The 57671-nt window shown below is 37.0% G+C and carries 60 protein-coding genes, 1 tRNA gene, 1 riboswitch and 2 other annotated features (2 of these 64 cut by a window edge); of the genes, 46 read left to right on the forward strand and 15 right to left on the reverse strand.

The window, feature by feature from the left end:
- The 3 genes in view from JNUCC76_RS00345 to JNUCC76_RS00355 are tightly spaced (at most 1 nt apart) and all read left to right on the forward strand, a layout consistent with a single transcriptional unit that may run on beyond the window.
- On the forward strand, positions 1-344 hold the 3' end of the coding sequence (locus JNUCC76_RS00345) for an ABC transporter ATP-binding protein (protein WP_454154916.1). Its footprint begins 1213 nt before the window's first position; 344 of the gene's 1557 nt are visible here — the last part of the coding sequence; its start codon lies beyond the left edge, outside the window; it ends in the stop codon at positions 342-344.
- On the forward strand, positions 344-1465 hold the full coding sequence (locus JNUCC76_RS00350; RefSeq protein WP_454154917.1) for an ABC transporter permease: 1122 nt from the start codon (positions 344-346) through the stop codon (positions 1463-1465). Before JNUCC76_RS00345 ends, JNUCC76_RS00350 begins: the two co-directional genes overlap by 1 nt.
- A 1-nt stretch (position 1466) precedes the next feature.
- A complete protein-coding gene (locus JNUCC76_RS00355; RefSeq protein WP_031296082.1) occupies positions 1467-2423 on the forward strand; it encodes an ABC transporter permease in 957 nt (318 codons plus the stop codon).
- A 41-nt stretch (positions 2424-2464) separates the two neighbouring features.
- Here the strand turns inward: JNUCC76_RS00355 and JNUCC76_RS00360 are convergent, their stop codons facing one another.
- The 4 genes from JNUCC76_RS00360 to trpX all read right to left on the reverse strand — a co-directional run bounded on the left by JNUCC76_RS00360 (position 2465) and on the right by trpX (position 6143).
- Positions 2465-3379 (reverse strand): lactate/malate family dehydrogenase, encoded by a 915-nt coding sequence (locus tag JNUCC76_RS00360; RefSeq protein ID WP_454154920.1) that lies wholly within the window; start codon positions 3377-3379, stop codon positions 2465-2467.
- 115 nt (positions 3380-3494) lie between these two features.
- Positions 3495-4250 (reverse strand): ABC transporter ATP-binding protein, encoded by a 756-nt coding sequence (locus JNUCC76_RS00365; RefSeq protein ID WP_454154922.1) that lies wholly within the window; start codon positions 4248-4250, stop codon positions 3495-3497.
- Positions 4243-5142 carry an ABC transporter permease gene (locus JNUCC76_RS00370; RefSeq protein WP_454154924.1) on the reverse strand — a complete coding sequence of 300 codons (900 nt, stop codon included), beginning with the start codon at positions 5140-5142 and terminating at the stop codon, positions 4243-4245. Before JNUCC76_RS00370 ends, JNUCC76_RS00365 begins: the two co-directional genes overlap by 8 nt.
- Complete coding sequence (gene trpX / locus JNUCC76_RS00375) at positions 5139-6143, reverse strand: tryptophan ABC transporter substrate-binding protein (RefSeq protein ID WP_454154926.1); 1005 nt, start codon at positions 6141-6143, stop codon at positions 5139-5141. Before trpX ends, JNUCC76_RS00370 begins: the two co-directional genes overlap by 4 nt.
- An 881-nt stretch (positions 6144-7024) precedes the next feature.
- Between trpX and JNUCC76_RS00380 the strand changes: the two genes are divergently transcribed.
- Complete coding sequence (locus tag JNUCC76_RS00380; protein WP_454154928.1) at positions 7025-7402, forward strand: SDR family NAD(P)-dependent oxidoreductase; 378 nt, start codon at positions 7025-7027, stop codon at positions 7400-7402.
- A 113-nt stretch (positions 7403-7515) separates the two neighbouring features.
- Positions 7516-7641 carry a putative metal homeostasis protein gene (locus tag JNUCC76_RS00385; protein WP_454154930.1) on the forward strand — a complete coding sequence of 42 codons (126 nt, stop codon included), beginning with the start codon at positions 7516-7518 and terminating at the stop codon, positions 7639-7641.
- An 819-nt stretch (positions 7642-8460) separates the two neighbouring features.
- Here the strand turns inward: JNUCC76_RS00385 and JNUCC76_RS00390 are convergent.
- Positions 8461-9810, reverse strand: a complete 1350-nt coding sequence (locus JNUCC76_RS00390) for a bacteriocin secretion accessory protein (protein WP_454154932.1) — start codon at positions 9808-9810, stop codon at positions 8461-8463.
- Positions 9811-9827: 17 nt separating this feature from the next.
- Positions 9828-11975: a peptide cleavage/export ABC transporter gene (locus JNUCC76_RS00395; protein ID WP_454154934.1), complete on the reverse strand. Its 2148-nt coding sequence runs from the start codon at positions 11973-11975 to the stop codon at positions 9828-9830.
- A 688-nt stretch (positions 11976-12663) separates the two neighbouring features.
- Between JNUCC76_RS00395 and JNUCC76_RS00400 the strand changes: the two genes are divergently transcribed.
- The 9 genes from JNUCC76_RS00400 to JNUCC76_RS00440 all read left to right on the forward strand — a co-directional run bounded on the left by JNUCC76_RS00400 (position 12664) and on the right by JNUCC76_RS00440 (position 15725).
- The gene (locus JNUCC76_RS00400; protein WP_260342250.1) at positions 12664-12864 is read left to right on the forward strand and encodes a ComC/BlpC family leader-containing pheromone/bacteriocin; all 201 of its coding nucleotides are present in this window, start codon (positions 12664-12666) and stop codon (positions 12862-12864) included.
- On the forward strand, positions 12857-13021 hold the full coding sequence (locus JNUCC76_RS00405) for a class IIb bacteriocin, lactobin A/cerein 7B family (protein ID WP_072612879.1): 165 nt from the start codon (positions 12857-12859) through the stop codon (positions 13019-13021). The genes JNUCC76_RS00400 and JNUCC76_RS00405 overlap by 8 nt, the downstream gene beginning before the upstream one ends.
- A gap of 574 nt (positions 13022-13595) precedes the next feature.
- Positions 13596-13661, forward strand: a complete 66-nt coding sequence (locus JNUCC76_RS00410) for a class IIb bacteriocin, lactobin A/cerein 7B family (RefSeq protein WP_454156497.1) — start codon at positions 13596-13598, stop codon at positions 13659-13661.
- A gap of 101 nt (positions 13662-13762) precedes the next feature.
- Positions 13763-13924 carry a class IIb bacteriocin, lactobin A/cerein 7B family gene (locus tag JNUCC76_RS00415; protein ID WP_454154936.1) on the forward strand — a complete coding sequence of 54 codons (162 nt, stop codon included), beginning with the start codon at positions 13763-13765 and terminating at the stop codon, positions 13922-13924.
- A 458-nt stretch (positions 13925-14382) separates the two neighbouring features.
- Positions 14383-14520, forward strand: a complete 138-nt coding sequence (locus JNUCC76_RS00420; protein ID WP_454154938.1) for a class IIb bacteriocin, lactobin A/cerein 7B family — start codon at positions 14383-14385, stop codon at positions 14518-14520.
- Positions 14521-14534: 14 nt separating this feature from the next.
- Positions 14535-14714 carry a class IIb bacteriocin, lactobin A/cerein 7B family gene (locus tag JNUCC76_RS00425; RefSeq protein ID WP_394455397.1) on the forward strand — a complete coding sequence of 60 codons (180 nt, stop codon included), beginning with the start codon at positions 14535-14537 and terminating at the stop codon, positions 14712-14714.
- 161 nt (positions 14715-14875) lie between these two features.
- Complete coding sequence (locus JNUCC76_RS00430) at positions 14876-15052, forward strand: class IIb bacteriocin, lactobin A/cerein 7B family (protein ID WP_454154940.1); 177 nt, start codon at positions 14876-14878, stop codon at positions 15050-15052.
- 296 nt (positions 15053-15348) lie between these two features.
- Positions 15349-15507: a class IIb bacteriocin, lactobin A/cerein 7B family gene (locus JNUCC76_RS00435; RefSeq protein WP_454154942.1), complete on the forward strand. Its 159-nt coding sequence runs from the start codon at positions 15349-15351 to the stop codon at positions 15505-15507.
- Positions 15508-15512: 5 nt separating this feature from the next.
- The gene (locus JNUCC76_RS00440) at positions 15513-15725 is read left to right on the forward strand and encodes a hypothetical protein (RefSeq protein WP_444717638.1); all 213 of its coding nucleotides are present in this window, start codon (positions 15513-15515) and stop codon (positions 15723-15725) included.
- A 271-nt stretch (positions 15726-15996) separates the two neighbouring features.
- Here the strand turns inward: JNUCC76_RS00440 and JNUCC76_RS00445 are convergent, their stop codons facing one another.
- Together JNUCC76_RS00445 and JNUCC76_RS00450 are read right to left on the reverse strand one after the other, a co-directional pair.
- Positions 15997-16722, reverse strand: coding sequence for a response regulator transcription factor (locus tag JNUCC76_RS00445; RefSeq protein ID WP_454154944.1), 726 nt, complete (start codon positions 16720-16722; stop codon positions 15997-15999).
- Between the two features lie 5 nt (positions 16723-16727).
- Entirely contained in the window at positions 16728-17708 is a 981-nt protein-coding gene (locus JNUCC76_RS00450; protein WP_454154946.1) for a GHKL domain-containing protein, read from the reverse strand.
- A gap of 782 nt (positions 17709-18490) precedes the next feature.
- Here JNUCC76_RS00450 and JNUCC76_RS00455 point away from each other — a divergent pair.
- From JNUCC76_RS00455 to JNUCC76_RS00490, 8 genes are all read left to right on the forward strand, one after another.
- Complete coding sequence (locus tag JNUCC76_RS00455; protein WP_454154948.1) at positions 18491-19294, forward strand: hydroxymethylpyrimidine/phosphomethylpyrimidine kinase; 804 nt, start codon at positions 18491-18493, stop codon at positions 19292-19294.
- Positions 19278-19844: an ECF transporter S component gene (locus JNUCC76_RS00460; RefSeq protein WP_454154949.1), complete on the forward strand. Its 567-nt coding sequence runs from the start codon at positions 19278-19280 to the stop codon at positions 19842-19844. Before JNUCC76_RS00455 ends, JNUCC76_RS00460 begins: the two co-directional genes overlap by 17 nt.
- Positions 19845-20011: 167 nt before the next feature.
- Complete coding sequence (locus tag JNUCC76_RS00465) at positions 20012-20302, forward strand: hypothetical protein (protein ID WP_454154951.1); 291 nt, start codon at positions 20012-20014, stop codon at positions 20300-20302.
- 122 nt (positions 20303-20424) lie between these two features.
- Entirely contained in the window at positions 20425-21822 is a 1398-nt protein-coding gene (locus JNUCC76_RS00470; protein ID WP_454154953.1) for a flavocytochrome c, read from the forward strand.
- A 181-nt stretch (positions 21823-22003) separates the two neighbouring features.
- On the forward strand, positions 22004-22888 hold the full coding sequence (locus JNUCC76_RS00475; protein WP_454154955.1) for an XRE family transcriptional regulator: 885 nt from the start codon (positions 22004-22006) through the stop codon (positions 22886-22888).
- 102 nt (positions 22889-22990) lie between these two features.
- A complete protein-coding gene (locus tag JNUCC76_RS00480; RefSeq protein ID WP_454154957.1) occupies positions 22991-23629 on the forward strand; it encodes a hypothetical protein in 639 nt (212 codons plus the stop codon).
- Between the two features lie 497 nt (positions 23630-24126).
- Positions 24127-24357, forward strand: a complete 231-nt coding sequence (locus JNUCC76_RS00485; RefSeq protein WP_454154959.1) for a hypothetical protein — start codon at positions 24127-24129, stop codon at positions 24355-24357.
- Positions 24358-24475: 118 nt separating this feature from the next.
- Positions 24476-25846, forward strand: a complete 1371-nt coding sequence (locus JNUCC76_RS00490; RefSeq protein ID WP_454154961.1) for an FAD-dependent oxidoreductase — start codon at positions 24476-24478, stop codon at positions 25844-25846.
- Positions 25847-25933: 87 nt separating this feature from the next.
- Here JNUCC76_RS00490 and JNUCC76_RS00495 read toward each other — a convergent pair whose 3' ends face one another.
- Positions 25934-26473 carry a YagU family protein gene (locus tag JNUCC76_RS00495; RefSeq protein ID WP_454154963.1) on the reverse strand — a complete coding sequence of 180 codons (540 nt, stop codon included), beginning with the start codon at positions 26471-26473 and terminating at the stop codon, positions 25934-25936.
- A gap of 208 nt (positions 26474-26681) precedes the next feature.
- Positions 26682-26927, forward strand: a binding site (T-box leader).
- 284 nt (positions 26928-27211) lie between these two features.
- On the opposite strand from JNUCC76_RS00495, the gene JNUCC76_RS00500 reads away from it, so the two are divergent.
- The 7 genes from JNUCC76_RS00500 to trhA all read left to right on the forward strand — a co-directional run bounded on the left by JNUCC76_RS00500 (position 27212) and on the right by trhA (position 32591).
- A complete protein-coding gene (locus JNUCC76_RS00500) occupies positions 27212-27988 on the forward strand; it encodes an acetoin reductase (protein WP_454154965.1) in 777 nt (258 codons plus the stop codon).
- A 47-nt stretch (positions 27989-28035) separates the two neighbouring features.
- Positions 28036-28899, forward strand: a complete 864-nt coding sequence (locus tag JNUCC76_RS00505; RefSeq protein ID WP_454154967.1) for a MetQ/NlpA family ABC transporter substrate-binding protein — start codon at positions 28036-28038, stop codon at positions 28897-28899.
- Between the two features lie 35 nt (positions 28900-28934).
- Positions 28935-30062, forward strand: coding sequence for an N-methyl-L-tryptophan oxidase (gene solA, locus JNUCC76_RS00510; RefSeq protein WP_454154969.1), 1128 nt, complete (start codon positions 28935-28937; stop codon positions 30060-30062).
- Between the two features lie 148 nt (positions 30063-30210).
- Positions 30211-30609: a fluoride efflux transporter FluC gene (locus JNUCC76_RS00515; RefSeq protein ID WP_272205582.1), complete on the forward strand. Its 399-nt coding sequence runs from the start codon at positions 30211-30213 to the stop codon at positions 30607-30609.
- Positions 30606-30944, forward strand: coding sequence for a fluoride efflux transporter FluC (locus JNUCC76_RS00520; protein ID WP_454154970.1), 339 nt, complete (start codon positions 30606-30608; stop codon positions 30942-30944). Before JNUCC76_RS00515 ends, JNUCC76_RS00520 begins: the two co-directional genes overlap by 4 nt.
- Before the next feature lie 43 nt (positions 30945-30987).
- Positions 30988-31869 carry a DegV family protein gene (locus JNUCC76_RS00525; protein ID WP_454154972.1) on the forward strand — a complete coding sequence of 294 codons (882 nt, stop codon included), beginning with the start codon at positions 30988-30990 and terminating at the stop codon, positions 31867-31869.
- 83 nt (positions 31870-31952) lie between these two features.
- Positions 31953-32591: a PAQR family membrane homeostasis protein TrhA gene (trhA, locus tag JNUCC76_RS00530; protein ID WP_454154974.1), complete on the forward strand. Its 639-nt coding sequence runs from the start codon at positions 31953-31955 to the stop codon at positions 32589-32591.
- Between the two features lie 60 nt (positions 32592-32651).
- On the opposite strand, the gene JNUCC76_RS00535 is transcribed toward trhA, so the two are convergent.
- A tRNA-Lys gene (locus tag JNUCC76_RS00535) sits at positions 32652-32724 on the reverse strand.
- Between the two features lie 138 nt (positions 32725-32862).
- On the opposite strand from JNUCC76_RS00535, the gene JNUCC76_RS00540 reads away from it, so the two are divergent.
- The 11 genes from JNUCC76_RS00540 (at position 32863) to thiD (ending at position 43374) form a co-directional block, all read left to right on the forward strand.
- On the forward strand, positions 32863-33708 hold the full coding sequence (locus JNUCC76_RS00540; RefSeq protein ID WP_454154976.1) for an undecaprenyl-diphosphate phosphatase: 846 nt from the start codon (positions 32863-32865) through the stop codon (positions 33706-33708).
- 119 nt (positions 33709-33827) lie between these two features.
- Positions 33828-34082: a binding site (T-box leader), on the forward strand.
- A gap of 172 nt (positions 34083-34254) precedes the next feature.
- Positions 34255-35286 (forward strand): uroporphyrinogen decarboxylase family protein, encoded by a 1032-nt coding sequence (locus tag JNUCC76_RS00545; RefSeq protein WP_454154978.1) that lies wholly within the window; start codon positions 34255-34257, stop codon positions 35284-35286.
- On the forward strand, positions 35279-36280 hold the full coding sequence (locus tag JNUCC76_RS00550; RefSeq protein WP_454154980.1) for a uroporphyrinogen decarboxylase family protein: 1002 nt from the start codon (positions 35279-35281) through the stop codon (positions 36278-36280). The genes JNUCC76_RS00545 and JNUCC76_RS00550 overlap by 8 nt, the downstream gene beginning before the upstream one ends.
- Before the next feature lie 15 nt (positions 36281-36295).
- On the forward strand, positions 36296-37156 hold the full coding sequence (locus JNUCC76_RS00555) for a transporter substrate-binding domain-containing protein (RefSeq protein ID WP_454154982.1): 861 nt from the start codon (positions 36296-36298) through the stop codon (positions 37154-37156).
- A gap of 23 nt (positions 37157-37179) precedes the next feature.
- On the forward strand, positions 37180-37902 hold the full coding sequence (locus JNUCC76_RS00560; protein ID WP_454154984.1) for an amino acid ABC transporter permease: 723 nt from the start codon (positions 37180-37182) through the stop codon (positions 37900-37902).
- Positions 37899-38609, forward strand: a complete 711-nt coding sequence (locus JNUCC76_RS00565; protein WP_260355246.1) for an amino acid ABC transporter permease — start codon at positions 37899-37901, stop codon at positions 38607-38609. The genes JNUCC76_RS00560 and JNUCC76_RS00565 overlap by 4 nt, the downstream gene beginning before the upstream one ends.
- Before the next feature lie 10 nt (positions 38610-38619).
- Positions 38620-39402, forward strand: coding sequence for an amino acid ABC transporter ATP-binding protein (locus JNUCC76_RS00570; RefSeq protein ID WP_454154986.1), 783 nt, complete (start codon positions 38620-38622; stop codon positions 39400-39402).
- Between the two features lie 118 nt (positions 39403-39520).
- Positions 39521-41032: a peptide chain release factor 3 gene (locus JNUCC76_RS00575; RefSeq protein ID WP_260355244.1), complete on the forward strand. Its 1512-nt coding sequence runs from the start codon at positions 39521-39523 to the stop codon at positions 41030-41032.
- An 89-nt stretch (positions 41033-41121) separates the two neighbouring features.
- A complete protein-coding gene (locus tag JNUCC76_RS00580) occupies positions 41122-41664 on the forward strand; it encodes a hypothetical protein (RefSeq protein WP_454154988.1) in 543 nt (180 codons plus the stop codon).
- A 117-nt stretch (positions 41665-41781) separates the two neighbouring features.
- Positions 41782-41913: riboswitch (THF riboswitch) on the forward strand.
- 36 nt (positions 41914-41949) lie between these two features.
- Positions 41950-42507 (forward strand): folate family ECF transporter S component, encoded by a 558-nt coding sequence (locus tag JNUCC76_RS00585; protein WP_454154990.1) that lies wholly within the window; start codon positions 41950-41952, stop codon positions 42505-42507.
- Between the two features lie 39 nt (positions 42508-42546).
- Positions 42547-43374 (forward strand): bifunctional hydroxymethylpyrimidine kinase/phosphomethylpyrimidine kinase, encoded by an 828-nt coding sequence (gene thiD / locus JNUCC76_RS00590; protein ID WP_454154992.1) that lies wholly within the window; start codon positions 42547-42549, stop codon positions 43372-43374.
- Between the two features lie 16 nt (positions 43375-43390).
- Here the strand turns inward: thiD and JNUCC76_RS00595 are convergent, their stop codons facing one another.
- A complete protein-coding gene (locus tag JNUCC76_RS00595; protein WP_454154994.1) occupies positions 43391-44074 on the reverse strand; it encodes a DUF6198 family protein in 684 nt (227 codons plus the stop codon).
- 126 nt (positions 44075-44200) lie between these two features.
- Here JNUCC76_RS00595 and JNUCC76_RS00600 point away from each other — a divergent pair, with 126 nt between their 5' ends.
- Positions 44201-44977 carry a (S)-acetoin forming diacetyl reductase gene (locus tag JNUCC76_RS00600; protein WP_454154996.1) on the forward strand — a complete coding sequence of 259 codons (777 nt, stop codon included), beginning with the start codon at positions 44201-44203 and terminating at the stop codon, positions 44975-44977.
- A gap of 232 nt (positions 44978-45209) precedes the next feature.
- Complete coding sequence (gene adhE, locus JNUCC76_RS00605; protein WP_454154998.1) at positions 45210-47912, forward strand: bifunctional acetaldehyde-CoA/alcohol dehydrogenase; 2703 nt, start codon at positions 45210-45212, stop codon at positions 47910-47912.
- 38 nt (positions 47913-47950) lie between these two features.
- Here adhE and rlmD read toward each other — a convergent pair whose 3' ends face one another.
- A complete protein-coding gene (gene rlmD, locus JNUCC76_RS00610) occupies positions 47951-49435 on the reverse strand; it encodes a 23S rRNA (uracil(1939)-C(5))-methyltransferase RlmD (RefSeq protein ID WP_454155000.1) in 1485 nt (494 codons plus the stop codon).
- A gap of 71 nt (positions 49436-49506) precedes the next feature.
- Positions 49507-50670 carry an AbrB/MazE/SpoVT family DNA-binding domain-containing protein gene (locus JNUCC76_RS00615; RefSeq protein WP_011679109.1) on the reverse strand — a complete coding sequence of 388 codons (1164 nt, stop codon included), beginning with the start codon at positions 50668-50670 and terminating at the stop codon, positions 49507-49509.
- 275 nt (positions 50671-50945) lie between these two features.
- Between JNUCC76_RS00615 and JNUCC76_RS00620 the strand changes: the two genes are divergently transcribed.
- The 4 genes from JNUCC76_RS00620 (at position 50946) to JNUCC76_RS00635 (ending at position 55431) form a co-directional block, all read left to right on the forward strand.
- Positions 50946-51170 (forward strand): hypothetical protein, encoded by a 225-nt coding sequence (locus tag JNUCC76_RS00620; protein ID WP_011679110.1) that lies wholly within the window; start codon positions 50946-50948, stop codon positions 51168-51170.
- A gap of 56 nt (positions 51171-51226) precedes the next feature.
- Positions 51227-53380: an AAA family ATPase gene (locus tag JNUCC76_RS00625; RefSeq protein WP_454155003.1), complete on the forward strand. Its 2154-nt coding sequence runs from the start codon at positions 51227-51229 to the stop codon at positions 53378-53380.
- Between the two features lie 107 nt (positions 53381-53487).
- A complete protein-coding gene (locus JNUCC76_RS00630) occupies positions 53488-54480 on the forward strand; it encodes a nucleoid-associated protein (protein WP_454155005.1) in 993 nt (330 codons plus the stop codon).
- Positions 54481-54492: 12 nt separating this feature from the next.
- On the forward strand, positions 54493-55431 hold the full coding sequence (locus JNUCC76_RS00635; RefSeq protein WP_454155007.1) for a DUF1810 family protein: 939 nt from the start codon (positions 54493-54495) through the stop codon (positions 55429-55431).
- Positions 55432-55458: 27 nt separating this feature from the next.
- Here the strand turns inward: JNUCC76_RS00635 and JNUCC76_RS00640 are convergent, their stop codons facing one another.
- Both JNUCC76_RS00640 and rpiA read right to left on the reverse strand, forming a co-directional pair.
- Entirely contained in the window at positions 55459-56889 is a 1431-nt protein-coding gene (locus JNUCC76_RS00640; protein WP_454155009.1) for an aspartate ammonia-lyase, read from the reverse strand.
- Between the two features lie 115 nt (positions 56890-57004).
- Positions 57005-57671 carry the 3' portion of a ribose-5-phosphate isomerase RpiA gene (rpiA, locus tag JNUCC76_RS00645; RefSeq protein WP_129531596.1) on the reverse strand. It continues 20 nt past the right edge of the window, so only the last 667 of its 687 coding nucleotides appear in the window; the start codon falls outside the window, past its right edge — the gene reads right to left on this strand; the stop codon is at positions 57005-57007.

Genomic DNA, 57671 nt, shown 5'->3' on the forward strand with positions numbered 1-57671 from the left:
TGTCGGGTGGAAACCAACAAAAAGCTGTAGTTGCACGCGAATTAAATCGTGATAATGATCTCGTGATTGCTGCTCAGCCAACCCGTGGGTTGGATGTTGGAGCGGTTGAATATATCCATCAACGTTTAATCGCACAACGTACAGCTGGTAAGGCCGTATTGGTTGTTAGTTTTGAGTTAGATGAAATTCTTAACTTATCAGACCGTATCGCTGTTATTAATGACGGTAAAATTGTCGGAATAGTTGATGCTCAAGATACAAATAAGCAAGAGCTTGGGTTATTGATGACAGGTATGAGTTTAACAGAAGCTCGTGCGGCATTGAAAGAAGAGGTGAAATCCTAATGATTGCACAAAAGAATAACCTTTCTGTGGCAATGTTTTCTGTTTTATTCGGTTTAATTGTCGGCGCAGTGATTATGTTAGTATTCGGCTATAACCCAATTTCTGGTTATGTTGCGCTGCTTGGTTCGGCATTTGGTTCAATGCAGGACATTGGTGGTGTATTGACGCAAATGACGCCTTTGATTTTGACAGCATTAGGCTTTGCAGTCGCTTCGGCTGCCGGATTCTTCAATATTGGTTTGTCAGGTCAAGCTTTAGCCGGATGGGTTGGGGCAGTTTGGTATGCTTTGAGTTTCCCTGATATGTCAGCTATCATCATGATACCAAGCGCGTTAATCATTGGAGCTGGGCTGGGCGCAATTGCTGGGTTCATTCCTGGTTGGCTACGCGCACAGTTTGGTGCTAGTGAAGTGATTGTGACGATTATGATGAATTATATTTTCCTCTTTTTGGGAAATGATATCTTGCAAAATACGATGTCTAAAAATATTAAGGAGTCTGCAGAAACAACCAAACAAGTTGGTGCCAATGCATCTCTCCAGATGAAATGGTTGACTGACTTAACGCAAGGTTCAAGCATTTCAGCGGGAATATTTATTGCTTTAGCAATGATTATTGTTGTTTGGTTTGTTATGAAGAAAACAACGCTTGGTTTTGAAATTCGTGCTGTTGGTTTAAACCCTGATGCGGCTAGATATGCTGGTATGTCAGCAAAGCGCAATGCTACAATAGCTATGGCAATATCTGGAGGTTTGGCAGGTTTAGCGGGAACCATTGAGGGACTTGGTAATTATCTGAACTTCTTTACGCAAAATGGTTCACCATCAATTGGATTTGATGGTATGGCTGTTGCTTTGCTTGGTGGTGGTTCTTACCTCGGTATTCTTGGCGCTGCCGCAATATTTTCTGTATTGAAAATTGGTGGATTAGGAATGCCAATGTCTTCTGGTGTGCCATTTGAGTTGGTAGATATCGTTACAGCCTCAATTATTTTCTTTGTGGGTGTTCGCTATTTAATTCTATTAATTCAAAAACGAATTAAGGCTATGGACGAAAAAGCGGCATTAGAGGCAGCCGATAAAAAAGCGGCAAAAGCAAATCATCAGAAAGGCGGTGAATAAAATGTCACTCATGGCGATGTTATCACTTGTTATATCTAGTACATTAGTTTATTCAGCACCGCTGATATTTACTTCAATTGGAGGAACTTTTTCCGAACGTTCAGGTGTCGTTAACGTCGGGTTGGAAGGAATTATGGGAATGGGCGCTTTTGCAGCGGTCGTCTTTAACTTAACATTTGCTGGACAACTTGGTGCTGCCACACCCTGGTTAGGCCTGCTAGCTGGTGCCATCGTTGGGGTTGTTTTTTCACTAATTCATGCTGTTGCTACAGTAACGTTGCGTGCGGATCATATCATTTCTGGAACTGTTATTAATTTGATGGCGCCAGCTTTAGGTGTTTTCCTTATCAAAGTCTTGTATGGTAAAGGTCAAACGGAATCCATTGGGCAGGACTTTGGTTATGCCACGGTTCCCGGATTATCAAAAATTCCAGTATTAGGGCAATTATTCTTTGAAAAAACATCTGGACCAGCTTGGTTAGCAATTCTTGTTGCTGGAATATCATGGTATATTATATTTAAAACAAAGTTTGGTTTACGTCTGCGCTCGGTTGGTGAGAATCCACAAGCTGCCGATACACTTGGCTTAAATGTTGCACGTTTGCGTTATTCTGGTGTGATGATTTCTGGATTGCTTGGTGGCATTGGTGGTGCAGTTGTAGCACAGTCAATTTCATTAAACTATTCAGCTAGTACAATTGTTGGACAAGGCTTTATGGCGATGGCCGCAATGATTTTTGGTCGTTGGAATCCGTTAGGTGCTTTGGGGGCTTCATTGTTCTTTGGTTTGTCACAATCACTTGCTGTGATTGGTGCACAATTACCAGGATTGAAAAATGTGCCTTCAATTTGGTTGCAAATAGCACCATACGTACTTACAATTATTGTGCTTGTGTTCTTCTTTGGTAAAACACGTCCGCCTAAGGCTGATGGTGTTAACTATATTAAAGCAGCCTAAATAACATAAAAAAAGCGAATCTTTTGATTCGCTTTTTTTATTTATAAGTAAGCTGCTGTTTTCTCAGCAATTGCATTAGCTGATGTTTGTAGTAGCACCTTTTCGTCATCGGTAAGTTGTAGATCAAATTCAGCAGTTACACCATCACGGCCAATAATGGCTGGCGTAGAAATATATCCTTCAAAACGCTCATCATAGTGAGAAACGATGGCTTCTCTGCGTGCATTGGATAGAACTAAGTTTGCAAGAGAAACAGCAGCATGAGCAATGGCAAAATTCGTATATTTTTTACCGGCAAAAACGGTAAAGCCGCCAACACGTGCAGCCTCTGCAACTTTATCTAGATTAATATCGTATAGCTTAACCAATTCATCCGCATTTTTTCCTAATGCCTTAACGGTAGACCAAGCGGCAAACTGTGAATCGCCGTGTTCTCCAAGCATATAACCACTAATTCCGCGAGGATCAATTGCTAATGTATCACCTAATGCACGTTTTAAGCGTGCAGTATCTAGGTAAGTTCCAGTGCCAAAAACTTGATTCGCTGGGAGGCCAGTTGCTTTTTGATAGATACCAGTAATAACGTCAACAGGATTTGAGATAACAATGAGCACACCATTGAAGCCAGCTTGCTTTAAGTCAGATCCAACCTGTTGTACCTCTGGGGTATTAGCTTTTAGTTCTGTAAAACGATCGCCACCAGGCTTAATCAGTTCGATGTGTCCTAAAGCAGAAATAACAACTTCAGCGTCTGCTAAGTCTTTTGCTGTTCCAGCGTGTACTTCAACATGATGATCTAATAGACTGGCAGCATCACGAAAATCGAGCCCTTCAGATGCAAGTTTTTCTGGATTTTTATCCACTAAAACAATTTCATCTGCTAATCCTTGCGCAATAATGATGTGGGCTACCGTTACACCAACATGTCCAATGCCAACAACACCTATTTTTCTCATGTGAGTACCTCGTTAATATATTATGTGTTATAAATTAGATTATACACATAATTAGTGTAAATGAAAACAGCAGTGGGACTGTCTCAGTGTCACTGCTGTTTTGGTAAGTTAAAAATTAACTGACAAAGTATTTTAAAATTTGCGTCTCATCAAGGGCTTTTTTTTCGTCATCGCGCACATCAAGTACAATATTACCGGCATTTAAAATAATCAACCTATTGCCATATTTCAGCGCATCGGCTAAATTGTGTGTAATCATTAAGGCAGTCAGATTATTTGCAGTAACTTGCTCATTTGTTGCAAACATCAGCTGCTCAGATGTTTTGGGATCAAGTGCGGCGGTATGTTCATCTAACAAAAGTAGTTCTGGTTTAACACGTGTAGCCATTAGAAAACTTAGTGCTTGACGCTGACCACCGGACAGATCACCGGTTGCTGTATTAAGACGACGGTCTAAATTATTGCCCATGACCTTGGTTAATTCAGCATATTCAGTCAATTTTTTTTGTGTTAATCCACGACTTCGTAACGTACGCTTGCTGCCTCGCTTTTCGGCAAGAAGTAGATTTTCAGCGACCGTCATTCTAGGCGCAGTACCCATCTTAGGATCTTGAAAGACACGAGCAATGTAATTTGTGCGCTTAACGGCAGTTTCATGAGCAATATTATTACCGTTATGCAAAATTTCACCAGATGCTACTGATAGGTTACCTGCAATAGTGTTAAATAGTGTTGACTTACCAGCACCGTTAGTGCCCAAAACGGTGATGAAATCTCCATCGTAAATATCGAAATTAATTGACTTTAGTATTTGAATACTATCCCCAACTGTGACAATGACGTCTTTAAGAGAGAAAACTGGTTTAGTCATGTGGCGTAACACCTTTCTTAATTATTTTATCGAGATTCAGCGCATGGCGTAGTTGCGGTAAAATCATAGCAACAGCTAAGACGAGAGCTGAAATAAGGTTGATGTCGTTAGTAGAAAAACCAAGTCGAAGGACAGCTAATAGGACTAAACGGTATAGAATAGAACCGACAATAACAGCGACTAAACGCTCATTTAGTGTTAATTCACCGAAAACAACTTCGCCGATTATAATTGAAGCTAAAGCAATAACAATAATGCCAATACCCATGTTGATGTCAGCATAACCATTATTTTGTGCGATAACAGCGCCTCCAAAAGCGATAAGACCATTGGACAACATTAGTCCCATGATTGTCATGCGGTCCGTTTGAATTCCAATTGATTGAGCCATGTTAGGATTGTCACCGGTAGCAATAAAGGCTTGTCCTAATTCGGTTTGCAAGAAAAAGATTAATCCTGCTGTGATTACAGCAATAATAACCAAGCCTAAGAAAACAGAGTCAAAATATTTTGGTAAGTGTTGCAATATTTTGATAGAGAAAATTGACTTTTGATTTAGCAATGAGATATTTGCTGAACCCATAATACGGAGATTAATAGATAATGTTGCCGTCATGACTAAGATACCAGATAAGAGGATAGGAATTTTTCCTTTGGTATAAAGTAACCCAGTGATTAACCCAGCAACTGTGCCAACTAAGAAGGCGGCAATGGTCGCGATAAATGGATCAATTCCATGAGCAATCATCGCTACTGCTGTTGACGCACCTAAGGGGAAAGAGCCTTCAACAGTCATATCTGGAAAGTTTAAAATTCGAAATGTAAGAAACAATGCGACGCCAAGCACTGCCCATAGGAGGCCTTGCCCGATACTAGATACAATCATACTCATTTGAAGACTTCTCCTTTAGTTTCAGCTTCCTTAACCATGCTCTTTGGCAAAGTAATGCCGAGCAGTTTAGCTTGTTTTAAGTTAATGGTCATTTCACCCTTAGTAATGGTTTTGACAGGGTAGGTTGCAGTGTTCTTACCCTTTAAGACTTGTCCGGCCATGACACCGGCTTGATAACCTATATCATACTGGCTAACAGATATAGTGGCGATTCCACCATCCTTCACCATAGTATCCACGGCAGGGATAACTGGGATTTTTTCTTGGTTGGTGACGTTAATGAGTGTTTTCATAGCACTTGCAACGCCGTTATCTTGTGGTGCATAGATAACATCAACTTGGCTGGCCATTGTTTCGGCAACTTGTTGCATATCGTTAGTTGTTGAAATAGTGTACATTTTAACAGTGTAGCCTGCTTTTTTAGCCAGCTTTTCCATGTTTTTAGCATTATATTCACCACCATGATCTGATGTTGTGTAAATAATACCTAATGTTTTAGCTTTGGGAACGACTTGTTGAACCACATCTAAATGTTGCTGCAGAGGAGAGTCACCAGAAACACCAGTTACATTATTTCCCGGGCGTTGTGTTGTTTTGACTAATCCAGACCCTGTAGGATCAGTAATTCCGGCTAGAATAACCGGATTATTACCATCAGCTGTTTTGGCTAATGATAGGGCAGCTGGCGTGGCAATGCCTACCGTTAAATCAGCATTTTCATTTGCGAATTTTTGAGACATTGTTTTTAAATTTGATTGATCAGACTGGGCATTTTGATAGTCAATTTTAATTTTTTTACCGGAGTAGCCCTGAGACTTTAGCCCAGCAACGACGCCATGGTGAATTTGATCTAAGGCTGGATGTGTAACTAGTTGTAAGATACCGACTGTGGGCACGTATGTTGATTTGTGTTCTTGTTTAGATGGTTTGCTAGTGACTACAAAAGCTACAATCAGAAACGTAACAATAACCGCAATCGTTGATAGAAGACGTTTGTTCATGATATTCTCCAAATTCTCTCTAAAATAAAAATGACCTTGTTCAGCCACGCAAGGCTTTTCAAGGTCAAAAGAAAAGTCTGCATGGCATATTTCCATACAGACTCGATTGTTACAAAAAATAGTCGGTATGGATAAAACAAATGTTTTAAACATCAGCTTTATCCGTTACCGAAAAGCTGACTTTACCGACGCCACCAAGCATTGTTAAGTTGTGTAACTAAATTTTGCATAATTATCTCCGAGTTGTTTATGAAATAAGAATACTAAGAATTTGATGAGTTGTCAATAGTTTTTTTAAAATAAAAAATGTATCAGTATGTGTCCTTTTAAAATAGTATAGAATGCCTAAAAGTTTTTCTCTTAAGAAAAACTGAAAGAATAAGCAATATTTATGGATATAATAAAGATAAAAATATTATGTTTATTGCCAACGTAAAAAGAACTAACTAAAAGAAAGTCATATGAATGATTTGGTCAATGCTTTTTTAGAAGTCAATAATTGAGTACGAGTGACAGGGTTGTCGCGTAGTATGATTTCTAAATTTGAAAGAGGACAGACAGATATTCAGTTGAGTAGCATGATTCAAATATTTAGTGCTGTGTCGTTAATCTTAGATGACTTATGTCATGAGAGACTATTTGACGAATTTTTAATGAATTGTGCGAAACAGCTTATCGATTTCAAAATGACCACATCATGTTACAACAAATTTTAGATGAAATATGTAGCCGTGATTTTTTAATACGACAAGAGGAAATTTTAAAATTAATTTTGCAGACGTGTATCATGTTTCTGTTCATTAGGAGGTTATATTTAGGTTACTGTATCCTATAAAAAGATTATTCTAAGGAGAATGTTGATGAAAATATTGTTATGACGGGTGGGAATTGCCATTGCTAAAGAAATAGCAAACGAAGGACATAACATGATTATTGTTGGTCGTCATGAATATAAAGCCCATGTAGCTCAGAAGAAGCTGGGAAATAATGTTAAAGTAATTATCGGCGATCTATCCAACGAAGCTGAACATAAGGGTGTGATTGATGAGATTAAAAGGCAGTTTTCACATATTGACGTGCTAATTCATAGTGCAGGTGTTCTCCCACGGAATGCGATTGAAAATATCCATGTGAATCTATTGCCACATTATTTTTTGATAAAAATGGTAAAACAGTACTGCTTGATAATTAAGAAGTATAATTTAAAAACAGCAGAAAAAATTTTGGCACCATACTTGAGTAAGATAACTACTTATTAGGAACGGATTATATTGTGGATTAATGAACCGGTTGTTATTATTCTATTGACTTAAATAGTAATAATTACTATAATTAAAAGTAATTGTTACTATTTATTGAAAAGGAAAAAATAATGGCAGAAAAAAATGATTTAAGCAGTGCATACCGACGATTAAAAAGTCCGAACGCGAAGACAAGAGACCGTGCTTTGAAATTATTAAAAGAAATCAAGGCTAAAAAGTCACAAAAAATTAAATAGTTGTTCAATATGTTCAAAGGCATCGTATATTATGATGCTTTTTTGATTGGGCGCATATTTTATAACCGTTTAGTGCATTTTTATAACCGTTTATGTTATTGAAGTAGAAGAACTAAATCAAGTGTATATAGTTATTGTTATATAGATTAAAATACAACAAATTTTAAAGGGAGGATGAAAAACATCAAATCACATTAGAAGGGATAATTATCAAAATCATCTGATGTTTTTGTTTATGTTTTGAAATTTAGATTGATCGTAATCGTGCTGATTGTTGTTTATAATTGGGGAATTGTATGAATTGATTTTGAAAAAATACATTTCAGGTGATAATGTGCATGTGCCATAGAACTTTTTTATGGTGATTCAGTCTAATACTTGGGACACTTAATTTGAATCATAAAGTGTTCTTGCTATTGCAGTGAGCTAATGGGGAGAAGGATATGAAATGAAATCGTTATTTATTCAAGTTCATTACCTTTGCATGTGTAGTTCTATCTTCAAAATTGGAAGAGATGGACAATTTTCGAAAAAGCTAGTATGTTAGATCACGATTTTATATTGATCAACTTTGGAAAATTTGTTGCACTATAAAAAATTTTTGGAATAGTTATAGGTCCACAATTGAAAAACATATCAAGGGGGCTATGTTTTTCAATTATGGTGGTCTGTGATGATAAAGAACAATTGATATTGGGGTTCATTATCATGTTGTGATTGTGTCCTATTCCTTCAATCACGCTAAAAGAATGCGTATAGGAATCCAAAAAACGTATCAGCCTTGAGTAAAGGGTGATACGTTTTTTTAGGTTGTGCACGCTATTGATGAATCAACGTATTTTTAATGTACGAAATCCAAGTGCTTTTCCCTGTAATGATACTAACTGTTCCAGTTTGTCCATAATGAATATTTTGATAGTCTTTTGGACGTAAGTTTAATATTGCACTGACCTGATAAAAATTACCGTCTTTTGTTGTAATAGGATTAGCAGGAATATTTGTAATATTGCCTGGTATCACCATGTGTTTGCTATTTTTTTCTGTTAAATGATAACGTATTGATTGATTTTCCACTATCTCTGAAATTTCATTTGCAGAGATATAAAAACTAACTTTTAAGTCAGGAATTTTTTTGAGACTTGGATATATTTGTGCAACATTAGTTCCTTGAGGAATACTAGTTAATTTTGTTTTGTTGATTAGTAAATTGACCGTACCAGATTCAGTAGCGATGATAGTATTTTTGCTACTTGTTTCTGTTGCAACGTGTTGTATTTTGGTCTGTTCAATTTCTTGATTAAGTGTTTCTAATTCTTTGGTAATAGAAGCTAGTTGTTGTGATTTTAGTTCGCTGAGCTTGTTTGTGAGCGCATCCTCTGCTAAATTGGTGGAAGAAAAACCGGCATATTGTGTTTTATAGCTAGTTAGCGCATCATTTATTGCATCTATTTGTTGTTGAATATTAGTTACAGTTTCATTTTTTAATTTATCTACCTGTGAAGTTGGTAACTCTTTTGATTGATGTTGGTAGTCTAAGAAGGTGTTGTAGTAGGCATTTTTAGGTGATAGGCTTGTGTTTTTTATTATGGCATTAATCAGGTCTTGGTACTGGTTAAGCTCTGAATTTTTCTTATTTATAGCTTCTGATATAATCGCTTTTTGCTGTTTGACGTGGTCTTGGTCATTGACTTGTTGTTGATGGTCTGTCGTCAGACTGCGTTGTTGAAAAAGATAACTTTGGTATGAAGTGGAACAACCATAGTTATCGTCATCAGTAAATAAATTTTGATTCTGTTTTATGCTGTCTTTATAGACTGTGAGTGCTTGTAAATGTTCTTGCAGATTTTTAAGTGATGATTTTTGTAATTGTAAATTAGTATCTGATTCAGTATTTTGATACTGTATCAGGATATCTCCAGCAGTGACTTCCTTTTTTGTAAGTAATTCATTTTTAATGATGGGATTATTACTTGTGGATTGTATCGTTCTAAGTGTTTTAATCGGTGCTATTTCTCCTGTGCTTTTAATAACTGTTTCTTTATGCGTAAGGCAAGCAAGCAAAATAAGTAAGACCAAAAGAATGAGTGTTGGAAAAATGATGAGTGTTGTGAAGTTTTGATATCTTTTAGTATAAAATTCTGAGCTTTCTAAAAGCCTCTCGTTAAACATGGTTGTACCTCCCATTATTAATGCTTTACAAGATGATAGTATTTTGATTTTTTATGTATAAGTTCAACATGGCTACCATCTTCACTGATGATCCCTTTTTCAAGTAGAATAACGCGTTGGACTTTTTCAGCAATGGTCAGGCGATGTGCAATAAAAATGATTGTCTTATTTTTAAGCGATAGTAAATTATCAATAATCTTTTTTTCAGTTGCGACATCAAGATTACTGGTTGATTCATCCAAAATAAGTATTTGAGAATTACTAAGGAGGGCTCTAGCTAAAGCGATACGCTGCTTTTGGCCTCCAGACATGCCGCCTTCCTCTGAAATTTCGGTTTGATAACTCTGTGGCATATTTTCGATGTCGTCTTTAATGTCAGCAAGCTCAACAGCATGTAGGATGTCTTCTTGTGTTGTATTTTCACGGGCGCCTAGTGTTAAATTATCTAATATGCTTCCAGTAAATATGTATGGGTTTTGCGGTAGATAAAGAATATGTTGTCTTAAATTTTGGCGTTGAACGTGTTTAATGTTTTGTTCACCAATAAAAATGTTTCCAGCACTAGGTGATATAAAATTAACAAGGAGTTTGGCTAATGTTGACTTACCGGAACCACTAACACCGACCAGAGCAATTTTTTCACCAAAGGGAATTTTAATTGAAAAGTGGTCTAATATGTTCTTTTGATAACCATATTGATAGCTGACGTCGTCAACTGTAATGTTATGAGGGTTGTTATGATGAAGTTCTTGTGATTCTGATGTTTTAAACTCTGATTTTACAAGATAAACTTCGTTTAATCGTCGGTTGGCAACCGTTGCCGTTTGTAATTTCGCCTGCAAGTTAATAATATTTTGGAAAGGTTCAGTAAAGTAGCCCAGTAATGCATTATAAGTAACTAACTGACCGACACTAATTTGATTACTAATCACTAGCTTGGCGCCTAACCATAAAACGAGTACATTGATAATGAGTTGAGTTGCTTGTTTAATACTATTTTGAATGGCTTCACTTTTTTGATGGGCAAAGGACTTTTTTAAATAATCGACAAATTCACGATCAATTTTTTGATAGCTTGTCTTCTCGCTTGTCAAAGATTTTATGGTTTCAATACCATTGATGTCTTCAATAATAGATGAGCTCAGCGTTGCATTACTTGCCATCTGTTCTTGATTTAATCGTTCAAATGGCCTCATGAAACAGTAGACAATCAATAAGTAGATAGGAAAAGAGACCAGAGATAGTAGAAAAAGCTTTGTATTTTGAATTGCTAAAACGCTGCCAACAATTATCGTGATACCTAAATCTAAAAAAAGTGAGAGAATTGTATTTGCCATGGCATCAATAATGGTATTGGCGTCATTAAAACGCGTTACAATTTCACCTGTTCGACGTGTGGCAAAGAAATTAACAGGTAGTTCGAACAAGTGACGTATGTATGAAAGTATGACTTCAATCGATAATCGTTGTCCCATAATAGTTAACAAATAGGTTCGAGCAAAACTAAGTAGCTGTTGTAACACATAGGTGGCAATGAGCCCTAATGAAACAACGGTTAATGTGTTAGACATAGCACTAGGAATATAAGCATCGATTACTAGTTGCATATAATAGGAACCGGCAATACTAATTAAAGTGACTAGCAAAGAAGCGACGACAATATTAGCAATTAATCCTTTTTGTCGACTAATAATTGGCAAAAAGGATAGGATACTGTTTTTATTTTCTTTAAAAGGTTTATATTTGGGTGAAGGCGACATGAACAATGCTACACCAGTCCACTCTTTGGAGAATTCCTGTAACGTCATTGCGGTTTTACCAACTGTTGGATCTGGATCTGCAATAATAACTTTGTTTTTAGTGAATCCGTACACTACATAATAATGTAAATATTGACCTTTTTTCTCAACATGAACGATAAACGGTAGAGGTAAATCTTTTATGTCGAACAAGGTCAAGTCAGCTTGAATTGGACGGACATCCATATTAAATGATTCAGCGGCTTTCACTAAGCCTAGCGCCGTTGTACCTGATAAGGATGTTTGACAGCGTTCGCGAATGTTAGCTAATGAAACATCTGAGCCGTGTCGCTTTAAAACCATAGCTAGTGCTGCTACGCCACAATCTTTTTCTTCAAGTTGTGATATATAATGAAACTTTCTCATGCTTATGCGCTCCTATAAAAATAACTTTAAAAGTTTATTTTATAGTGAGAATGGTATTTTGTTATTAATTGATCATAATTGGCTGCTATTTTGTGTTGAATGGTGAACTTTTAACCATTCAATGTAATCAAATGATCATTTAGTGTATGATGTATTCATTATTCATTCATTGTTGTATATTTAATGTATTCGTTGCACAACGATAGAAAGAGGCTATTGTTATAATGTGAAATAAGTTCGGAGTACTTTTAAAATGAAATTGTTTGTTTTTATATGTAAACACATACACAAGAAAATTTATTAATGGATTGCGGTGCAATTATGTTTCGATTTTTTTAATACCTGTAACCATAATGGGAGAAAAAACATCTTTATTAACTGCTATTATAGCAGCAGTCATATTTTGGATATTTAATTTCCTTTTAAGTGGTTTTATTTGTAAGTTTAAAGAGTGTTAATTTATTGTAATAGCTTCATTCTTTTTAGTAATCTTGTGTGTCTTATGTATAGTGAGTGATAGCTTGTAAAATTAAGCCGAACAATTGAACAAAAATTTTGTGGATTTTTCAGGGGTAATTGACTAAAACCAACTATAAAGAATTTTTCATTTATAAATTAAAAGTATTGTCCATTTTATTATCATCATGTATAACACTTCACATGGAATATTTTATTTAAAGGAGAGTTTATGAACTCACAATCATTGACTAGTTTGTCTGAATTTGAAACTATTGATAACGGACAGCTTGAACAAATTGAAGGTGGTATTTTCCCACTCATCATCGGTGGGGTAGTTATTACCAAGGGAGCGGTTATAACAGGTGGTTTATTAGCGGGAGCAGCGGGAGTTGGAGCATATGTTGGATATAAAGCAAAGAAAAATGGATAGTTTTAAAACTTTGGATCACTCAGAACTTCCTGAAGTTGTTGGTGGCGTGGTGCCAATAATAGTGGGTGGCGCTGTAGTTCTGAAGGTGGCTGCTGGTATGGGTGGTGCTTTTGCGGCTGGATATACTATTGGATACGCACTCACAAAGAAAAAGTAAGGTAAATAAATTATGACTATAACAAGCAAAAGTGTTTTAAAGATTTTTAGTTTGATATTTGTTATTTTACTTAGTGTTACTGCATTGCTTATATATACTAACATCATTGATAGTATCAAAAATTTTTATATATTATACATTTTGTCATTGCTTGCTTTATACTTTAGTTGGACTTGAAAATTAGAATGAGCTTATATTGTGGATAACTGCGATGTAAGTTCTTTTTTTGGAAAATAAATTAATTTTGTCAATTTTATTGAGCAATTAAGAATAGTAAAAAATATACTCTTAAGAAATTAAATTATATCCTACAAATAGACGAACATGATTGTGGTGTAGACGCCCTAGCTAGGGTTTATTTGATAAAAAATTATCCTATCCCTTTATTGCTTATTTCGTAAACTAGAAAAGCACCACCATTATCATTGCTTCTGGTTGTTATTTTGTGTTGAATGGTGAACTTTTAACCGTTCAACATTTCAACATGACCATTTGTTCCATTTATCTATAAAGACACAACAGGTTAGTGTATATTTAGTTCTATCGCTGCGCAGCGGTTAAGGAATTAAATGACATGGAATTAGAAAACATTAATGGTGGATGGTCACCACACGGTTTTGCTATTTCCTTTGTACTTTGAGGGGCAGTGGGTGTGGGTGACCCAATATATCAATTCGGTATGGACCAAGGATATCGAAATAATAAAAAGTAAGATTAGATTTATTTAGGAGGGTATAACGTATGGCATTATTTAAGGAATTAAGCAACAAGGAATTAGTAAATGTAAATGGGGGAGTAGTCCCAGTAGCTGTAGTTTTGGGTGTCCCAACATTAGCACTTGGAATATACCAGGCTGGATATGCGGCAGGAAAAGACAGATCCCAAGCTGGCTTACGCCGATGAAATATCTACTGTTGTTTTTACAGTGTCTAATATTTACCGCTTTATGTTTATTGGTAATATTAATAGGGTTAAGTGATCAACATCGTTTTGGAGCGGTATCATATCATGCTATGAATAATATGTTTGTTTTGTTGATGCTTCTCCAGTTTGTGTTATTTTTAATACCCAATAAATTATTAGGTGCATTCGAAAACAGTTTGTCCGAATATTTGAGAAAAAAATCATTATGGAAAATTGTTGTTTGGACAGGAATAAGTGGTGGCATATTGTCGTTGAAGGAAATAGTTTGTAACAAATTTTAAATTTATGGTAGATTGTAAAATTAAACCGAACAATTGTACGTTAAAACCAAATATTGAGGTCGTTCTCAACCACCACGAAAGGTCTTTCAGCAATTCTTCGTGTTCTATTAATTCTTGCAATCTACGGTGTTTATTAAGTAGAAGGGGAAGATTGGCATGAGTTTGAAAAATAATATTGTTGGATTTAATAAGTTAGATAGTGAAGAGCTTAAAAATATTAATGGTGGGTGTTATCCATTGTTAATTATTGGTGCACTTGCTGGAGTTGCTATTAGAAATGCAATTAAAAAATAGAAAAGGATAAAATTATGCATAAAAATAACCTAATTAACTTTTCTAATTTTAGTCAACTTGATGAATATCAATTGGCTAGTGTCGATGGTGGATTTATTCCGGTTGCTGTTTGGGCATTGTGGGCTGGTGCGGGTGCTGCAGGGTTCAGTGGGGGAATCGCAGTTGGATTGAATAAAGTCAATAGAAATAACTAGAATAAATGTTCGAAAGGTGGTTGTGACAATGCTTAAAGAATTATATGAGTATAGATATTGGATATTGTTTTTGGTGGTGGGATGTATTGGATTTTTTTGTGGAATTGCAGTAGGTCTTCAACACGTTAATTCTATAGGTTAATGATCGAAAGGGTTTTAATATGACTGATTTAAATAAAAAATTGCAAAATAGTTTACACAGTTATGATATTTGGGATACACAACAATTGTCAGAAGTGGATGGTGGTATTGCGCCACTTTTAATAGCCGGTGGAATTGTTTTGGCTGGTGGCGGAGGTTTTGCTGCAGGATATGGCTTATCTAGATGGTTAGGCTGATTTAAAAAATGCTAAATTAGCATAATGAGCTGCTCCTATACAAAAAACGGACTAGTTTTATTCAGTGCGTAAAATAGTACGGGAGGTATTTTTTGTGTCAATTCGTTATTAACAAGATTTTAAGAGTTTTTGCAAAAAGCACTGTTGCACGTTTTAAAACGTTAAGTGTCACTTTAAAACATATATTCTCTTTTAGAAGATTATTAGTTACAGGGACAAAGTACTTTCTTATTATGGGAATTAGCCAGATAAAGTGTAATTTAAGATGATTTAAATTTATCTGAGTGCCTATTTTATTGCGTAACTTTAAAGAGTTAAATTCTGAAGAATTACTAGATTCAGGAGGAATAGCACCTCTGATTGTGGCTGGTTTATGGATCGCTGGAGGAGTTGGTGGTGCCTTTGTGTGGGGATATGATAAAGGATATCAATTTGGAAAGGATTTGGCTAAATAATAATCATGACAGATGATACGAACGCTGCAATAGCATTAGGAGCATTTATATTATACTTTGTCATTGCAGCACTACGTTTTTTTACAGATGTAGGTATCTTAAATATTATTTCTGCAAGAGACTTAGAGCAAGCATCTCATTTTTTGCTAATAATAACTTTTGTTAATTTGATTGTATGGCCATTAAAAAAAGACAGTAAATTTTCTTTTCTTCGGTAAATAGTATTATATAGTTGTCTTTTATTACATAAAATACTATTTTATATAATTCAATTGTAAAAAGGACAATCACATTACTATTCAAATTAGACAGATCGCAAGAAAGTATATGATTATTATAAGGGAAAACATAGCAAAAGTTCTCAGATTACTGCATTGTTGTTAGTGAATCACTGTTTGGAAATTATTAATTCTAGCTATTGCAGATCATACACCAAAAAATAAAAAGGCGGATTCACTGAGATGTTAACAGTGAATCCGCCTTTTTTAGTCACAGGAGGTTTCTTAATGCTTTTATTTTTCTTCGGGAAATTAGACAAGTCAGTTGATTATGAAGGATAATTTCATTATTGACTTTATCAATTTGTTCAATTTTATTAATATTTACAAGATAGGAACGATGGCTACGGAATAATCGATCATCCATCGCTTCGATATCTTGTAATCGACCTGTGAACTGAATGCGTTTATTTTTACTCACTAAAGCGATTTGTCGTGTGCCCGATATTGTTTCAAAGAAGAGAATATCATTGAAGGGTATCTGAAAATGGTATTGTGAGTTTTTGTAGTGAAATAAGTCTAGAGGCTTATCTTGATGCTTTTTTTCTACAAGATGAGTTAAGCATTCTTTTAATTGTTGCTTAAAATCACTTGATGGTTGCGTTTTATCTATAAAGTCCAGTGCAGAGATATGATATTGGAAAGTAAGTGGCAAGAATTCAGAATGAGTCGTGACAAAAATAATAGCAGCATATGGATCATGTTTTCTAATTTCTTTAGCGACCTGGAACCCTTTTTTATCTGATCCTTTGATTTCAATATCGAGAAAGTATATGTGATGCGTTCCATTACTAAGTAAGTGTTGTGATAACTGTTCTGGCTTTGAGTAAGTGTTAATCTGTTGGCATGACCAATTATTTTCCTGGACTAATTCGTTTAAGTAGTGTCGCAATTTTTGTTGCTGTATGATATCATCTTCTAAAATGTTGATGTGCATAAAATTTATCCTTGTGTAATCAATGTCTGTCGGAATCGATAATTACTGCATTCGGTTTCTATATGTGCTTGTTCATAATTACTTAAGATATGTTGCATATTGCTCAATCCAATGCCACGATTAGCTCCTTTGCTGGTTACGCCATCGTGAAAAACATGGCTGATATTAATAAATTCTTGATTAGTGGAATTTTCAATAATGAGACGGTGCTCCTGCTTAACATTATCTGTAATAAACGCAATATTAATAAAAGCTATTGAGCATGCTTCGCTTGCTTCAATAGCGTTGTCCAACAAAATACCCAGCATACGAATATAATCAAAAACGTCAACGTGACAAGTGGACCATTTTTGTTCAATTTCGAATTCTATATGAATACCTTTTTCTAGTGCTAAAATAATTTTATTTGATAGAATACTTTTGATAGCGGGGATGTCGATTTTTGTTAATGATCCTAAGGTGTGATTCCCGTGATTCAATACATTCGAGGAGTTTTTTAATACATCTTCATATATAGAACGAATCTGATTGATATCACCGGCTTGTATACTTGTTTCTAAACTGACAATTAGGTTGGCATAATCATGACGAAAGCCATTGATACTTTTATAGAGATCTTCGATTTGTGTTGTATAGGTTGTTAAATGATCTAATTGCTGTTGCTTTTGCTGTGCTAATTGAAAGTTGAAATAATTTTGGGTAGTATTCTTAAGATAAACCAATAATGATATTAAACTAACAACAAAGAACATATTAACAGCATTTTTATATGAAGCATTGTTAAATTGGTACGTCAATAAATAAAGTATTAGGCTAGTAGATAATAGTGAATTGATAAATTTCAAACGATTGCTTTTTTGTAAATGTTGGTTTTTTCGTATAATTTCTAGATTTGGTGCAATCAGTTTGATGACACCAAACTGTATAATACCTATGAGTATTGGTGTTATCATCGTATCGTAAATAGTTATGATATTATTTTCCAAGAGGTATGTTATTCTAAGCCACTTGCCGAGTGACTGAATTATGGCACCGAAGGCTGATACAGATACAATGGTATATAGTGCGTAAAAAGCGATAAGATTAAGGTTTTGTTTTTCTTTGTTTAGTGAGACGTTAAGTAATATTAGAATAAGGATATGTATTATCCGAGCTGGAATACCTAACAATGAAGTTGTCAACAGTTCGGTTAAGATGAACAGCAAGTAAATTTTAAAGCGTATCTTAGTTCTACTTATAGTGCAAAACATGATAAATTCAATACTTGATAAACTACAAAACCCCAGTAGAATGTGAGTAACTGATAAAATGTACATAATCATCCCCCTTGATTATAATTATATTTTACAGTAAAAGATAAACGTTTACCACAAGTGTTTAAGTAGTAACCATTTACCACATTATAACAACCGTTTATGAACATTTTATTGTGATAAAATGCGATATTAAGGAAAATAATAAGTAAATATAAAGTATAATTTGAGGAGAAAAAAATGTTTTGTTTAGAACGATTTGAAGAGTTAGGTCAAGACCAATTAGTTAGTACTACAGGTGGAGATTGGGTTTCGTTTTTTAGCAATAGGTTAGCCACCAAAGGACACATTTTGAAATGAAGGGCAACTAATTTTTTAGCTTACATAGATACCTCGGACAAGGTTAATTACTTGTCTGAGGTATTTTTAAACAATAAAATAGATTTGATATCACCCAGTAAACTAGTATAATAGCATTTATAATTACAACATGACAAAATTTAAATGGGAGAATTATGAATAAAGTATTATCTATCGGTGGATCAGATACAAGTGGTGGCGGTGGTATAGAGGCGGACATTAGAACTTTCGAAAAATACGACATATTTAATTTGGTTGCTATTGAAAATATTGTTACTATGACACCACAAACATGGGCAGTTACGCAATACACAGTACCTAATACTCTGTTTGCGGCTCAATTACAAACAACATTGGCGGTTGATTTAGCTGCCATTAAAGTTGGTATGGTTTCAGATGTTGATAATTTCAATACATTGGTTGGCTATCTAGAAAGCGTGAACCCCAGTGTATTGTTAGTGGATCCCGTCATGGCTACAAAATTGTCAATCGATAATGATCGTATGGTTGATCTAGAGACCTACAAAGCAGAGTTGTTAGCCAAAGCTGACATTATTACGCCAAATATTTTGGAAGCAGCTATGTTAACGGGAGTGGAGTCTATTAACAACGTTTCCGAAATGAAAGTAGCCGCTGAAAAGTTGTCTAGCTATGGCATTAAATATGTTGTCATTAAATCGGGTAGTAGGTTTGATGATAATCTAGCTACAGACGTGCTGTATGATGGTACTACTTTTGAAATATTCCAACGTGAATTGATAGCAACTGATTACAATCATGGTGCAGGCTGTACTTTTTCTGCAGCTGTATTAGCGAACATTGTGAAGGGGTTGCCGATACACGAGGCGGTTCTTGATGCTAAAAATTTTACATTTCAGTCGATAGAAAATGCGGTTAGAGTCAATCAATTTGTAGGCCATGTTTGGCAAGGAGAAAATGGTCATGAGGCAACAAAATAGGGTAGTCATAGATATTGTGTTAGTTGCTTTATTTACTAGTATTACATTTGTTGCGACCAGTATACAGGTTCCAATGCCGGCACTGATAGGAAAACCATTTGTGCATTTGGGTAACTCAGCAGTGCTTCTCTCAGTGCTTTTATTAGGCTATAAACGGGGTGCATTGGCCGGTGGCTTTGGACTAGCATTATTTGATGTGATGCATGGTTATGCCACGGAAGCACCTTATTATTTTATTGAGTGCTTTATTGTGGGTGGTATTGCAGGTTATGTATTTTCATTAGTAAACTATAAAAAACATGGGACTAATTTAAAATTAATTCTTGTTATTTTTTCAGCTGTTTTTACCAAATTAGTAATGACAACGGGGCATAATTTTGTGATGAGCTTATTTAAAGGAATGACACTCCAACCGGCAGTAATAGCTACTATTTCATCTCTTTTTCCTACTATAATTAATTGTATTACGACATTAGTTACTGTCTTTGTGATATATCGAGTACTAGCTGAACATTTCAAACGATTATTTGTGAGAAATAATTTTAGTTAAACTTCGACTTATTGATAAAAAGCTATTATCTTACTATTTATAGGATAGTTTTTTTTTGCTCATAATAGTTGCGATTAACGCAGCTAAACATATACAACTCCATTTTTGTTTCTATGTATACTAAGTGTAACGAGTATAGAGGAAACGTAGATTATAAGGAGTATATTATGGGATTTTTCAAAATTCTGCATGATTATGTTAAAGATAATTATGAAAATGGCATATATAGAGAGAATGAGAAGTGGTTTCAAAAGGATAAAAATAGTGTGGATGACTATCAACTAGGGTATGAACAAGCAAAACGTGATTATCACAAACACCATACTTTTAAGCGGTTTCCCGCTACTGCTGCTAATTTCATTAATATCGTTGCTAATAACAAAGCTGCTGAAGTATCAAAATTTATTAATGGCTATGAGAATGCTAAACACGATATTCTCACAAAAAAGACGTTTTAATTTTGGAATACAAGTTTTTTCTGATGGTAGTTTAAATTGACTCTAAAACGACTGAAGTATAGTAAGATAAAGATATATTTAGTATTAAACATGGTGATTGTCATAAAATGAGGGGAGCAAATATGGTCAAATTTAATTTTTCATGTACCAATATTGATAATTTGAAAAGTGTATATGATTTTGTAGTTATTGGGTCAGGTGCCGCAGGCATGACTGCGGCCATTCAGGCGCAAGAGTTGGGGCTGAATGTGGTTATATTTGAAAAGTTAAATAACCTAGGGGGTAATTCGATGCGTGCGTCTACTGGTATGAATGCTGTTGAAACGATGACACAATTAGAGTATCAGATAATTGACTCGCAGGAATCATTTTATGAAGAGACACTGAAGGGTGGGAAAGGTAGTAATAATAAGGAATTATTGTCATATTTCGTGAGACATACTGAATCTGCAATTGAATGGTTGTCTCATCATAATATTGAATTAAATGAGATTGTATCGACAGGTGGTATGTCAAAAAAACGTGCTCATCGACCGAACGGTGCCACTGCAATTGGCAGTTATCTTGTAAACGGGCTGCAACAGCAGTTAGCGGAAAAACGCATTCCCGTCTTTAATCAGACAAAAGTCTTAGCTTTAGTTAAGAATGATGGTCATATCTCTGGGGTTGAGATTGAGCATCCGCAAGCAGGTAAAAAGGTTATTAATACCAAAGCAGTTTTGATTGCTAGTGGTGGGTTCGCACAAAATCGTGCAATGATGTCAGTATATGCTCCTGATTTATTAAGGTTAGGAACGACAAATCATCCCGGTGCGACTGGTGATGGTATTAAGCTTGCAACAGCAGCAGGTGGCGCACTGGTAGATATGAACAAAGTACAAGTTCACCCAACTGCTCAGCAGGACACGGATCATGTTTATTTAATAGGTGAGGGGTTGCGCGGTGCTGGTGCTATTTTGATCAATCGTTCGGGCAAACGTTTCACTAATGAAATGGCTACCCGTGATCAGGTGACTAAGGCCATTGATGATCTGCATCAGGATGGAGCGACACTAATATTTGATCAGGGTATTCGCGAAGTATTTAAAGCAGCCGACTTTTATGTTGCCATGCGGTTAGCTGTTTCAGGAAATACAATATGTGAGTTAGCGGAGAAAATAGGTGTAAACCCCAATAAGTTGGAAGAAACAGTAAGTAGTTGGAACATTTATCAAAAAACTGTTGAGGATATAGCATTTGATCGCCAAACAGGCATGGATCGTGGTATTGAGAAGTCGCCTTATTATGCGATTCATATTAAACCAGCCGTTCATTATACAATGGGCGGAATAAAGATTAACAGTTTAACTGAAGTTTTAAATGAGATAGGTGAAACAGTACCAGGATTATTTGCTGCTGGTGAGGTGGCTGGTGGATTACATGGAGATAATCGCATTGGTGGTAATTCAATTTCCGAAACAATTGTTTTTGGTCGACAGGCGGGCAAGCAAGCTGTAAAGCATGTTCTGAGTTTGTCATAAATTAAATTTTTGAGAGAAACGTGGAAAGACTATTGGTGAAAAAATAGTCTTTTTTAGTATGCAACTACTAGTTGCGATCAGCGCAGCTAAAGGGATACAGGGATATTGCGTTTTTGATGGTCAAGTGAACTTTTTTACGTATAATAAAATCTGTGAACAACAAAGTGAAGGGAATTAAAATATGGAAAATATATTCAGTTATCAGCTCAATATGTTACGGCAGAAGAAAAGTTTATCACAGGAGCTTATTGCTCAAAAGTTATATGTTTCGCGTCAATCCGTTTCAAAATGGGAACGTGGGGATGCTGAACCAGACATTGATAAACTTATCGCGTTAGCGGACATCTTTGGAGTTGATTTAAATTATTTATTGGCCGGACAACAGAGTCCAGACGAATTATTATTGAAGTTGATGGCCGTTCGTAAACGTTTTAAAAAACCAGTATTAAATGGCGTGAACTTAAAAATTTATGGTAAGGATCGCATTGCATTATTAGGGAGCAATGGTTCAGGTAAGTCCACTATTGTAAATATCATTGCAGGGATGCTGCGGCCAGATGCAGGTCACATCGAAAGATTATTTGATCCCAAAGAGGATTTAAATGTTATGCCTCAAGAAAATGTTTTAATAGAAACGCTTCGATTAGCAGAACATATAGCTCTTTCTGCTGGCATTCATCGTATTTATTCAACGCAATTTGTTAGTGGGTTATTGCAGAAGTTTCATTTGGAAGAACAAGCTAATGTCAGAATTAGTGATCTATCTGGCGGTCAAAAAAGAAGACTTGCCTTATTGTTAAGTGTAATGAGTTCTTCAAAGCTTTTGATTCTAGATGAACCGACAGTTGGCATGGATTTAGAATCTATTGATTTCTTTTGGAATTATATGGATCATGTGGCTGGTAGCGTCTTGACTATTACACATGATTTTAATCAAATTGATCGGTATTTTAATCGTGTTTTATTATTAAAAGATGGCGTGATTGTACAAGATGAAAAAGTGACGAAAATACATTCTAATAATCAGACGATTGAAGAATGGTACCGCAAGTATAACAATAACTAGAGGTGATGTAGGATGATTACATATATAGAATTAAAGGAAACGTTTCGTAACAGACGATTTATTTTATTTACACTTATTTCACCAGTAATGTGGTATATATTCATGGTTAATATAGCAAAGTCAGCTGGGTTCTTTACTCATCGTTATTCGAGTATTTGGTTTGTTGCTTCTTGCGTAATGGGTATTATGGGCAACTCGGTTGTTACGTTTGGAAAAACCATTAATCGTAGTCAAAATTTTTACTTTTTACAAGCTAAGACCTCGCGTTATGGTATAAAAAATTGGGTGTTGGATCAAATGATGATTCAATTGATTTTAAATGCCCTTATTGCGCTAACTGTAACCATTTGTGGTGTTGTTATGCAGACAATACAATTAGACATGAATTTCATTTTTGAGGTCTTATTGTGTCAGGTATTGGGAATATACTTTTGTTTAATAGGATTTGCGATGGGCATCGTAGCTGATAACAAAGTGTTGGATGCGCTATCCTTTCCAATTATGATGGTTTGGGCATTACTGATTATACCTTTTGATACGTGGACCACGGGGAGCTTTGTCACTATTATCAGTGCTGTTCAAAAGTTGTTTCCTGGGTATTATTTATTTACGATAATACAGCATTTGATTGATAGTAGCAGTGTTGGATATAGTTTATTGCTTTTTGTAGCAACGACTGTTATGACTGCTGTCCCTGTAGGTGTATTTACTTACCTCCATATCCGGCGGATGACGAGTTAATCACATTTGATAAATGGGGTTGTGTATAGATAGAAAATAGAAAGCATAAGGTGTATATTCGCATGTTGTGCTTTCTATTTTTATAAATTAATTTTTGGGGTTTGAGCTGTATATATTTTACAAAAATCAGTCGCTAAGAAAAACATTTGGCTCGTCGTTGTCAGTTTTGGCTTAATTGGTGTGGGCTTTAACAGCAAAATGTTACAAGTTTTCATAATCTTACAGCAATACTTATTATTATTGGGTAGGAATCAAACTACCGAAGGAAAAGAAAACTACTAGGTTAGTTGGTGGTATGGCTTCCTTACTGATTTTTACAGTAGCTTATCCGTTGTCAGTTTATTCTGTTGACCAATTTAGTCGACCATATATTGGTAGATCGCAAACGAATTCATTAATGGAGCTAGCGTTTGGATATAACGCAGCCAAACTAATTTACAAATAAAAATAAAAACGCTAAACAGGTTAAAGGCAAAGTACCTAGTCAGTCAGGGAAAATGACTAGACAAACACAGGGTGCTGTTAACTGTGCATTGCCTATTGGATCAGCTGAATCATTTAGGCTTTTTCAATTAGATTTGGGTTCACAAATTGGTTGGTATCTGCCATTTGCAATTCTTGGTCTTATTACTGGTTGGTTTGGATTTACAACTAGTACGGAGCTAAATATTTTCCTTGCAATTATTTTAATACAAGTGATGATTTTATTTAAGGACAAGCAACTGTAGAGAGCTATTTGATATAGCGATTTTTATTTTTCAAAGAATCAAAACGATTGCTTTATGTTTAGAATTGTTCTAGCATGGTAGATAAGAAAAGGATAACAATATTAAGGAGGAATTAGGAATGTCAAAAACAAAGATTGTTATAGTTGGTGCATCTCATGGGGGACATCAAGCAATTTTAGAACTAACTCGTAAATACAAGAACCTTGATATCAAGTTGTTTGAGGCCGGTGATTTTATTTCATTCATGTCTTGCGGCATGGAGTTATATTTAGAAAATAGTGTTACTAATGTTAATGATGTTCGTAATTTCCGTCCTGAAGACATGGAACGGTTGGGCGCAGAAATTTACAATAACCACGAGGTACTGGCAATTGATACTAATGATAGGACAGTTTCTGTCAAAGACGTTACTACCGGTAGTATTGAGAAATATAGCTATGATAAGCTGATATTAAGTTCAGGCGTGACACCAAATAGTCTACCTGTTCCATGGAACGATTTAGAAAATGTCTATCTCATGCGCGGTAAAGATTGGGCAACAAGTATAAAAGCCAAGTTAGAAAACCCTGCTGTTAAAAATATCACAATTGTTGGTGCGGGTTACATTGGCGTTGAGGCAGCGGAGGCAAGTGTTAAGGCCGGGAAAAACGTTACTTTAATTGATATGATTGACCGCCCTTTGGGCAGTTATTTGGATGCTGAATTAACAGCTATTCTGGAAAAGGAATTAGCTGATAAAGGTGTAAAAGTGGTTACAGGTGTTCGCATCGAAAGTTATGAGGGAACTAGTCAAGTAACGGCAGTAAAAACAAATGAGGGGAAGTACCCAAGTGATTTAGTTATTCAAGCCGCTGGGATTAAGCCAAATACGAATTGGTTGAAAGGTGCGATTGATTTAGACGATCAAGGCTGGATTAAAACTGATGAATATTTACGGACGAATTTACCAGATGTCTATGCTGCGGGAGATGCAGTTCTATCGTATTCAATCCCTGCGCAAACTAAAATACCAATTGCACTAGCAACCGTTGTACGGCGTGAAGTCCGTTATATAATCGCACATTTATTTGAAAATCAGCCCTCAGTTCCTTTCAAAGGGGTCGTTGGCTCGTCGGCATTAAGCGTGTTCGATTATCATTTTGCAACGGCTGGATTAAATACCACAACAGCCAAAAAAGCAGGTGTTACTTTGAAGAGTTCCTTCTATCAAGATACCTTACGGCCCGACTATGTTCCTCGAGAAAAGGGGAACACCGAAGTTTATGTCGGACTGGACTATGATCCACAAACACATCGTATTTTAGGTGGTGCGGTACTATCGACCTATGATATAACGGCTCAGGGTAATGTCATTGCGCTAGCTATCGAACAAGGGCTTCGTCTGGAAGATTTGGCTGAAGCCGACTTTTTCTTCCAACCAGGATTTGACCGACAATGGAGTCTATTGAACCTAGCGGCACAACATGCACTTGGTGAGCCTAAATTTTAACTAGTTTGTGAATAATGTAATATTAGGCTACAAATAAAAAGGGGCGCAGCTCGAAAGGATGCGTCCCTTTTTATTTTATAAGTAGAATTATACGTTTTCCAAATGACCATTCTTATCTTTAGCAATTAAGAAGTAGACCGTTACTGCGATTGACCATGCCCAAACAATGTGCCCAAAGAACTCAGAAATATGTTCATCTAAAGGTTGATTCCATGCAGCAGGAATTGTTCCAAATGCAGGCATGATAATAATATGCCAAAGAATCCAAAGAAATATACCATAAGCAGCACCTTGCCACAAAGCTATTTTAGACCAATATTGAGATACAAACACATATAGTATTGCAAATACAATGGCAAATGAGAAGTGCAGAATCAATGTGAACCAAAATACTTTTTGATCTTGAGAGTAGTAAAAGAATGAATGAACTAGTTTAGATGGAATGCCAAGTTGCTCAGCCATATGTTGTGGTGGGTTGGTGGCATTACGAGCTAGTGTACGTGGTGGCAAAATATTTTCCCAACCGATTTTAACCATTCCTGAAATCATTCCTGCAATAAATCCGTAGAAAATACTTTTAGTGATGATCTCCTTTAGTGATGCAACTGGTTTATTTAGTGTAAGCATAGTGTTTCTCCCCTATGTGAATTGTTTAACAACTGTTAATAATACAGGCATTGAAATCGTTTGTCAATTCATTTGCTTTCGGGAATATGTTCGATGAATTATGGATATTTCGAAAATTGTGAAATTAAATACATGTAATTAAAAAACAATGAGAATACGAATAAATGGTTGCAAAATAATTATAAATGCTGTAAAGTTATTACAAATAAATGAGACAAAGAAAAGATAAGTAAATTTTAGGGGTAATCAAAGAGAGCTAACATTTGGTGAAAGTTAGTATTACGAATGAATTGAAAATGGTCTTGGAGTCGTTAGTGGTATGAGCATGTTCGTGAATATCGCTCGGGTGCGCCCGTTATCGCGTTAAGGTATCTCGCTTTTGATGTACCTGTCAAGTATAAGGTAGTGATACTTTATAGAATTTGGGTGGTAACACGAGTTTTTCGTCCCATAATCTTTGTAGATAAGGCAAAGATTATGGGACTTTTTTTATTGTCATATGTAAAAAAATAATGGAGAACGGTCTATGACAAACGAAGCAAATAACATCTTATCAGAGTTGAAAGATTTCCAGTGAGTTTGTGGGTATGTTTGAGTTTAGCTCTTGAAACAAAATTAACTGGGTTATTTTAGTATATAAAACGAGTATCTTTTAAAAGCCTGTATCTCAGTTTGATTTTTCAGAATAAATTTTCAATGCTAGTGATACAACTTTATGTAAAGAGACAGGAGTAGTAAATGTCAAAGAAAGTAGCAATTATTACAGGCAGTGGTAGAGGAATAGGAAAAGCGATTGCTGAGAGACTCGCAACAGAAAATTATTACGTTGCAGTAGTCGATATTGATGAATCTAATGCTAAATATGTGAGTGATAGTATCAACGCTATTAAGGAAGAGCAAGCCAAATATTATGTTTTAGATGTTGCTGATCGAAAATCAGTTTTTGATTTAGTTGATAAAGTAGTAGCTGATTTTGGGCGTCTAGATGTGTTTGTTAATAACGCAGGGATTGCCTACATCGATAGTATTATTGATAGCGATCCGGAAAAAGTTGAGCGGTTGTTTGATGTTAACCTTAAGGGCACTTTTTGGGGAATTCAGGCGGCTGCAAAACAGTTGAAAAAGCAAGGGAGTGGTGGAAGGATAATCAATGCTGCTTCACTGGCTGCAGTGGAAGGATCTGCACTACAAGGCGCATATTCAGCTTCCAAATTTGCCATTAGAGGATTAGGTCAATCTGCGGCAAAAGAACTCGCAAAATATAATATCACTGTAAATGCTTACGATCCAGGTATAGTTATTACACCTTTACGCGATTATATTGATCAGCGAACAGCACAAATTAAAAACACAACAGCAGAGATTCAAAGGCAAAGTGTTGTCAATGAAATTGCGTTAGGAAGAGCGGCTTTGCCTGATGATGTAGCCGATGTTGTATCATTTCTGGTTTCACAGCAGGCAAAGTATATTACTGGACAATCAATTTTAATTGATGGTGGTATGAGATTTCATTGACGTTTTGTAAGTATTTCTAATAAAAAATATAAGAAAGAGAATTTGAGATGGTAAAAAAGAAAACGGTAGTCATAGCAGCTGTTGTGGCAGGAATTGTTATTGTAGCAGGTGTGATTATTCATAGAAACACGACGCAAACAACCAATAAGACGGAAGTGACTGTCGGATCGATAGGATCGGATGCCCAAATTTGGGAATATATTGCGAAACTACCAGAAACCAAAAAAGAAAATATCACTATCAAGGTTAAGAACTTTACTGATGGGGTTTCACTAAATACAGCGACTGCACAAGGAAAGGTGGATGTTAATGCCTTTCAATCATACGCGTATTTTGTGGCTTATAACAAGAGTAATAGCTCGAATAAGCTGAGTGTTTTAGGGACAACATACCTAGAGCCTATGGGCATTTACTCTGAAAAATATGATTCTATCGACGATATTCCAGATGGGTCAACAATTGCTATTGCTAACAATGCAGCTAATACGGCACGTGGATTGAAATTGCTAGCAGAAGCTGGATTAATAACATTAAAAGATAATTTTAATAGTCTTTCTGGCGTTAATGACATTAAAAGCAACCCACACAACTTCAAGTTTAAAGAAATTGATGATACGACCGGGCCACGAGTGATTAAAGACAATTCAATTGCCGCTGCACTTATTGGAAATACAATTGCATTGGAAGGCAAACTGAATGTTTTGAAAGATTCACTTTACTACGAAAAAATTAACCAATCAACAAAGGACAATATTAATATTTTAGCCACAGCAGAAAAGAATAAGAATAATGCTAAATTTAAAAAATTAGTTAAGTTGTATCATAGTAAAGCAGCTCAAAAATATATTAACAAAAAGTTTGATGGTACTAAAATCGAAGTTCAAAAGTCTGTCTCTTATTTAGCTGACTAGTTTATCATTAGAATATCCAAAAGTAAGGAGTTAACATGGCTGAAATTTATGATTTAATTGTTATAGGAACTGGTTCTGTTGGCTCTAGCACTGGTTATTATGCCGCTAAGAGGGGGTTACGCGTTTTGGAAATTGATTCCGCCACACCACCACATACTAATGGATCACACCATGGCGAAACTAGGATGATTCGCCATGCTTATGGTGAAGGTTCATCTTACGTACCTCTTGTATTGCGTGCGCAAGAACTATGGGACGAACTAAAAAGAGACACACAAGTTGATATATTTCATCAAACAGGAGTGCTGAATATAGCACCTAAGCAATCGAGCTTTTTAAATAATATCATAGTTTCTGCTGAAAAATATGAGTTACCAATCGAAGTTTATGATGCTTCTGAAGCCAGAAAAAAGTGGCCACAATTTGCAATACCTAATCAATTCAAGGCGGTTTTAGAAAAAGAATCTGGCTATTTGAAATCAGAACTAGCTATTGATACGTATATTAAAGAAGCTAAACGGTTGGGCGCTCATGAACAATTTAACACACAGGTCATTTCAGTTGATAATGATGATAATGGATTTGTTTATGTAACTACAAATGTAGGCACATTTATAGGGAAATCAGCTGTTATAACTGTTGGTACTTGGGTGAAAGATCTGATATCCAGCTTACCAATTCAGCCAGTTAGAAAAGTTGTTTCGTGGTTTGACGCACCAAAACAATTGGCAGAAGAGACCGGTTTTCCAGCATTTACGATTCAACTCGGTGACGGTACACATTATTACGGTTTTCCAGCCAATAAAGGGCTCATTAAAATAGGTCGACACCAGGGAGGGCAATATATCACAAAGCGAGAAGAGCGACTTGATTTTAATGCACTTAAAGAGGATAAAACAGAAATATCACCTTTGTTAAACAGTGTTTTGAAAACTGTGGGCAACTTGGATCATGGTGTGGCCTGCAGCTATGATTTGTCTCCGGATGAGCACTTTATTATTGACGATTTGCCAGGAAAGAAAAACATTCAGTTTGTTTCGGGATTAAGTGGTCATGGCTTTAAATTTGCTAGTGTATTAGGCGAAATATTGGTTGCCAAAGCGTTAAATGAAACATTGGATTTTGACCTTTCACCATTTTTGTTATCACGGTTTAATTCATAAGAAAATATTGAACTGCTTTAGTAAAATCAAATGATGGCGTGAGAAAAAGCAACTACTTAAATTAGTAGTTGCTTTTTCAATGTACATGATAAATTTATAGCATTTAAAAGTTTTGCTGAATAAGCATAAAATTGCTAAAATAGAGGGTATGCAAAATCAGAAGAATTTTCTAACTGAATTATTAGTTACTGGACTAGGTGGTGCTATTGGTGGGACTACACGGTATCTTTTGGGATTAGTTCCAATAATTGGACCAATGCCAGTAATGACAATGTTAATTAATTGGCTTGGTACTTTGCTATTAGCAATGTTGGGCGCCTATCTAGCGAGTCATCGCAGTCGGTTAGAGCGGTGGCAGTCTTTCCTTGGTACTGGTGTTTTAGGTGGGTTCACGACGTTTAGCACCATGATTTGGCAAATACATCAACAGTTATTCATTAGTGTAGCTAATGCTTTAGTTTATATGATACTAACTCTTGGTGGTGGCCTTATAATGTTAAAATTGGGCAACTACTTTGGCAACAAGATCGGTGAGGCACATGTATGACAATACTAGGAGTAGCCATTGGTTCGGCATTAGGCACAATGCTACGGTATATTGTTTTGAATACGTGGATAGCTAATTCAAAATACTTTACTGGCGTATTCATTGTTAATATGGTTGGCAGTTTCGCGCTAGGTTATCTTACTGCTACAGGCGCAACCTACGCGATGTATAGCTTTTGGACTGCGGGTGTAATTGCTGGGCTAACAACTTTTAGTACGATGATGACACAAAGCAGTCAATACACTCGTGGCCAACAAGCTTGGTACTTAGCTTGGCAAATCATTTTTGGTATGATTTTCTTTAGTGCAGGAACTGCGCTAATCACGATATTATGAAAGAACACCAAATTAAGTTGAACATATTAATGAGGACAAAATAATGAGTAAAATAGCAGTTATTATTGATTCATCTTCGGCAATGCCGGTAGCTATTCGCAATCGGTATCATATTTTTCAAGTGAATGACCCCATTATTTTTGGGGATGAAGTCTACAAAGAAACTGTGGATATTCATAGTTTGGGTGAGCTTGTTAAAATGATGCAAGAAAAAAAGCAATTGGCCTCCACATCTCAACCGGCCCCTGGTGATTGGGAAGAAGCGTTGAACTTAGCTAAAGCATCTGGTTATAATCAGGCTATTTTGATTACGCTTTCGTCTGGTATTTCAGGCACCTATCAAACAGCTAATGCAATTGCGCAATCATATGACGGTATGGATGAAGTTCGCGCGTGGGATTCGAAAATAGCAGTAATGGGCGCCGGTGTGCAAGCTATATTAGCAGCTGCCATGGCAGAGAAAAACCGTTCACTTGATGAAATTATTACATCATTAGAACAACTACGATCAACTATTGATGTTCGCTTCGTTGTAAATGATATTACACATTTACAACGCACAGGTCGCTTATCACGCGGCCAAGCGTTAATTGGTGGCTTGTTGAATATCAAACCAATTTTATCTATTGATGTTCAAGACGAAGGGAAAATCGGGGCTGTTGGCAAGGCACGCAAGATGAGTGGGGCTTTAAAAGAAATAAAAGAACCATTACGTCAGTCATTAGCCGAAGCTGATTATCCTGTTCGGGCCTATGTAATTGATGGCAATAACACGAAGTTAGGCGATAAATGGTTGAAAGATTTACAGTCTGAATATCCTACCGTTAAATTTGAACGTGGTGTGATTGGTGCATTTATTGGCGTACATACAGGCGACGGCGCTATGGGTGTGATCTGGGCACGTGATTGGGAAGATTTAATTTAATCAGTAATAAAAACCAGTATCAACCAAAATTGGTGCTGGTTTTATTGTATAATGAAGAATAGAATAATTTACGGGGTGTACTAATGCAACGATCAAGACGTTTTCAAATTGTTTATGAAGTGCTCAACGCAGTAACACATGGATTCGGCTTCATATTAGCTGTGATTGCTGGTGTGGTGCTGATGTTTCATGTATTGAGCAAACCAGTCACGGCATTGGAGCTCACTGCAGTTATAATTTATATTAGCACTGTTGGTTTTTTCTTACTTGCTTCGACGTTATTTCACTCGTTAGTCTTTACACGAGCAGCAAAAATTTTTCAGTTCTTTGACCATGCAGGTATATATTTGGTAATTCTAGGTAGTTATACCCCCTATACTTGGCTATTAATTAAAGGTTGGGTAGGTTGGAGTATCTGGGGTGCTATCCTAGCGATGACTATTGCTGGCTTTGTCTATGATTTATTTTTTGTAGGACGATGGCCATGGGTATCCGTGACAATTTATTTGGTTATGGGTTGGCTTATTATTCTGGCAATGCCCGTGCTATGGGGTGTATTGTCCCATACTGCTTTTTGGTTACTTGTTGCTGGAGGGATTACATATTCAGCTGGTACTATTTTCTATCTTGTACCAAAAATTCCAATGGGACATGTCTATTGGCACCTTTTTGTTTTAGGGGGCGCTGGATTAATGTTCGCTAGTATTTATATTTCTTTATAATGGCCAAAAGGCTTTTTTATAATAAAAAAACGATAAACATCTGTTTATCGTTTTTGTTAGTGGTCAGCCAGGGGCTCGAACCCTGGACCCACGGATTAAGAGTCCGTTGCTCTACCAACTGAGCTAGCTGACCAAAATGTCGTGTTTCACAACATCAAATATAATACCATGTGAAAATACAAAATGCAATAGCTAAGTATGATAAAATGAATATATTCTATATTGGAAGGAGATGCGTGAAATATGAATCAATCGTTCACGCTCTATTATCATGTTTGATCTTATCAAAGCAATAATTATTGGTATCATTGAAGGACTGACAGAATTTTTACCAGTTTCTTCAACGGGACATATCATTTTAGCAGAATCCCTAATGAGAATCCCAGGTGGCACTGTTTGGACCAAAGCTTTCAGTTCGGTATTTGATTACTCAATTCAATTGGGCGCTATTTTTGCTGTTATTCAATTGTATTTTAACAAGTTAAATCCGTTTTCATCTAAAAAAACAGATCACGAAAAATTCCAAACTTGGCGCTTGTGGATTCGCGTTATCGTTGGTGTAATACCAGCCATGATTTTTGGATTTGCATTAAATGATTTTATGGATGCACACCTAATGAACTTTTGGGTAGTGTCAGCAACGCTGATTATTTATGGTATTGCGTTTATCGTGATTGAAAATCGGCAGAAGAGTATTGTGCCAGTTATCACTAATGTAAATCAAATCACATTTAAGTTGGCGTTATACATTGGTTTGTTCCAAGTTTTATCAATAGTTCCTGGTACATCACGTTCTGGAGCAACTATTTTAGGAGCAATTATCTTGGGCGCTTCACGCTTTGTGGCTGCTGAGTTTTCTTTCTTCCTTTCAATACCAGTTATGTTTGGTGTCACATTTCTTAAAATGGGTTCATTCTTCCTCAATGGTGGTTCATTTACAGGCATGCAAACTTTGGTAATGCTAATTGGTTTCATTGTTTCATGGATTGTTGCTTGGTTTGCAATTAAATTTATGATGGATTATATCAAAAATAATGATTTCAAGGCATTTGGCTACTATAGAATCATTGTAGGTGCTATCTTCTTGATTCTAGGTCTTGTAGGCATCGTAAAATAAGTATTTTCCCAAAAGCGCACAAATTAATTTTGTGCGCTTTTTACTTACCACAAATATTGAATATATAATTAGAAAAAAGTGATTGACATTAAAAAATGATTAGTATATAATTATTTCAACATATAACGTTGAAAAGATAAGTACTTGTCGGACTGATTGGATAGAGAGCTAATGTGTGGTGAAAATTAGTATCAGAATGATTAGGAAAATGGTCTTGGAGTTTAATAATGGTGTGAGCATACTTAATTGTAAATGCCATTCGGGTACACCCGTTACAGTGTCACAGTATCGAAAACATTTTTCCGTACTTGGTAAGTGTGTATTAGTAATAATATGCAGAAAACGGGTGGTAACGCGATAACTTCGTCCCGCAACTTTGATGACTTCAAAGTTGCGGTTTTTTTGTTGTATGAAATAAAGGAGATAATTAATATGAATGCGTTAGTGACTAAAAACATATTAGTTAAATTAAAAGGGCTAGGTATGGTACAAAGCCGAATGTGATTGTTATTGTTAATTTTTTATGACAATAAACAAGGAGAACACATGGCTAAGAAAAATCAAGACAACTTTATCAAGAGATTTAATCATATCCCAGTAAGCTTTTGGTATCATTTTTCAGCATCGTCCGGTGTTGATTTAGATGCTTTTAAAAATCCTGAGATTATTGAAGGCAATATTTTAGGTACTAAGAAGTTGGTTGAGACAACCTCACCAGATTTTGTGAAATTAATGAGTGACGGCTTGTTTCATTACGAATTTAATCACCAAGATGCTGATGATAAAAGTGTAGTTTACGCTAATTTATCACCAATAGCGGATAATCATCCATGGTTAATAAAAACAGCAGATTTAGTTAGACGGCAAAAGCAGGTTATCGGTGAACGAGCTTCATTTTATAATGTTTTTTCACCAACGACGCTACTTAAATGGGCATTAGTTAGAAATTCAGATGGGCACTACGATAAAAGTAAAGCCAATGAAAAGCTTGCTGATATTATTTTGACAAATAGCGAAAATGTTCGTCAGGCATTAGAGGTGATTACACTAGATGTAATCAAGCAGGTTAAGGCTGCAGTCAGTGCTGGCGCCGATGGTATCTATTATAGTACGCAAGTTATTCAGGATACCCGGCTAGGACATGCGGATTTTGCTGAATTTGTCGCTGCGACTGATAAACAAGTTCTAAAGGCAGCAAATCAGTTGTCAGATACAAATATCTTACATATTTGTGGTAATGGTGGCGCCAGAAATGCAATTTCATGGTTTGAAGATTATCCGGCATCAATTGTTAATTGGTCAGTTGATACGGAAGACATATCTTTACATGAGGGCAAAGAGATTTTCCCAGGGAAAATTGTTCTTGGTGGGTTTGGTAACACTGCGAAAGATGTTTTGTATCGAGGAACACAGTCTGAAATACAACAATTTGCTAGACATTTAGTTCAAGAAGCGGGTGCCGAGAATTTAATTATTGGTGCTAATTGTACGGTTCCCCGAGATATTGATCTTCAACATCTACAGTGGGCGATAGAATCAGTTCAAAAGGAAAGTGAAGGTTTGAAAAGTTATGAGTAATCAACAAAATGTATTATTAGATGCAACAGAAAAAATTCCGGTTAGTTTTTGGCGCCATTTTGCTGATGATGAAACTGTCGATGCACTAGAAAATCCAACAATTGCTACGATTAATATTCAAGGACATAAGGAATATGTTGAAGACTTACGTCCAGATTTTGTGAAGTTAATGAGTGACGGTTATTTTAATGTTCCATTTGACAATGTCACTGATTCTAAAAATATTGATGATTTAAATAAAATTCAACAGATACAAGATGATGATCCTTGGCTTACTGAGCAAGTCAAATTAGTGCAAGAGCAAAAAAAAGTTATTGGTCAGCGTAGAGGCTTTTATAATATTTTTTCACCAGTGACGATTTTAAAGTGGGCGCTCTATGATGCAGAAAATGAGCTGCCTGCCAAGGGAGATGAACGTTTAACTGAATTGTTTATTCAATACCCAGAGGAAATTAAGCATGTTCTAAACGTTCTAGCTAAGAGCATTATCAAGCAAGTGAAGGCGGTTGTAGTAGACGGTGGTGCTGACGGAGTCTATTACAGTACACAAGAATTACAGAGTTCAAAATATACCAAAGAATTGTTTGATGGTATACAAAAGAATGTTGATTTAAGTGTTATAGATGCAATTAAGTCTTTTAGTGATATTAGCATTCTTCATATCTGTGGTTTCAGCGGGACAAGTAACCATTTAGAGTGGTTTACAGACTATGACTTGCCAATTGTCAATTGGGCAGTGACAGTGGAAGGTGTTTCACTCCAACAGGGACAACAAATATTTAAGGACAAAGTTGTATTGGGCGGATTTGGTAATACAACAAATGATGTATTATACAACGGGTCTAAAGACGAAATAGAAGTGGCTGTACAAAGATTACTGTCTAATGTTGATAAAAAGCGTGTTATTATCGGTGCGGATTGCACTGTTCCCCGCGATATTCCTGTGGATCATTTGAGGTGGGCGATTGCCGCCGTACATGAAAACGTTGTGTAATGAGGAGAAGAGAGAATGGTAAATAAAAAAGGGATTGTTACCGCTGCGGTAGCCGTTGTCGTTATTGGTGGTGGTTTGACTATACGTCATCTTAATGCAGACAGCAACAAGGCGGCAACCAAAAAAGTAAGAACAATTAATGTGGCACATACACAAAACTATGTGCCATATGATTATGTGAAAAACGGTGTATCAAAAGGATATGAAGTTGATGTTTTGAAAGCCGTTGATAAGCTATTGCCTGATTATAAGTTTAAGTATCACCCAACATCAGATGAAGATTTATTAGTTGGCTTAGATTCAGGGAAATATGATGTTGGGGTGAAGGGTGCTTGGTGGACAAAAGAACGTGCCAAAAAGTACATCTTACCCAAGCAAGCTGTTGGTGCGTCTATCATAGGAATCACTTATCGAAAAGATGATAACTATAAGTCATTTGCCGAGTTTGCTAAAAAGTCAGGTAAGTTGGTGCCAATTTCACCACAGAATGGTCAATACGCAGTAGTACAGGAGTGGAACAAAAAACACCCTAACGAAAAAATCACATTAAAATCAGCTGATCAATTTACTGTTGGTGATGCATATAACTGGGTGCTGGAAGGCCGATATGATGCTTACTTTGATGTGAAGGTAAATTACCAAAATTCAGTTGTTAAGAGCAGTGGAGCTTACCATAGTTCAGCTGACAAATTGGCCTACATACCCTATAAGGGCATTAAGACTTATCCAATTATCAGTCGTGCCAATAAAGACAACTCTAATTTCTCGAAAGAATATGACCAAGCTATCAAGAAACTACAGAAGAACGGCACGTTGGAAAAGTTGTCACAAAAGTATTTCAAAGAAAATGTTTGGGACTTTGTCGGTGATAAATAAAGTTTCAGAATTAAGGAGTTAAGATGCCACCATTTAGTTTCAAATTTTTCCTATCGGTTTTTGGTGAGGTGCTACCTTATTTTCCAGTTACGCTACTCATCATTGTTACATCAATAATTTTTAGTTCCCTATTAGGGGCCTTAGTGGCTAGTGGGCAGCTTAGTCGATCACCAATATGGAGAACCTTGTCACAAGGTTATGTTTTTGTACTGCGCTCAACGCCACCCATCGTTTTATTGTTTTTAATTTTTTATGGGTTACCTAAATTATTATTACTATCCCTGAATATTAATATCAATGATTGGCAAAAATCGATTTTCGTCATTATCGCGTTATCCTTACTGTTTGCGTCAAATTTAGCAGAAGTGTTTAAATCTGCTTATTTATCTGTGAACACTGGACAACGTGAAGCGGCATTGATGGTAGGCTTATCAGAATGGCAGACATTTTATCGTATAACCCTACCACAAACAATCGTAGTCGCCTTACCCAATTTCGCAAATACCATCGCCGCATTAATTAAAGATGCAGCTTTGGCATATGCCATTGGATTATTAGACATGATGGGCGCAGGTGACAATCTGATTTCTAGGAATTTTGGACACCACTCACTTGAGACATATTTAGCGTTGGCAATTATTTATTGGCTTTTATTTGTAATCATTGAGCAAGGTGCGAAGTATTTAGAGAGATATTTTGGAAAAAGCCGTGCAATTGCATCAAATCCTGCGGAGGTTGTCGCATGAATGTACCATTTTTAATTCAAACTTTTTGGTCGGCTATAAAAGCTGTGCCAATAACACTATTAATCACCGGTGCGTCATTGCTCATTGGTTTGCCGCTTGGCTTTTTACTGGCATGGATTAAAATTAGAAAGATTCGTATACTTTATCCGCTTGTTGTCGCATACACATCGCTTATGCGAGCCACGCCGATGGTGTTACTGATTTTACTGTTCTATAGTACATTACCAAGCTTGTTGAATGTCCTAATTAACCAAAAACTACACTGGCATGTCACGGTGTTTGACACTAATCCCATTATTTATGCCATTATTGTTTTTGCTTTAATTGCAGTTGCAAATTTATCGGAAGTATTTCGATCAGCAATTTTGACGATTGATCCTGGACAAAAAGAGGCAGCTTTAATGGTTGGGCTGACGCCAATACAAGCTTATTATCGTATTATTATCCCGCAAGCATTGGTTTCTGCTGTGCCTAACATTGGTAATTTAACGTTAAACATTTTAAAGGGCACATCGCTTGCGTTTATGATGACGGTTCAAGAAGTAACGGCAGTTGCTAAAACAGCAGCCTCGTATACTTATGATTACACGGAAGCGTATATTGATATCTTTATAATTTATTTTATCCTAGGAACAATACTGCAAATTATTTTTAAATATCTGGAACGTTACTTAGGTCGACATAAGCTACGAGGAACAGTTGCATAGGGAGAACAGCATGTTAAAAGTCAGAAATTTCAGAAAAAAGTATCATGAACATGAAGTATTGAAAGGAATTGATATTGAAGTTAACCAAGGGGATGTAGTGGCATTACTTGGGCCATCAGGATCTGGTAAGACTACGTTTTTAAGAGGGTTAGCTTTTCTAACACCAGGAGATTCTGGTGTTATAGAATTTGATGATCAAAAAATAAGTATTGAATCAGCAACGCCTATTGATATTAAAAAGTTGCGACAAAAAATGGGTTTCGTTTTTCAAAATTTCAATTTGTTTGCTAATAAGACGGCTATACAAAATGTCGAAGAAGGTTTGATTATTGGGCATAAGGAGCCAAAAGAAATAGCTCGAAAAAAAGCGCAGGAAGCCCTACAAAAAGTAGGTTTATTGGAATTTGCAAATCATTATCCAAGTCAATTATCTGGTGGACAAGCCCAGCGAGTAGGAATTGCTAGAGCAGCAGCTTTAAATCCGGAGATTATTTTGTTGGATGAGCCGACGAGCGCGTTAGATCCTGAGTTAGTGGCGGATGTTTTGCAGGTGATTAAACAACTAGCTGATGAAGGGAAAACGATGATTGTCGTTACTCATGAGATGGCTTTTGCTCGTGATGTGGCTGACAAAGTAGTTTTTATGGATAAAGGTTTAGTTGTAGAGGAAAATGAACCTATTGAATTTTTTGATAATCCTAAGTCGCCACGTTTGAAGGAATTTTTAAGTCGTATTAGCGCTGCCAATGTTGCTGACAATAGTTTTGAGTATGAAAAGGCTAATCAAAAATAAGTTAAGCGCATTTTTTAGACTTGCAGAAGCATCTAGCAGAAAGTGTTTCACGTGAAACAGATAAAAATATTTAACTGGTTACTAGCGATCGGCTTGTTTTTCAGGTAAACTAGATATTATGGAAAACTTTCAAGAACAACTAAAAAACCGACGTACTTTTGCGATTATCTCCCATCCCGATGCTGGTAAAACAACCTTAACTGAGCAATTATTGTTGCATGGTGGGGTGATTCGTGAAGCCGGAACAGTTAAAGGCCGTGGGTCGAACAAATTAGCCTCATCTGATTGGATGGCGATTGAGCAGCAACGTGGTATTTCAGTAACGTCATCTGTATTGCAGTTTGACTATGAAGGTAAACGAATCAATATTTTGGATACACCAGGGCACGAGGACTTTTCAGAAGATACTTATCGTACTTTGATGGCTGTGGATTCAGTAGTCATGGTAGTCGATGCCGCCAAGGGTATTGAGCCACAGACTAAAAAGTTATTTGAAATTGTCTCACAACGGGGAATACCAGTCTTTACGTTCTTTAACAAAATTGATCGTGACGCTCGCCCAGCACTTGATTTGGTTGACGAGCTCGAAACTGTATTAGGAATTCAAGCTTACCCAATGAATTGGCCAGTCGGCTCCGGGCAGGTTCTGCAAGGCATTTATGATTTGCAGGCTGACCAACTTGTGCCCTTTAAGAATGCCACAACTCACTCCGAGATTGTCGATGAGGCGATGGACGAAATTGAATTATTGCGTGACGCGGGTAATCCATTTGATGAGGATAAAATTGCTCATGGGCAATTGACACAAGTATTCTTTGGCTCAGCGTTGGTTAATTTTGGTGTAACAGAATTCTTACGTGAATATTTGACGTATGCCCCAGCCCCAGCAGCAATGACAACAGTTGATGATAAAACAATCAATCCAGAAGATGCGCAGTTCAGTGGTTTTGTATTTAAGATACAGGCCAACATGGATCCCAGACATCGTGATCGTATTGCGTTTGTACGAATTGTGAGTGGTGAGTTTAATCGCGGTATGGATGTGTTATTACAACGGAATGGCAAGAAATTAAAGCTCTCGAACGTTACACAATTTATGGCTGAAGAACGTGAAAACGTCCAGACAGCAGTTCCTGGTGATATTATTGGTGTCTATGATACAGGAAATTTCCAAATTGGTGATACAATCTATTCTGGAAAGAAATCTATACAGTTCCCTGATTTGCCAACATTTACACCTGAATTGTTTAACCGTGTGGTTGCCAAGGATGTAATGAAGCAAAAATCATATCATAAAGGGATTGAACAACTCGTTCAAGAAGGAACTATTCAACTTTATAAATCATGGAATGGTGGCGACTACATTATTGGCGCTGTTGGACAATTGCAATTTGAAGTGTTCCAGTTCCGTATGGAAAACGAATATAATGTTGAAATTCAATTTGAACCCATTGGTTCCAAAGTTGCTCGCTGGATAAAGCCAGAACAATTAGATGAGAAAATGAGTTCATCACGTAATTTACTAGTAAAAGATCGGTATGATGAGCCAGTATTCTTATTTGAGAATAAATTCGCCTTGAATTGGTTCCACGATAAATACCCTGATGTCGAATTAGAAGAAAAAATGTAAAAATACCAAGCATATTGGAACGTCTGTGGACGTTCTTTTTTAATATCGTAATATGTTAGAATATAGTAACAAGAATATTGGAGAAAATCATGTCATATTATACACAACAACTTTTTAATGGCCAACGCGAACGTATTTTGCGTGTTGTTGATTCAAATGATGCTACACAAGCAACTGCTGGTTTTATTCATATTTTTGACGAACGGCGAGCTTTTGACTTTGAATATGCTAAAGAATTAACGAATGGTGAAATAACACAGGAACAGTTTGATGAGGAAGGAGAGTCGGTTAACACATTTAGCGTTAACTTTATGCCCTTGGCGCATGCTGAAGAGGAAGAAATTCCCAATGAATTGTTTGAGGAATGGGCTGGCTTAATTGGCCGTGAATATGCATTGGTTCCCAACTTACACATGAACATGTACCAACAGTCTTTGAAGCCTGAAATTGAGGAAATTGATAAGGATCTTTTCGAAGAAAGATTGTTGGAATTAGTCACACGTGTTCTCGGATCTTCTGTTGTTGGATTTGAAGAAAAATCTTTGACACTTTACCCAAGTTTTCTAGTACAAGAGCAACCTGAACAATCCGAACAAAAAGGGCCATCTACTCAAATAATACTACCAGAATAGTGAATATAGCGGCGGATGAATAGTATATTTAGCTAATTTAGCGAACGTTTTGTAAGCATTATCGTTAACGTTCGTTTTTTTTTGTGGTACAATGTTTGGGTCGATAAGACAAATAAAATCGGGGTAGATTGATGCGCGTTAAGTGCAGCGGAGACGGAATGTGAGCCGCTGACGAAACAAACTAATTAGCTAATCGTTTTTCGTATTAGCAATGAATGTTTGTGCGGTGCATCAGTCACATTCACCACTATATAAGGTGAACGCTCCACTCGGAGGTTCTATAGCATGGAAAATACAGCGCGAACGTGGGTTTTCCCAAAACTAGATACGCGTCAATTTGTTTTATTGGCGATGTTGATGGCACTTCACATGGTGCTGAGCAGGCTGACAGTCGGTACTAATGTACTTCAAGTAAGCTTTGCATTCGTAACAATGTCTCTTATTGCTAAATGGTATGGCCCGTTGTGGTCTATGTTAATTGCGGCAATACTAGACATTATCGGCGCAACAATTATTAATCCTGGTGCATTCTTTTTGGGATTCACTTTTACAGCAATGATTAGTGCGCTAATTTATTCACTGGCTTATTTCAAGCACGACAAAACAAGCTGGTGGCGAGTAAGTGTTGCCGTAGGGTTGGTATTATTAATTGCTAATATTGGTTTAAATTCAATTTGGTTGGTTATGATGTATCATACAGCACACGATTGGCCTTCATTTTTAGCCTTTATTACACCACGTGTCATTAAGAATTTAATTATGTTTCCCATTCAAGTAGGTATTTCGTATTTCCTTTTGAATAATCAGGTTATTAGTCACACCACGAAAAAGATTTTTAGTTAAACAGCTTAGGCTGTTTTTTTTGAAAGCAGGGGTTTTAATATGGTAAATGAATTTCCACAAGTTTTAACAATAGCAGGTTCTGATTCAGATGGATCCGCAGGTATGCAAGCAGATTTACATACATTTTTCATTAGAAAAACATACGGTATGAGTGTGTTAGTTGCTGCTGTGGCTGGAAACTCATATGGTATTCATGCTGCGGAAACATTGCCGCTACACTTTATTGACAAACAGTTTGAGGTTCTTGCTGACGATTTTAAAGTTCGTGCAAGTAAGACAGGAATGTTATCAGATGCTAGTTTAATTGAAGCAGTGGTAAAAGCTTATAAAAAGTTTGACTTTGGTCCCTTAGTAGTTGATCCGGTAATAACAACAAAACATGGTGCCCAGTTGTTAGAGGCAGCGGCCTTTGAGGCACTAAAAGAAAAACTTCTACCACTTGCAACAGTTGCAACTCCGAACTTTTTTGAGGCACAGTTGATAACTGGACGTATTATTGATAATGAACAGCAACAGGCAGTTGCTGCAAAAGATATTCAATCTCTGGGTGTCCAAAATGTTATTGTCAAAGGATGGCATAATCAAGATAACCAAAATGAGGTTGCTGACTATGTTCTTCTCGCGGATGGCTCTGATTTTTGGTTAAGGCACCCGTATTTTGATACTACACATATTAATGGTACTGGGGACACTTTAAGCGCTGCCATTGCCGCTGAAATTGCTAAGGGGAAAGACGTTGCTACAGCTATTCGCATTGCCCACGATGTGACGGCAACAGCGATTGAACATGAAATTGCTGTTGGACATAAGTTTGGACCAATTAATCACTGGGCAGCTCAAGACTATAACAAAAAAGAAGACAAATAATTTGTCTTCTTTTTTGTTATGATGCACCGGTGATATCACCATGAACAAGTCGTTTGAAAATATGACGATCCGCCCAAGCGATGTTACGTCCCTGTAAAAGGAAGGACATGACAGTACCAATACCGAGCGCCACGATTTGATGGCTAATGATGAGACAAATAATCGAAATACCAATTGCAACAGCGAAATTACTCATTTGAGCTTTACTAGCATTGCCACGGAAATAATCAAAGCGTAAGATATTCGTCAGATCATCTAAGGGGTGAAGAATCCAATTGACACGCTGGTATATGGAAATGGCCACACCAATTGTCCAAATTCCAAACAGGTCAAGAGGAATGCGCCACCACCAACTAAGTTCACGAATGCCTAACGAGATAAAGTAATTGGCGAATACACCAACTAAAATACTAAATGCCATACCGAAGAAAATATTACCAAGTAATCGCAACCAATTGATACGCATGGCTAACCACATATTTAAGAAAGCCACAGAAATAGCTGTAATAGCTAAAAAGATACTAATTTGCCAGCCAGTGGTATTAGATAGGTTAGCGGCGCTAGCGGTCCATGGGGCTGAACCCATGGCGCTAGCTACGCTTAATCCATTACCAAATGAGTTAATGATTAAAGAGATAAAAAAGAAACTAATTTTTTGTTTGTATCCCAGTTGATAAAATTGACCATCTATATAGTACATTGTGTATTTTTTTCCTTAGTTGATTATCTTCTTATTATAGCATTAAGAAAGGTGCTTAAAGATAGTTTACAAAATCACAATTAAGGTATAGAATATATGCATTAGAAAATTGTGAGGAAAAAAACAATGTCAGAAAATAAAGTCGCTTTAGTAACTGGAGCTGGGCAAGGAATTGGACAGGCAATCGCAGAACGATTGTCAAAAGATGGGTTTAAGGTTGCCTTAGTTGGACGTCATATTGAAAAAGTACAAAAAGTAGCTGATGAAATTAATAAAAATGGTGGTGAAGCCATTGCTATTAAGGCTGACGTAGCAAAGCGTGATGAAGTTTTTGCGGCTGTTAAAGAAACAAAAGAAAAGTTTAACGGTTTTGATGTAATTGTTAATAATGCTGGTGTTGCTCCTACGACACCAATCATGTCTGTCACAGAAGACGACATGAACTGGACGTGGGGCATTAACGTAAATGGTATTGTTTGGGGAACTCAGGCAGCAGTAGACGCATTCAAAGAATTTGGTCATGGTGGCAAAATTATTAATGCAACATCTCAAGCTGGTGTTCAAGGTAACGCTAATTTAACTGCCTATGGATCAACAAAGTTTGCTATTCGTGGTATTACACAAACAACAGCTAGAGAATTAGCAGAGTTTGGTATTACAGTAAATGCATTTGCGCCTGGAATTGTTAAGACACCAATGATGGAAGATATCGCTCATGAGGTTAGTGTAAATGCTGGCAAAGACGATGAGTGGGGCATGGCACAATTCTCTGAAGGAATCGCTATGGGACGTTTGAGTGAACCAGAAGACGTTGCTAATGTCGTCTCTTTCCTTTCAAGTGAAGATTCAAACTATGTCACTGGACAAACATTGATTGTCGATGGCGGTATGGTATTTAGTTAATAAGTATTCAAAGTAAACAAAAAAGTATCCCACATATTTAATTTGGGATACTTTTTTGTTTTCAAAATGGCGTTTATGTGATTTACTATACAATTGATCTATGATAATGTTAGCGTTTCCAAACGTTGTTAAAACAGCATTTTGGAAACTTTTTTAAATATAGTTGCTTTTTTACAGTAGATGATATATACTTATATTGTTAATAAATGAGCAAGTAAAGGAGCATAAAATTATGGCAGAAGCAATTGCAAAAAAGCCCGCAAAAAAGGTTTTGACACCTGAAGAAAAAGCGGAACTACAGACACAAGCTGAGAAAATGACCGAGGGTTTGGTAGAAAAATCACAAAAAGCATTAGCTGAATTTTCAACATTTTCTCAAGAACAAGTTGATAAAATTGTTGCAGCTATGGCTTTAGCTGGTTCAGAAAATTCACTGCTATTAGCCCACGCTGCTCATGATGAAACGGGTCGTGGTGTTGTAGAAGACAAGGATACGAAAAACCGTTTTGCATCAGAGTCTGTTTACAACGCTATTAAATTTGATAAAACGGTTGGTGTCATTAGTGAAGATAAGATTCAAGGGAAAGTTGAACTAGCAGCGCCACTAGGTGTTTTGGCAGGAATTGTTCCAACTACAAATCCAACATCGACAACTATTTTTAAATCAATGTTGACAGCAAAAACGCGTAACACGATTATCTTTGCTTTCCATCCTCAAGCACAAAAGTCATCAGTGCTTGCTGCACAAATTGTTTATGATGCTGCGGTTAAAGCAGGCGCACCGGAGAACTTTATCCAATGGATTGAAAAGCCTTCACTATATGCAACAAGTGCGTTGATACAAAATCCTCATATTGCTTCAATTTTAGCTACTGGTGGACCATCGATGGTTAATGCAGCTTTGAAGTCAGGAAATCCATCAATGGGTGTTGGGGCTGGAAATGGTGCAGTTTATATTGATGCAACTGTTGACACAGATCGTGCCGTGTCTGACTTGTTGTTATCAAAGCGTTTCGATAACGGCATGATTTGTGCCACAGAAAATTCAGCCGTTATCCAAGCACCAATCTATGACGAAATTTTAACTAAGTTACAAGAACAAGGTGCATATCTTGTTCCTAAGAAAGACTACAAGAAAATTGCTGATTATGTCTTTAAGCCTAACGCAGAGGGATTTGGTATTGCTGGCCCTGTTGCTGGTATGTCAGGTCGCTGGATTGCTGAACAAGCTGGCGTAAAGATTCCTGATGGTAAAGATGTACTTTTGTTCGAATTAGATCAGAAGAACATAGGTGAAGCGTTATCTTCTGAAAAGTTATCGCCATTACTTTCAATTTATAAAGTTGAGAAACGTGAAGAAGCTATTGAGACGGTTCAATCATTATTAAACTATCAAGGCGCAGGACACAACGCAGCAATTCAAATTGGCTCACAAGATGATCCATTCATTAAAGAATACGCTGATGCTATCGGTGCTTCACGAATTTTGGTTAACCAACCTGACTCAATCGGTGGTGTTGGAGATATTTATACAGATGCTATGCGTCCATCGTTGACACTTGGTACCGGATCATGGGGGAAGAATTCATTGTCTCATAACTTATCAACATACGACTTACTTAATATTAAGACCGTGGCTCGCCGCCGTAATCGTCCTCAATGGGTTCGTTTACCTAAGGAAGTTTACTACGAAGCCAACGCCATTACTTATTTACAAGATTTGCCTACTGTAAACCGTGCATTTATTGTCGCTGATCCTGGTATGGTTCAGTTCGGATTTGTCGGTAGAGTGCTAGGCCAACTTGAGTTACGTCAAGAACAGGTTGAAACAAATATCTACGGTTCAGTTAAGCCTGACCCAACTTTGTCACAAGCTGTTGAGATTGCTCGCCAAATGGCAGACTTCAAACCAGATACAGTTATTTTACTGGGGGGTGGTTCAGCGCTTGATGCCGGTAAGATTGGTCGTTTCTTGTATGAATACTCAACACGCCATGAAGGTATTTTAGAAGATAATGAAGCCATTAAGGATTTGTTCCTAGAACTACAACAAAAGTTTATGGATATCCGTAAGCGAATTGTTAAATTCTATCATGCGCGTTTGACACAGATGGTTGCGATTCCAACAACTTCAGGTACCGGATCAGAAGTAACACCATTTGCCGTTATTACAGATGATGAAACACATGTAAAGTATCCATTAGCCGATTATGAATTGACACCGGAAGTTGCTATTGTTGATCCAGAATTTGTTATGACTGTGCCAAAACGTACAGTATCATGGTCCGGATTAGATGCTTTGTCACATGCTTTGGAATCATATGTTTCAGTAATGGCCTCAGAGTTTACACGCCCTTGGGCATTACAAGCCATTAAGTTAATCTTTGATAACTTAACAAACTCATACAATTATGATCCTAAGAATCCAACTAAAGAGGGTCAGAATGCTCGTACAAAGATGCACTATGCTTCAACGTTGGCAGGTATGTCATTTGCGAATGCTTTCTTAGGACTTAACCACTCACTAGCACACAAGACAGGTGGAGAATTTGGTTTGCCACATGGTATGGCTATCGCTATTGCAATGCCACATGTAATTAAGTTTAATGCGGTAACAGGAAATGTAAAGCGCACACCATACCCACGTTACGAAACATACACCGCACAAAAAGATTATGCAGATATTGCACGTTACTTAGGTTTAAAAGGTGATACAGATGAGCAACTAGTCGATGCATTGATTGCAGAAATCAAGAAGTTGGCTACATCTGTTGGCGTTAATCAAACATTATCAGGTAACGGCGTTTCAAAACACGATTTTGATGCCGGCTTGGAAAAGATGATTGATTTGGTTTACAACGATCAGTGTACACCTGGAAATCCACGTCAACCTAGCTTGGCAGAAATCCGTCAATTATTGAAAGATCAGTTCTAATAGAAAAGGCCTTACAACTAAGTAAGGTCTTTTTATTTTTAACGTTTTGTCAATTTAACAACACCCTCCCAACGGGCAGTTTGTGGGAACATGTCAATACTTTGAATGTAATCAACTTTGTAAGCTTTTGACAAATCAACCAAATCACGAGCTAAAGTTGAGGCGTTACATGAAATATACACGAACTTTTCAGGTTGTGTGCGCAAAATTTCTCGACGCAGTGCAGTGTCTAAACCTGTGCGTGGTGGATCAACAACTAATGCATCAGCGATCCATCCTTCTGCTTGCCACTTAGGGAACAGTTTTTCAGCCGTGCCCACTTCATAGTGAGCATTACTAATATGATTTAAAGTAGCATTTTGATTGGCATCATCAACTGCCTCGGGGATAATTTCCATACCACGAATTTCGCCAGCCTTGTCAGCTAAGGACAGACCGATTGTACCTACACCAGCATATGCATCGACTAGTTTATCAGCGTGCGTCAAATCAAGTGCTGCCAAGGCTTGATTATAAACCACGGACATTTGCGTATGATTTAACTGCATGAAAGCACGTGGTGACAATTGGAATGTTTTCCCGAGTACCTTTTCTTCGATGTAGTCCTTACCCCAAAGCTTAAGTGTTTCTTCACCCCAAACGAGGCTAGTACGACCGGGGTTATAATTTTGAAAAATACCACGAACTTCTGGTAGAGCCTGATTGATTGCTTCAATCAATGCAGTATCACCAGGGAACCCGTCTGTGTTTGTGATAAATGTTAGTTGTACTTCGCCGGTTGTCTGAGATACACGAGCAACAATAGTTTTTACCGTACCACGATTTTTATCTTCATTGTAGATTGAGACAGATAATTTATCGAGTAATCCACGAACGATACGCATAACTTTCATCGTGGCTGGGGTCTGTGTATGTACAACTGGTAAATCAACCAATTCATGACTACCGCGTTTATACATCCCTACACTTAATTCATCACCAATTTTTCGAACGGGGAATTGGGCTTTGTTACGGTATTCATACGGATGATCCATACCGATTGTGTCACGTATGTCATAATTAGACCAGCCTTTTGGTTGGAATTTTTCAAGCGATTGCACGAGTACATCTTTTTTGAAGCGTAATTGTGCTGGATAATTCATATGCTCCAACTCAAATCCACCAACACTATTTGCGAATTCATCAAGCGGTTTGACTCTATCTGGAGATTTTTCACGTATTTTTAAGACTTTAGCGGCGATATATTTTGGTTCTACTTCAGTAACCTTTACAACAGCCACTTCATCAGGTAAAGCGCCAGGTACAAATACAATCTTACGTTTAAAGTAGCCAATTCCTTCACCATTAATACCGAGGCGTTTGATTGTTAATGGGAAGTTTTGGCCAACACGTACGTTGACACCTTCACTCGTGTTGCCTCTTGGTGCGCCAGACTTACGCGGGTCAAAATTTTTACCATAATATGGTTTTTTACCGTTATTGTTGCGACTTTTTTGATACGGTCGCTTGTTTTGTTCTGTCATATTCATCTTTCTGCATTGCAATGCCCAAGGTTCATTATTATGTAACCATCATAACATGATAGCATGAAAAGTCAGGAGATGGGGACTACAAATGTTTGATAAGTGTGATAATAGAGTCGATAAATGTTTTGAAACAGCAGCAATATCCAACTTAAAGCCAACACGAAGGCAACAATCTCGAAGGTTGTTAGAGACAGATAACCTACCCATTGAAATAAAATCATACTGGTTACTAGGATTGCACAAATGATATAGGATGTTGCTTCAAATTCACGCGGTGCATTGGGTAGTAACCAACGGTTACCCAACATCATAATTAAAATAAAGTAGATTAAAAAATTGGCCATTTGATCATGCAAAATATGAAGCCGTCCAGCGTTGTTTGGAAACAGACCGACACCAGCTAATGACAAAGCCGATAAATTTAGCAATATGCGCAATGTAATAAGACGTCGGTTATGGCGCAGAATTTTTTGTAAAGGAACGAATAGATAATCTACTAACGCCAACCAGATTAACCCAGCTAGAATTAAAGTTGCGTTAAACTGCCAAGAGTCCAGCGCATTATCAGTTCCTAAAAAACTTAGATTATATTGCCACCACATACGCGAACTATTTGTAACCATCGCTGTTAGTACACCGCCAATGATAGTCATTACAAAAATTGAGGTAATAAATAGGGTAGAGATTGATAAAGCTGAATAAATCATTAAAAAGTTAATAATTCCATTAAACATGGTAAATAGCGCAATGGACGTGAATAAATCAAACGATGCGGTTTGAAATAAGTAATTAATTGCCCAAAAGAATCCTGATGTCACAAAAGCTAAGATAATAGCAAAAGCTACGGTTAAAGCTGGTAAGACGCGCCAACTGGTTTTACGCCGCAGCTTATCAATTTGTTGTCGTTGTTGCTGAAAATATATTAAAAGGAACATGAAAATCCCGCTGATCTCACTTAACATAATGACGGCACTAGCAATAGAGTTGTCGCCACCCAAAGGGATACGAAACATTTTTTCCTCCACAGCATAAATTGTGAAAATGATTGCCATCACCATAGAAGGAATCAAAAAATGTCGCAACGACAATGTTTGACGTTCATTAGGATTATTTGTCTGCTGTATGATCAGTTGGCCATTTCTAAGCGTGAGATTTAGTGGTTGATTGTGTTTTAAATGTAGCTCGCTAACAATTTCATCAGGCAATGTGAGTTGATACGGTGTTTTTGACATAATTCTCTCCAATATATTCTAGTTTAGCATGTTCATAAAAGGAGATTGAAAAGAACAAGTATTTTTTAATATTTTATATTTGGTATATCACATTTGTGTTATATCAAATATGTGTTATAATATAAACGTAGAGAGGAACAGAAAAAGTAGCAGATGTGACTCAGATACCTCTCGAGTTAAAGGAGATGTGGATAAATGATTAAACGCAGAAACTTTATTAACGACTTTGTACACAATCGCGTGCGAGGTCAGACTGAATAGGATGGCGATTAGTAATGAGATTTGATATAAAGGCTTACTTAGATGATAATTCACTAACAATTTACCGCGTAGCAAAGGAATCTGGTTATGGATACACAACGATACACAAATCGTTTAACAAAACACAATCGGACGCCACGAGCTTGAACATGCGTGATTTAGATGCTCTGGCTAAGGTACAACATAAACAAATGTGGGAAGTGCTGAGGGAATTAGAAAAACTTTATTTTGATGAATGATAAACGTGCTTGGGGTAAGCACAAGCACATAGAAAACTAAAAGGAGATTTTAGACTATGGCTAACAATAATTTTTTTAATAACGATCCATTTGGATCAGACATGAATGACATTTTTAATAATATGATGGGCAATATGAATGGTATGAACTCTGAGAACCGACGTTATTTAATTAACGGTCGTGAGGTTTCACCTGAAGAATTTGCTCAATATCAACAAACTGGAAAACTACCACAAGGCCTTCAAGCAGCCAATGCTACAAATGGTCAGCCAGTTGCGCAACAATCTGGGCAACCTGGACAAGTAAAGCCGGAAGGAATGTTGGCAAAGCTTGGACGTAACTTGACGAACGAGGCACGCGATGGCTTGCTTGATCCAGTTATTGGACGTAACAAAGAAATTCAAGAAACGGCTGAAATTTTAGGACGTCGTACAAAGAACAATCCAGTGTTAGTTGGAGATGCTGGTGTTGGTAAGACAGCGGTGGTTGAAGGTTTGGCACAAGCAATTGTTAATGGGGATGTCCCAGCAGCAATTAAGGACAAGGAGATTTACAGTATCGATATCTCAAGTCTTGAAGCTGGTACTCAATTCCGTGGTGCTTTTGAGGAAAACATCCAGAACCTAATGAAAGAAGTTAAACAAGCGGGCAACGTTATCCTGTTCTTTGACGAGATTCATCAAATTTTAGGTGCTGGTTCAACAGGCGGTGAAGATGGCGGTAAAGGATTAGCTGATATTATTAAGCCAGCTTTGAGCCGTGGTGAAATTTCAGTAATTGGTGCGACAACGCAAGATGAGTATCGTAACACGATTATGAAGAACGCTGCGCTAGCTCGTCGTTTTAATGAAGTGACTGTGAATGCACCATCACCTAAAGATACACTTGAAATTTTGAAGGGAATTGCGAAGTTGTATGAAAAGCATCACCATGTTTCATTGCCTGAAAACGTGTTGAAGGCAGCTGTTGATTACGCTGTACAATATATTCCACAACGTTCATTACCGGATAAGGCAATTGATTTACTTGATATGACAGCTGCTCACCTGTCAGCTAAAAACCCAGTGACAGACAAAGTTAGCTTAGAAAAGCAAATGACTGATATTAAGGCAAAGCAGGAAAAGGCTGTTGCTGATGAAGACTATGAGGCTGCTTTGAAGTATAAGAACCAAATTGCTGATTTGGAAAAGAGAATTGGTAGTGCGGAGGAAGCCAAAAAGGTTGAGGCAACGCCGAACGATGTAGCCGAATCCGTGGAGCGTTTGACTGGTATTCCTGTGGCACAGATGGGTGCATCAGATATCGAACGTTTGAAGACAATTGGTGATCGTTTGGCTGGTAAAGTTATTGGTCAAGATGAAGCTGTCAGTATGGTTGCTAAAGCCATTCGTCGTAACCGTGCGGGATTTGATGAAGGAAACCGACCAATTGGTTCGTTCCTGTTCGTCGGCCCAACTGGTGTTGGTAAGACGGAGTTAGCAAAGCAACTAGCTTTGGACATGTTTGGTAGCAAAGATAACATTGTTCGTTTGGATATGAGTGAGTATTCGGATTTGACGGCGGTATCTAAGTTAATTGGTACAACTGCTGGGTATGTTGGCTATGATGATAATAGCAACACACTAACTGAAAAAGTCCGTCGTAATCCTTATTCAATTATTCTCCTTGATGAAATTGAAAAGGCCAATCCACAAGTACTAACGTTGTTATTACAAGTGATGGACGATGGACGTTTGACAGATGGTCAAGGAAATGTTGTTAACTTTAAGAACACCGTAATCATTGCAACATCTAATGCTGGATTTGGACACAACTCAAGTGATAAAGATGAAGATTTGATGGCTAAATTGGCACCATACTTCCGTCCAGAGTTCTTGAACCGCTTTAACGGTGTAATCGAGTTTAGTACGTTGACTAAGGATGATTTGAAGCAAATTGTTGATTTGATGTTAGATGATGTCAATAAGACATTGGCTAAGAAAGAGTTGACATTACGCGTGTCTGACGAAGTTAAGGATCACTTGATTGAAGATGGTTATGATGAAGCCTTAGGTGCACGACCATTACGTCGAGTAATTGAGCAACAAATTCGTGACCAAGTAACGGATTTCTACTTGGATAATCCGGGTGAAAAAGCCTTAAGTGCAGATTTGGTCGATGGTAAAGTGGTCATCTCAGCTGTTGTTGAGAAGACTGCGGTTACTAACTAATGTTTGAAAAAACCACGTTCGTGTACAGAACGTGGTTTTTATTTTGCTTTCAATGAACAATTTATTTAGCATGGTATAATGAATTCATTAAACTAAAGGACGTCTCCATGATTATTCAACATGCAATTCTCCATATACTGGACACGAATACAGGTAGTCTCATTGCATCGCAAGGAGAAATGAACGTCGACAATGTTGGCGTTCATGAATATATTGAAAAGCTGGTTAATAAAATCTACAAAGGTGACATCAAGACAGGGCATTTGTTGCCAGATAGTTATCTGGACAATATGATTAAGCAATCGGATTTTCCGGAATTAACGACACAATTGGCCACTAAATTATTTGATACGATTTCTGCTAGTGAGTCTATTCCAGCTGGTGATTTGTTAAGTTTTCAGGCTACAATTGATGAAGGGTCAATCTTTGGATTAATCAAGCTCAACTTCGGCGCTCGTTATGCTCACGCAGTAGAGTACGAAGATGATCAGATGGTGAATAATTTGGTGCTTAATCAGTCAATTTTACCGGCTGCAACGCAAACAGTTGATGAAGCCATTTTGGTAAATGTCGATGATGGTAGCTATCAATTGTTGGAAAAGAAACAACTGATTGATGGACATCGTGTGCCTTATTTTTCAGAAAATTTTTTGGAAATAAAGCCTGAAATTTCAGCAAAAGAAAATATCCAAGTCATTAAGCGTACAATTAAAAATATTGCTGAAAAATATGACGAGCCAGAACATGAGGTACTCGCTGCAACGCAGGAAGTGATTTACAATAGTTTAGCAGAGACGGGTAGTATTAGTACGGATGTTATTGCAGAAAAGGTTTTTGGTGATAACGTCACAGCTAAACAAGAATATCAAGAAAAGCTGACTGAGAAATCATTGCCAACGGAAGTTTCGGTTGTTAATTCCGAGAAGTATGAGAAAAAGTATCGAACACAAAAATTTAAGCTTGATTCAGGAATTGAAATTTCGATTCCGGTTCATGTTTATCAAGATTTGAGTAAAGTTGAATTTGTAAATAACGCTGACGGTACGATTACCTTAATGATTAAAGATATCGAATCAATATTAAATAAGTTCAATGTTTAGAAGGAGAAAATAATGCCTTATCAAGATTCTTATGTTGCTAAAATTCGTGAAAAAATTGGTCACGACTTTGAGCTCGTAATGCCTACGATAGATGTGGTCATTGCCAATCCAAAAGGTGAACTATTGATGATTTATAACCGTGATTTTGATGGTTGGGCCTTTCCAGGTGGTTATATTGAACCAGAAATGTCATGGCAAGAAAATGCAGCCCGAGAAGCTTTGGAAGAGTCAGGTATTCGTGCTAATGCAAAAGATTTGCAATTGATTGGCTCTGTTTCAGGTGCTAATTATCGCACACAATATCCGAATGGTGATCGTGTGAAGTTATATACCAATGTATTTTTGCTCACAAAATGGTCAGAAGAGCTAGATACGATAGATGATACAGAGATTGACGGAAAAAAGTGGATGGCATCGAAGACGATTGATCATATACATCTGACATTTTCTGGTCGTGCAGTATATCAGGCATATCGTCAGTTCAAAAAAGCTGGTCAAGTACAAATGTTAACAATCAATAGTGAATTGCAACGTTTCCTGGATGCTCAAGATGGTCGTATTACTGATGTGAATACCTATGATGATGCCATTGCTGAATTATCTGCTGGACAAAAGAAAACGCATTGGATGTGGTTTGTATTACCACAACTCCGAGGACTAGGGACTAGTGAACGGGCAATATATTACGGCATTAAGGGTATGCAAGAAGCACGTGAATATCTAGCCGATGATGAGTTGCGTAGACGGTTGGAAAAAACTTTGCAAACTATTTTAGCAATAGAATCATCAGATCCAGTTGCTATATTTGGAGAAGTTGATTCTAAAAAATTGCAGGCTAGCTTAACGTTGTTTGCTCAAGTTTCTGAAACGCCTGACTTATATCAAAAAGCATTAGTAAAATTTTTTAATGGTGATTTACACCAACCAACATTGGACTTATTGAACAAATAAAAAGGACAACGAAATTGTCCTTTTTATTTATGCTGTCGTTTTCGGTGCGTGGAGAACAAGACCATGTTCAGGTGTACGCGCATTGATAACAATATCTTCAACTTTAAAAATATGTGCTAATTCAGTTTCTGTAAACTTATTTTTCTTTTCAGCAACTTCACGCAAAGATTTACCTGTACGAAGGGATTCTTTAGCGATTTTAGCAGCTTCTTTGTAACCAATCATAGGAGCCATTGCAGTTGCAAAACTCACTGACAAATCAATATCTTGTGAAAGACGATTTTTGTTTACTGTAATACCATCAATACCATTGATGCGTAAAGTGTTCATGGCTTGTTGTAGATGTTCGATTCCAGTGATTAAGCTTTTGAAAATGATGGGCTCAAATGCATTTAATTCCAATTGACCAGCTTCGCTTGCTGCCGTAACAGTGGTATCAAAGCCAATCATTTCAAATGCAACTTGGTTCACAACTTCTGGAATGACCGGATTAACTTTACCAGGCATAATCGATGAACCGGCTTGCTTTGAAGGTAAGTTAATCTCATGTAATCCCGAACGTGGGCCAGAGCTGAGTAAGCGTAAATCATTAGACATTTTAGATAGATTAACTGCTAAGTTTTTTAATGAACCAGACAAGGCAACATAGGAATCCAAGTTTGATGTTGCATCAAATAAATCGTGGGCTTGCTCAAGTGGAAGCCCAGTTATGCTAGCTAAGTTAGGGACAATGTGCACTTGATAATGATAACTCACGTTAATACCAGAACCAATAGCTGATCCGCCCAGATTTAATGTGTACAGCTCATTGCGGGCAGCTTCGATACGTTTAAAATCCCGACGAAGTGGTTTTAACCAAGCATGGAAGGTATTTCCTAAGGTCATGGGCACAGCATCTTGTAGCTGTGTACGACCCATTTTGTAAGTTGTTGAAAACTCGTCGGCTTTGTTACCAAGAGCGTCTACCAATAATGTTAATTCTGAAAAAAGTGGTTCGAGTAGTCGGATAAGAGCAATTTTTCCTGCGCTAGGATAAGTATCATTGGTACTCTGACCCATATTAACGTGGTCATTTGGGTTAACATAGTCATATTCACCACGTGCACGGCCAACCTGCTCAAGAGCTGTATTAGCAACAACTTCATTGACGTTCATGTTGGTACTTGTACCAGCACCACCTTGAACGTCACTAATTGGAAACATTGTAAGATCGATTGGCTGACTTAACAAAATTTTTGTTGCATCAACAATATGTTTAGCAACGGCACGATCTAGATTACCAGATGTAGCATTTGTTTGTGCCGCGGCCTGTTTAATTTCTAAAAAGGCTCGAATGATTTCTGGATGGGTTGTTTCTTTTGAAATTGGAAAGTTATTTAGCGCACGTTGAGTGTGTGCCCCGTAGTAGACATCTTTGGGTACGTTGATTTGGCCAAGTGAATCTGATTCTGTGCGCATATTGCTTCTCCTTACTGGTTATGAGAATATTTTACCGCAAAAAATAACTATACCAATTTTATTTGTTAAGTTTTATGACACCATTTTTTCTTTCTTAATTAGAAAAAAGCACCCTTTAAGGTGCTTCAATAATTTCAACGCCATCATCACTACCAATGACTACCCGGTTAACAACATCAGTGAACAGACCGTGCTCTACAACACCGACCATATTAATTAATTCTTGACCTAAATCACGTGGATTTTCGATAACGGGAACATGCAGATCAATGAGGTAATTTGCTGAATCTGTACGTACAGGGTTGCCATTTTGATCTAAACGCCAAGTAGGATGGAACCCATCGGCAGTAAAGCGTTTAAATAATTGGTCAGATCCATATGGAATAATTTCGACTGGCAAATACTGATTTAGTTTGGGTACACGTTTGCTACTGTCCACAACCCAGATATTCTCACGAGAGTTAAACGCAACGATCTTTTCCCATAAAAGCGCGGCTCCGCCACCTTTGATGGCTGAGAAATCATCCGAAATTTGGTCAGCTCCATCAATTGTAAGATCAATTTTATCGACATCATCAACGTTGTACATAGGGATTCCTAGTTTTGCAGCATTGCGCCTTGTCTTTTCAGAAGTAGGGACGCCGACGATTTTTAAATTTTCATTGGCTACGCGTTCACCTAAAGCGGTAATGACTTGAGCAATTGTCGATCCAGAGCCAATGCCCACTACCATACCGTCCTGAACAAAGTCGGCGGCGCGGCGACCTGCAATAATTTTTTGT

This window comes from Leuconostoc sp. JNUCC 76, from assembly GCF_053667755.1.

Excerpts from the sequence above, each read along its gene's own strand:
- JNUCC76_RS00350 (WP_454154917.1), top strand. The coding sequence starts at position 344 with ATGATTGCACAAAAGAATAACCTTTCTGTGGCAATGTTTTCTGTTTTA.
- JNUCC76_RS00355 (WP_031296082.1), top strand. The coding sequence starts at position 1,467 with ATGTCACTCATGGCGATGTTATCACTTGTTATATCTAGTACATTAGTT.
- JNUCC76_RS00360 (WP_454154920.1), bottom strand. The coding sequence starts at position 3,379 with ATGAGAAAAATAGGTGTTGTTGGCATTGGACATGTTGGTGTAACGGTA.
- JNUCC76_RS00365 (WP_454154922.1), bottom strand. The coding sequence starts at position 4,250 with ATGACTAAACCAGTTTTCTCTCTTAAAGACGTCATTGTCACAGTTGGG.
- JNUCC76_RS00370 (WP_454154924.1), bottom strand. The coding sequence starts at position 5,142 with ATGAGTATGATTGTATCTAGTATCGGGCAAGGCCTCCTATGGGCAGTG.
- trpX (WP_454154926.1), bottom strand. The coding sequence starts at position 6,143 with ATGAACAAACGTCTTCTATCAACGATTGCGGTTATTGTTACGTTTCTG.
- JNUCC76_RS00385 (WP_454154930.1), top strand. The coding sequence starts at position 7,516 with ATGGCAGAAAAAAATGATTTAAGCAGTGCATACCGACGATTAAAAAGT.
- JNUCC76_RS00390 (WP_454154932.1), bottom strand. The coding sequence starts at position 9,810 with ATGTTTAACGAGAGGCTTTTAGAAAGCTCAGAATTTTATACTAAAAGA.
- JNUCC76_RS00395 (WP_454154934.1), bottom strand. The coding sequence starts at position 11,975 with ATGAGAAAGTTTCATTATATATCACAACTTGAAGAAAAAGATTGTGGC.
- JNUCC76_RS00400 (WP_260342250.1), top strand. The coding sequence starts at position 12,664 with ATGAACTCACAATCATTGACTAGTTTGTCTGAATTTGAAACTATTGAT.
- JNUCC76_RS00405 (WP_072612879.1), top strand. The coding sequence starts at position 12,857 with ATGGATAGTTTTAAAACTTTGGATCACTCAGAACTTCCTGAAGTTGTT.
- JNUCC76_RS00415 (WP_454154936.1), top strand. The coding sequence starts at position 13,763 with ATGGCATTATTTAAGGAATTAAGCAACAAGGAATTAGTAAATGTAAAT.
- JNUCC76_RS00420 (WP_454154938.1), top strand. The coding sequence starts at position 14,383 with ATGAGTTTGAAAAATAATATTGTTGGATTTAATAAGTTAGATAGTGAA.
- JNUCC76_RS00425 (WP_394455397.1), top strand. The coding sequence starts at position 14,535 with ATGCATAAAAATAACCTAATTAACTTTTCTAATTTTAGTCAACTTGAT.
- JNUCC76_RS00430 (WP_454154940.1), top strand. The coding sequence starts at position 14,876 with ATGACTGATTTAAATAAAAAATTGCAAAATAGTTTACACAGTTATGAT.
- JNUCC76_RS00440 (WP_444717638.1), top strand. The coding sequence starts at position 15,513 with ATGACAGATGATACGAACGCTGCAATAGCATTAGGAGCATTTATATTA.
- JNUCC76_RS00445 (WP_454154944.1), bottom strand. The coding sequence starts at position 16,722 with ATGCACATCAACATTTTAGAAGATGATATCATACAGCAACAAAAATTG.
- JNUCC76_RS00455 (WP_454154948.1), top strand. The coding sequence starts at position 18,491 with ATGAATAAAGTATTATCTATCGGTGGATCAGATACAAGTGGTGGCGGT.
- JNUCC76_RS00460 (WP_454154949.1), top strand. The coding sequence starts at position 19,278 with ATGAGGCAACAAAATAGGGTAGTCATAGATATTGTGTTAGTTGCTTTA.
- JNUCC76_RS00465 (WP_454154951.1), top strand. The coding sequence starts at position 20,012 with ATGGGATTTTTCAAAATTCTGCATGATTATGTTAAAGATAATTATGAA.
- JNUCC76_RS00470 (WP_454154953.1), top strand. The coding sequence starts at position 20,425 with ATGGTCAAATTTAATTTTTCATGTACCAATATTGATAATTTGAAAAGT.
- JNUCC76_RS00475 (WP_454154955.1), top strand. The coding sequence starts at position 22,004 with ATGGAAAATATATTCAGTTATCAGCTCAATATGTTACGGCAGAAGAAA.
- JNUCC76_RS00480 (WP_454154957.1), top strand. The coding sequence starts at position 22,991 with ATGGTTAATATAGCAAAGTCAGCTGGGTTCTTTACTCATCGTTATTCG.
- JNUCC76_RS00485 (WP_454154959.1), top strand. The coding sequence starts at position 24,127 with ATGACTAGACAAACACAGGGTGCTGTTAACTGTGCATTGCCTATTGGA.
- JNUCC76_RS00490 (WP_454154961.1), top strand. The coding sequence starts at position 24,476 with ATGTCAAAAACAAAGATTGTTATAGTTGGTGCATCTCATGGGGGACAT.
- JNUCC76_RS00495 (WP_454154963.1), bottom strand. The coding sequence starts at position 26,473 with ATGCTTACACTAAATAAACCAGTTGCATCACTAAAGGAGATCATCACT.
- JNUCC76_RS00500 (WP_454154965.1), top strand. The coding sequence starts at position 27,212 with ATGTCAAAGAAAGTAGCAATTATTACAGGCAGTGGTAGAGGAATAGGA.
- JNUCC76_RS00505 (WP_454154967.1), top strand. The coding sequence starts at position 28,036 with ATGGTAAAAAAGAAAACGGTAGTCATAGCAGCTGTTGTGGCAGGAATT.
- solA (WP_454154969.1), top strand. The coding sequence starts at position 28,935 with ATGGCTGAAATTTATGATTTAATTGTTATAGGAACTGGTTCTGTTGGC.
- JNUCC76_RS00515 (WP_272205582.1), top strand. The coding sequence starts at position 30,211 with ATGCAAAATCAGAAGAATTTTCTAACTGAATTATTAGTTACTGGACTA.
- JNUCC76_RS00520 (WP_454154970.1), top strand. The coding sequence starts at position 30,606 with ATGACAATACTAGGAGTAGCCATTGGTTCGGCATTAGGCACAATGCTA.
- JNUCC76_RS00525 (WP_454154972.1), top strand. The coding sequence starts at position 30,988 with ATGAGTAAAATAGCAGTTATTATTGATTCATCTTCGGCAATGCCGGTA.
- trhA (WP_454154974.1), top strand. The coding sequence starts at position 31,953 with ATGCAACGATCAAGACGTTTTCAAATTGTTTATGAAGTGCTCAACGCA.
- JNUCC76_RS00540 (WP_454154976.1), top strand. The coding sequence starts at position 32,863 with ATGTTTGATCTTATCAAAGCAATAATTATTGGTATCATTGAAGGACTG.
- JNUCC76_RS00545 (WP_454154978.1), top strand. The coding sequence starts at position 34,255 with ATGGCTAAGAAAAATCAAGACAACTTTATCAAGAGATTTAATCATATC.
- JNUCC76_RS00550 (WP_454154980.1), top strand. The coding sequence starts at position 35,279 with ATGAGTAATCAACAAAATGTATTATTAGATGCAACAGAAAAAATTCCG.
- JNUCC76_RS00555 (WP_454154982.1), top strand. The coding sequence starts at position 36,296 with ATGGTAAATAAAAAAGGGATTGTTACCGCTGCGGTAGCCGTTGTCGTT.
- JNUCC76_RS00560 (WP_454154984.1), top strand. The coding sequence starts at position 37,180 with ATGCCACCATTTAGTTTCAAATTTTTCCTATCGGTTTTTGGTGAGGTG.
- JNUCC76_RS00565 (WP_260355246.1), top strand. The coding sequence starts at position 37,899 with ATGAATGTACCATTTTTAATTCAAACTTTTTGGTCGGCTATAAAAGCT.
- JNUCC76_RS00570 (WP_454154986.1), top strand. The coding sequence starts at position 38,620 with ATGTTAAAAGTCAGAAATTTCAGAAAAAAGTATCATGAACATGAAGTA.
- JNUCC76_RS00575 (WP_260355244.1), top strand. The coding sequence starts at position 39,521 with ATGGAAAACTTTCAAGAACAACTAAAAAACCGACGTACTTTTGCGATT.
- JNUCC76_RS00580 (WP_454154988.1), top strand. The coding sequence starts at position 41,122 with ATGTCATATTATACACAACAACTTTTTAATGGCCAACGCGAACGTATT.
- JNUCC76_RS00585 (WP_454154990.1), top strand. The coding sequence starts at position 41,950 with ATGGAAAATACAGCGCGAACGTGGGTTTTCCCAAAACTAGATACGCGT.
- thiD (WP_454154992.1), top strand. The coding sequence starts at position 42,547 with ATGGTAAATGAATTTCCACAAGTTTTAACAATAGCAGGTTCTGATTCA.
- JNUCC76_RS00595 (WP_454154994.1), bottom strand. The coding sequence starts at position 44,074 with ATGTACTATATAGATGGTCAATTTTATCAACTGGGATACAAACAAAAA.
- JNUCC76_RS00600 (WP_454154996.1), top strand. The coding sequence starts at position 44,201 with ATGTCAGAAAATAAAGTCGCTTTAGTAACTGGAGCTGGGCAAGGAATT.
- adhE (WP_454154998.1), top strand. The coding sequence starts at position 45,210 with ATGGCAGAAGCAATTGCAAAAAAGCCCGCAAAAAAGGTTTTGACACCT.
- rlmD (WP_454155000.1), bottom strand. The coding sequence starts at position 49,435 with ATGACAGAACAAAACAAGCGACCGTATCAAAAAAGTCGCAACAATAAC.
- JNUCC76_RS00615 (WP_011679109.1), bottom strand. The coding sequence starts at position 50,670 with ATGTCAAAAACACCGTATCAACTCACATTGCCTGATGAAATTGTTAGC.
- JNUCC76_RS00620 (WP_011679110.1), top strand. The coding sequence starts at position 50,946 with ATGAGATTTGATATAAAGGCTTACTTAGATGATAATTCACTAACAATT.
- JNUCC76_RS00625 (WP_454155003.1), top strand. The coding sequence starts at position 51,227 with ATGGCTAACAATAATTTTTTTAATAACGATCCATTTGGATCAGACATG.
- JNUCC76_RS00630 (WP_454155005.1), top strand. The coding sequence starts at position 53,488 with ATGATTATTCAACATGCAATTCTCCATATACTGGACACGAATACAGGT.
- JNUCC76_RS00635 (WP_454155007.1), top strand. The coding sequence starts at position 54,493 with ATGCCTTATCAAGATTCTTATGTTGCTAAAATTCGTGAAAAAATTGGT.
- JNUCC76_RS00640 (WP_454155009.1), bottom strand. The coding sequence starts at position 56,889 with ATGCGCACAGAATCAGATTCACTTGGCCAAATCAACGTACCCAAAGAT.